The following is a 44,189-nucleotide window of genomic DNA, read 5'->3' on the forward strand; positions in this document are numbered from 1 at the left end:
GTGACCTTTATAGGGGGATAATAAAATGAAAAATCTTGTTATCAAGAATATTAAATTGGAAGACAAACCTAAAATAGATAGTTTAATTCAGGTGCTAAATGCTAGAGAGCAACTAGAATATTCACTTACCGATGAGTGGTTTCAGCATGTATTAAAAACCATGGGAGAGGGAATATTTGGGGCCTATTATGATTCTAGGTTAATTGGGATGGCCACCTGCATTCAAAATCCTGAAGATTTTCAAAGTGCCACTGTCAACGTTGTGGTAAATCCCGATTTTAGAAACATGAGAGTTGGCACACAGTTATATAATGAAGTTAAGAGATATATAGATAACAAGGGGATTATTAATCTACAAGCCTCTGTTAAGGAGCGCATCAATGGAGCTTATGTTTTTGCTAAGGGCAGAGGGTTTAAGTCAGTTTTATATTCTTGGCAGCTAGAATTTAACCTGGATAAATTTGATTTTACAAAATCAGATGAGGGACGCAATTATATTGTGAGGAAGGCAGATGCTAGTGACGGGTTAGTATATGCTCAATTGATTAAAGAGGGATTTGGTGAGGAAATAAGCAGCAAAGCTTTATCTTCTATATTAGATGACCCTTCAATTTTCGTATACGTTTTAGAGGTGGAGTCAAAGCCCCAGGGTGTGGCTGCTGTGCAAATTCGCTCCAATGCTAAAACGGGATATATTTTCGATGTAGCAATAACTAGCCAGCAACGAGGGCAAGGACTAGGGAGCCTGTTAATAAAGTGCTGTCTTGGGGAAATTAAAAGTGTAGGAGTGGGTAAAGCTATGCTCCAAGTTGCTGGCAAAAACGAAAGTGCTCTCAAATTATATAGTCGTTTGGGCTTTAAGCAAGTAGATAAGGATATTATTATGAGTGCTCAGTTTCAAATTCCTGACTTAACTCTAAGCGATCTCTAGGGGGACTTTTGCGTTTTGTATTGGGACTATTTGATTTTTTCTTGCGCTTTTTAGGGGTAAATTCCTGTTGGTCTTTAAACTTGTGAAAACGTGTAAATGCAGTTTGTACTCGCTCGATTCTCATAAAAAGACCACCTCCTCTTACTTGTATTATCGGTAGATATGGAAAAAAGTTTAATAAAAGGACATTGTGTCTATGTGGAGAAATATATTCCTAAGGGAGTGATAATATGCTTTACAATAACTATGGGAAGACAGGAAAGAAAGTATCAGCAGTGGGATTTGGCGGAATGAGGTTTGACTTAGATAAGAGTATTGATGAAAATGCTGAACTATTGAGGTATGCCAACAGCAAGGGAATAAACTACTTTGACACTGCTCCTAATTATTGTGACGATAAAAGTGAAGAGATATTTGGCAAAGCCTTTAAAAATATGCCTGGACAGTTTTATGTTTCTACTAAAAGTATGCCAACCAAGGTAGATACAGCTCAAAAAGCTAGAGAGGCTGTGGAAAAATCAATAGAGCGTTTGGGTGTAGATAAGATTAACTTTTATCATGTATGGTGCTTAAGGGAGATGGATCATTACTATCAGGCCATGAGACCTGGGGGACAATATGAGGGCCTGCTAAGGTGCAAAGAAGAGGGGTTGATTGACCATATAGTCTTCTCTTCCCATCAGCCGGGCAAGGAAATCAAACAGATCGTAGATGAAGGCAAGATGGAAGGTGTATTGCTTGGGGTAAATATTTTAAATTTCCCTTACAGGTGGGATGGAGTTGTCAGTGCTCAGGAAAAGGGGTTAGGAGTGGTGGCAATGAATCCTTTAGGCGGAGGAGTTATACCAGCTAATGAAGAGAAACTCTCCTTTTTGGCTTCAGAAGGAGAGACGCCCACAGAAGCAGCACTGAGATTTGTGATTGCATCGCCTCAGATTACTGTGGCACTTAATGGGTTCAGCACTAAAGAGCAAATTGATACTGCCTGTAAGATTGCAGACCGAGCAGAACCGTTTACGGAGGAACAATTAGAGAATATAAAAAGCCATCTGGGCTCCAATATGAATGCGGCCTGTACAGGCTGTGGCTACTGTTGGGACTGTCCCCAGGAAATTCCTGTGCCAGCCTACATGTTATTCTATAATGAAAAACAGATGTTTAATTCCTCGGAAGAAGATATGGTTAAGAGGGTTGATGTTCAGCACAAGTGGGGTATGTTAGTGGGGAGAAAAGCTAGTAGCCATGAATGTATTAAATGCGGTAAGTGTGAAGAAGCCTGCACTCAACGGCTTTCTATCACTGAACGATTAAATGAAGTAGCTGCTTGGGAGAAGGCAGTTAGAGAAAAATCGGAGTAGTTTAAATGAATACTAACGATAGACTCAGAAGCACCGCAACTCTAATGTTAGCGGTGCTCTATTTAGTAAGTGTATTATTCCAAGCTTCTTGGTTGGAGCCAGTAATAAGCATTTTGTTAGTGGCAGTGTTATTTAGCAGTTTAGTTGCAGTAAAAGGTACGGCTAGAGTTATTGGCTTTGGGCTATTTATGACAGGTGGGCTTATATTTTTTATCTATAGGGCTGATTGGAGTCTGCTGTTCCAGGGCTTGGAGAGAAATCTATATTTAGTGACTATGTTTATTATGGTTCCGCTGCTGAGTATCCCCATTCGTCGAGGTGGTTACCTGGAAAGTTTGAAGGGTTTTTTTGGGATCTATGTTAAAAGAGACTTTCAATTTTACTTATTTGTTAAAGCAATTACCTTTTTTATTTCTGTGTTGATTAATGTGGGTTCAGTGCCATTGATGTATCAAATAAGTGCTGCCAGCGAAAAAAGCAGGAAAAAAAGATTATTAGCAGCAGCACTTATTAGAGGCTTTACAGCATCTATCTTATGGGCGCCTAGTTATGCAGCGGTAGCATTAATTATTGACCTAACCGGGGGAAGTTGGATTCAGGTTTTCCCATACGGATTTGGCTTTGGATTGATGGCTATATTAGTGGGAACTGCAATCCAATACTATCAAGAATTGAAAGATAAAGACGAGAAAATTGCAGGAAATCAACAGCCTAATGAAGTATATGCTATTAAGTGGAAGAAGCTATTAGAGTTGATCGGGTTTAGTTGCATGATGATTATTTTAGTAGTAATTATAAGTCACTTTACATATCTGTCCACTGTGACCGCGGTAGCTACAGTTTCTCTAATTTATCCAATTTTTTGGTTAGGCCTTATAGGAAGGGCGAGGACTTTTTTTTCTGAGGTAAAGGAGAGCTATTATAATCAAAGTCTACCAAAACTAAAAAATGAAGTGGTGCTCTTTATGGGAGCAGGTTTCTTTGCCACTGCAGTAGATTCATCAAATTTTGGAGATGTGGCTGTGCAGGTCATATACAATTTAGCTGGGGATAGTCAGTTGTTGCTTTCAACAGGTATATGCATGAGTATAATTCTCCTTTCAGCAGTTGGAGTACATCCAATTATTAGCGTTACCTTAGTGGGTAGTATTTTAGAACCATCTACATATGGGGTAAGTGAAACATTTCTGGGAGTGTTACTTCTTTCAGGATGGTCACTGGGGATAGCAGTGTCTCCTTCCTCCGCTACTGTGATTACTGCATCATCCTTGGTAGGATCCACAGTTTTAAGGTCATGTAAATGGAATGTTTTTTATACGTTTGTCATGTTTGGGTTATTTATGTTAGCTTTAAACGGCTTACATTTAATAGGCTTAATATAGCATAGATACTATAGGGGGGGAGCTCGATGGAGAACTATAAAAAAGCTATTATTGGGGTTATATTGACATTTGCACTTATGTGGATAAGCATTATACAAGTAGACGCCAGTGATAATAGGCGTACTTTAAATGCAATTGTGGGGAATGTTAAGGTGTTTTTTCAAGGAAGCGAAATTTCTAAAAATCTTGATCCTTTCATAGTGGATGGAACTACTTATGTCCCCTTAAGGCAAATAGCAGAAGCTATGGGAAACAGTGTCTTTTGGGATGAAACTAACAACCAGGTGGTGATTAGCCCCAGTTTAGGTAGTGGTTCTCTAAATACATGGCAAAAAGACATGCGAATTCAAGAGTTAGAAAGGCAGGTTCGCTTATTAGAAGAAGAGTTATATATGAGAACTGGAACTCCGTTTACAGAGGACTGGTATAATCGTGGATGGTATTATGACGACTGGAATTACTATGACAATTACAGATGGTATGATTCAATAGCGCGGTTGGAAGATGACTTGAAACGACGATATGGTGAATATAGAGATGTGGAATTAGATATTTACTTGTATGGCGATTCTCGAGATATAGAAGTAATAGTTGAGGTGGATTTTCGCTACTTTAGAAATGAGTGGAATAGTCTGACTACAAGGCAGAGAGACAGATTGTTGCAGGATATTTGTGATGAGATTAGAGATGAGTATCCTAGTGCTAGGATTAAGGGGAAGGTTGAAGAAATAGAAAGAGATAGGGAACTGCTTTCTTTTGATACCACATCTAGGGGTACTGTCAGGGTGAATACTGTTAGTAGTATCGACCTAAGGGATTTAGAGAGAGAATTGGATGATAATTACTATGATTATTTTAGCAACATGGATTTATATATTTACCTAAAAGGCGATAGGGATGAGGTAGAATTCTATGTAGAGTTGGATTATGATGAGTATAGAAGAGACTGGGATCGATTGACTGATTCTCGCATAAGAACATTTATGGCAAACATATATGACGATATTGAAGCTGAGTTTAGGCGGGCTGAAATATCAGGGTATGTAATAGATATGTACGATGGAGAAGATTTAGCAAGGTATTCTAGGAATTCGCGAGGGAACACAGTTTTTAGAAGGTATTAAAGGAAGGTGAAACAACAGGTGCAGGTGAACAGCGGTCTTATTCAGTTGAAGCTAGATAGAGCAGAAGGGATAAGAGGACTGAATTTGCGGCAGGGGCAGGTGCTATTGGCCCGAGTATCTCAGCTGCTTGACGGGGAGCACGCGCGGATTAGCATGGGGGGAAGACAGCTAGTAGCTAAAACAGAAGTACGGCTCCATGAGAATACTACAATAAAGCTTCAAGTGGAAGGTATGGAAAGGGATCGCTTGATACTGCGCTTAGTATCCGATAGACCTCAAATCATGCTTACAGAAAAGCCAGAGCGCTTATTTTCTGGCACACCCTTGCGAGAGGGACAGGTTGTCAATGCCAGTGTTGTTGAGCGCCAAGGTGACGGCCAGGTAAAACTTCAGGTGGGAAACCAGACATTGCAAGCTAGGGCTAACGTAAATTTAGCCCATAACCAAAGTTTACGAATGGAAGTGGCCAATCTGGGTCCCAATAAAGTGTTATTAAATCTGGTGGATAATGCATCAAATAATACATCTAGTGTCCAACAGGTAGCCCAACACTTAGAGGCATTGGGTATAAGAGATAATGGTGTTTTAAAAGAAAAATTATTGAGTAGGGTGTCAGCAATTGAGGGTACTAGGGTAGGCAGTGAAGCTACAGTGAGAGCTATTTTACAAGAAGTGGCTCCAAGGCTAGCTGCCAGTGATGGAGCGGTGAGGAGTATGGAAAGCTTTGTACAGCACCGAGACCAGATGCCAAATCTGTTGGGTCAATTGCTAGCCGGTCTGGAAAAGGGTGGTAGAGGAAGTGCTACTAGAGATGATATAGCCAGAATTTTGACAAGCTACACTATAACCTCTAATGACTCAGCAGCTATCAGGGATCAAATGCAGCAGGCTTTTCGCTTCATGTACCTGACTCCAGAGCAGATAGCTCAGCAGCAGCTGAAACTTGAGCAAAGTAATATATCTTCCTTAGCTTTAGCTCTAAGTATAATAAAAGCCAAATCTAGCTATAAGAGCTTGGGGGAGCCCCAGATGCAACAATTAGGTTCAGCATTGACTGGGGCACAGCTTTTGAGCAGCGAAACCATGGGCAGTGCTGCCCAGTTTTTTCTGCCATTTTTATTGGAAAATGACACCCAGGTATTAGTGGGATTTAAGCGACGAAAGCGGGAGGACGGGGAGCAGGCCAACAATGTGACAGTAAAAGTGGATTCCCAAGTAATAGGTGGGGTGGACTTTAAATTAAACCTATTGGATAATCAGTTGCGGACGGACATAATTGTGGAGCGCAAAGATACTAAGAAGCTGATCGAGGACAATGTACAGGTCTTAGCTAATAGAATGGAAAAGGTAGGACTACATCTTGTCATCGCCAGTATTGAAGTGGCTTCAGAAAAGAGAGTACTTGATGAAAAGAGAGTAAGAGACAATAAATCTGTGCGGATTAATATTTTAGTTTAGTCATTTCGCTTTGTGCCCTTATAGGTAAAAGACTTTTTAATCATTTTATAGAAAGTGCCCTTGTCAATGCCAATTTCATTGCCGCAAGGGCATTTTATTTTATCCTCACTTTGCAAAACCTTGGTGAATTCTTTCTTGATTCGAGCTTTATGACAGCGAAGAACTTCGCCGGGGCCAATCTTATCGTATCTCCACAACTTATTTTTACAGCCTGAGCAGCGTATAATTAGCACTTTTTTTACCTCCTCTCAAATAACCATTTCTCCACCTATTTCTAATATACCTTCTATTCCTAACAGGAATAACATTTTACAAATGTATAACTATTGATTACTTGTCCTTGCAATGCAAGTGTGTCTATAATTGAGGTAGAAATGCAATATAGTAGTGGTCTTAGGCTAACAAATGGGGGATTGAAATTGTATACAGTAGGGATAGATGTGGGTTCAGTTTCAACAAAAGGAGTTATTTTTGACGGAAGTAATTGGAAATGGGTTGTTAAGCCTACGGGGTGGTCTCCAAAAGAAGTAGGAGCACAAGTGTTAGATGAGTTGTGCCAGTTAAAGGGAGTAATGCCAGATCAGCTTAATAAAATTGTAGGAACTGGATATGGCAGAATCCATATGCCTTTTTCAGACAAAACAGTAAGTGAGATTGCCTGTCATAGCAAGGGAGCCAATTATCTGTTTCCCAAGGCTACAGGTGTGATTGATGTGGGTGGACAGGACAGTAAGGCCATGTATTTAGATCAAGAGGGAAGAGTTGAAGACTTTGTCTTAAATGATAAATGTGCTGCTGGGACTGGTCGTTTTTTGCAGGTAACACTTCAGGCATTAGGGGTGGACATAAGCGAAGTTGACAGCTTTGCCCAGGGTGCAAGGCCCTTGGAAATTGGTAGCATGTGTGCAGTTTTTGCTGAAACAGAAGTATTAAACCTGATGGTTCAAGGCAATGACAAGCCTGAGATAGTTGCAGGGATTTTAAAGTCTATTGCCAAGAAGATTGTCTCTATGGCAGGAAGAGTGAATTTAAGTGGGCAAGTTGTCTTTACAGGAGGACTTGCTAAGAGTCAGGTGTTGAGAGATATGCTGCAAGAGCTTTCAGGCTGGGAGATAGTTGCAGTTGATAATCCCCAAGTCACAGGAGCACTTGGAGCCGCAGTAATAGCAAATGAAATGGAGGGAAAATAAATGGAGTTTAAGGCGATGGAGTATTTTGATAGTTTAATACCCAAGAGTGGAGCAATGCTTAAGGAGGAGAAGGAAAGGGGGAGGAACGTAGTAGGCTACTACTGTGTTTTTTCACCCATAGAGCTGATTGAAGCAGCAGGAGCAATTCCTGTGGGACTATGTGCTACTAAACAGGAGCCGATAATGGAAGCGGAAAAGGTACTACCTAGAAACCTCTGTCCTCTGATTAAATCAAGCTATGGCTTTGCTGTTAGTGGGAAATGTCCTTTCTTCAATCTTTCAGATTTTGTAATGGCTGAAACTACCTGTGATGGTAAGAAAAAGATGTACGAATTGATGCAACGGGATAAGCCGATGATTGTGCTAGACATTCCCAATACTACAAACCTAGAGTGGCGAAAAGAGCATTGGTTGCGTGAAGTTATGCGGACCAAAGCATACATAGAGGAGCGTATAGGTACTGAAATTACTTCTGAAAAGCTTTCTGAAGTTATAGCCATGTACAACAGAGAGAGAAAGCTATTAATGGAATTGGTTTCTTTAAATAAGAATAATCCTGCGCCTTTGCCGGCTACAGATTTACTTAAGGTATTGTGGGGAAGAAACTTCCAAGTAGACCGAGAGGGATTTGAAGCTAATGTCAAAGAGTTAATCCAAGAGGTAAAGGCAGCATTAGATAAAGGGACAATAGATAAGCCTAAAGGACCTAGAATCTTAGTTACTGGTTCACCTACAGGTATTGGCCAGGAAAAGGTAATGGATATCCTAGAGGAAGCAGGAGCTCAGATTGTATTGCAGGAATCGTGCTCAGGGATTAAGGGCTACATTGACTTAGTGGATGAGACAATAGATCCCTTTGAGGCAGTTGCTCAAAAGTATATGGACATACCTTGTTCTTGTAGTTCGCCAAATGATAGAAGATTTGAGATAACAGGTCGCTTGGTAGATGAATACCAGGTTGATGGAGTGGTGGATATTACTTTGCAGGCATGTCACACATATAATATAGAGTCCTATTCACTAAAAGAGTACCTAAAAGAACATCACAAAACTCCGTTGTTACAGGTTGAAACAGACTATAGTGAATCCGATGTGCAACAGATTAAGTTAAGAGTAGACGCGTTTTTAGAGTTATTATAAAAAAATGAGGTTGTGGCGTCAAAATGCCGCAACCTCATTTTAGTTTACAACCGCAGTAGGGACAAAAAGAATAATCTGTACCCTTGTCCAATTTTTCTGTGCACTGAGGGCAAGAGTTGGTAGCAGTGGTGGTCTTACTAAATAATATTCGCTGTAGCTTTTGAGGGTTTGTAGGAGTAGTAAAAGTTCCCGTTACAACATTATTAAAGGAGTTGTCTAGTTTAATTTCACTACATGAACAGATAAAACAGGTTAGTTCAGGAGCTCGCTCCTTTAACTGCGTTAATAGTTTGTCTCCTGTTATTTCACTCATATTATAGTTAGCAATAGCGATATTAGGAGAAAATGAGTGAAGCTGATCAATTGCTTGATACTCATCTGTTGCCACCACATTACATCCCAATTGTAACAGTATGTCCTTTAGTACCATTCTCTCGAACTTTGAGTCGTTGACTAGGAGCACCTTGGTAGCCAAATTCTTCGCATCCTTTCGAATTATACGTAGAAAAGCTTTCTTCTATTGGCTTATATTATAACATCTCTAACTCGAATTTGCCATTTATACTGCAAAAAAATCAACTAGTAGAAGAAGTTTGAGATAGTCCCAATAGGGCCTGTGATGCAATTTCACCTATAGTGTGTTCTTTGAGGTTTCCATCTTGAAAAAGATATATAACCTCACTGCGGTTTTGTAATTTAACTAGCTCAGATAATGCATCTTGGCACTTAGTTTTTCCAAAAGCCCAGGCTGCATATCCTGCCAAGTCTGGGTCTGATGATTCTAGGAAGGGTAATAGATCCTGGTAGAATGGTGCAACTTGAGCTGGGGCTACAGTTCCAACTTGACCAACACCCCAAAGCACTCCCCGATGACAAATTGGGTTCTCTAGTCCGTTTGTGATGAATAGAGGTGTGTAGTCGCTAAAGGTATCGGGCATTTCTGAAATTATGCTTGCCATTGCCTCAGGCGAGCTCCAGGGGACATTTCCTCCCTCTTCATTCATTGCCCACCAAAATCTGCCCAATAAATTTTTGTAGGGTGCTATTCTTGAAGGTGCCAGGTGTCTAGTCAAGACTCCTAAGGTTTCAATGGCATACCAGCGCATAGGACTGTCTAAAGGGTGGAAAAGTTGCATTTGCACATACTTGAGAGTTTGACTATGATTTTCTGTTGCTAACTCGACTATTCTTTCATAATCCTGCTTAGCAATCAAGTTTTTAATTAAATCTTTCTTTCTCATAATGAAAACCTCCTTATAAAGTGGGTTGCAAAGGGAAAGAGCTGATAACCCGTTGGTTTTCTTCTAGACTGGGGCGCCAGAGCTCAATTTTAACTAAGTTACCGGAAATTTTTCGGTTTGTGAGTGAAAGCCGGGAACAAATATTTTGAAACTCCCTTTGGGTGATATGTGTTTTGGCAAAAAGTTGACTGATTAAAGTGATATGAAAAATCCATTCTTTTATTGGTGAAGGTTCTAAAACATTAATCTCAGTTAAATTGCCGATTAAATTCTTCTGGAGCTTTGACAAAGCTTGATTTTCTTTTAATTTAAGCACTAAGCTGTTGTGTTGAGCAAAAAAACACTGATAGTCTTCAGCGGTCACTCTAATAGGATCATGAGCATCTAAAGTAGTCTCAATTATATTATTTATGTAAGGGATTCGCTCTTTAGCAACTGGACGAATAGTACATATAGTAATGTGAAGTGGAGGGGGGGTGCCAGTGTATAGGTTGTAGCTAGTAGCAAGCACCTGCTGTAGCCGCTGTGCTTCTATCAAGAGGTCTCCGCCTGGAATTGCAACAAGATACCAAAGTGTATTCCAACTTGGTTTCTGAATCGTTTCCATGAGCATTCCTCCAAATTTCAATAATAGTATTAGTAATTACTTTTACTTTACATTTCTTTTGTTGATATTGCAATAGTTCAAAGAAATTAATTTTTTTGCAAAAAGCCTAAAGTTTTTTTTTTATATTCCGATACATAAATTAGATAGTTATTGCCAGAAAGGAGATGAAGTTGTGAAGATTGATGCATCTGTTAACAATCTCCCGGAATCTAATAATCAGTCATTCAACCAGATAAAGGAGATAAATAAGCAACCTGAGATTAAAAACCATGAAGAACAATTAAACTTAAAAGATAAAAACGGAGAAAAAAGAGAGGTTACTATTGAAGACCTAGAGGAAATGGTAAAAGCATCCAATGAATTAATGGATGCCATTGACCGTGGACTTAAATTCTCTGTACATGAAGGAACTAATCGGACTTTAGTTCAGGTTATAGATAGAAATACAGACGACGTAATTAAAGAGATTCCGCCAGAAAAGATGTTGGATTTAGTTGCGAGAATCTGGGAAGTAGTGGGGATATTTGTTGATGAGAAAGTGTAGGAAGGTGGGAAGCTAATGAGAATATCAGGCATGGCTTCGGGTATGGATATAGATCAATTGGTCAAGGACCTGATGAAGGCAGAACGACAGCCTTTAGAAAGACTAGAACAACAGAAAACGTGGACCCAATGGCAGCAGGAGGAGTACAGAAATGTAAATACCAAGCTGTTAAATCTGAGAAACTCCACAATGAACCTGCGCATGAGCTCTACATTTATGGGCAGACAGGCTACGTCATCAAATGAAAATATCTTTACAGCCAGGGCTACAGGAAGCGCTCAGGCCGGGTCGTATAATATAGAAGTTGAACAAATGGCTACGTCGGCAAGTGCAGTGACTGGAGAAGACATCAATGTAGCAGAAGCATTTGGAGATTTTGTAAATAAGGAAATAAGAGTTAGCAATGGCGATAAATCAGAAGTAATAACTGCGGAGAGCTTTGAAGATTTTGCAAAAAAAATACGCCAAAGCGATTTGGGAATAAATGTTTTCCATGATGAAAATGGCGGAGCTGTTTTTACTACCGAAGCAACAGGGAAAAATGCTGAAATTAAATTTGAAGTAATGGAAAGAAATGATGATGATGAATTAGTAGTTGCTGATGGAGCAACAAATAAATTTTTTCAGGATCTCTTTGGAGCTGAAACAGAGTTTAAAGGTACTAACGCTAAAGTAAAAGTAAACGGCCTTGAAATAGAACGAGAATCTAACACCTTTCAGGTAGACGGTACTGAAATCACTCTTAACAGTGCTCAAAAAGGTCAAACAGTTCGCTTGACAGTGGAGCACAATGTGGACCAAGCGGTAGAAAATATCAAGAACTTTGTGGAGGAATACAATAAGGTAGTTGCAGACTTGAACGAGCGTTTGAATGAGCCCAGGCATAGGGACTTTCACCCACTTAGTGATGACCAACGCCGAGCAATGTCGGAAAGTGAAGTTGAGATGTGGGAGGAAAAGGCCAAAAGCGGAATGCTTCGGGGAAGTAGAACTCTACAAAGCGTATTGACTAATATGCGGATGACTATGACATCTCCTATTCTTGAAAGAGATGAGGCTAATCCTGATAAGTTGCGCACGCTCAGTCAAATTGGAATTGAAACAGGTAGTTATCATGAAAGGGGTATTCTTCACTTAGATGAAGACAAGTTAAGGGAAAAGTTGCTTGAGGATCCCGAGGGGGTAGCTGCTTTATTCAATACCGCAGAAGAAGGGATAGGTCATACTATGCGAGATGACATTAATGCGGGGATAGAAACTCTTACTGATCGAGCAGGGAGAGAAACAAACCTTTACGATCAGAGTACCTTGAGCAATGAGATTAGACGTTTTGAAGATCGAATGGAGCAAATGGAGAATCGACTTCAGATGGTAGAATCACGCTACTGGAGTCAGTTTACTGCCATGGAAAAGGCATTAATGCAGATGAACTCCCAGTCAGACTGGCTTTATCAACAGACTATGGCGATGATGGGATAAAAAATATAATTTAATTTTACAAAGGGGGAAGTGTTTGTGTCAGTTAATAATCCCTACCAGCAATATCAACAAAGCTCAGTTAATACAGCTACACCAGGGGAGTTGACCCTGATGCTGTATAATGGAGCGCTGAAATTCCTAAAGCAAGCAAAAATTGCTGTAGAGAACAAGCAAATAGGAGAAGCTAACGAAAAAATCATTAGAGTACAGGATATCATTGCGGAATTAATGGGTAGTTTAAACATGGAAATCGAAATCTCCAAGAACATGTATGCGCTTTATGATTTTATGAACAACAGACTAATCGATGCCAATATAAATAAAGATGTTAAGGCATTGGAAGAAGTTGAGGGTCTTTTAGTTGAAATGAGAGACACGTGGAAAGAAGTAATCAAGCTAAATAAGAAGGGTATGAAGACTGCAGAGTAATCTGCAGCTTTTCTTTTAAACCATATATAGGATTTTATACCCAGATAAATGTCTAGACTATTAGTTGTAGATAAGATAAAGTTATTGATATACATATCAAAGGTGGGAGGAACCAAGATGCAGATAATAACATCTCACTTAAACCTGGATTTTGATGGACTGGCCTCTATGGTAGCTGCAGGCAAGTTATATCCCAAAGCCAAGCTGGTATTGCCAGACAAGCTCAGTCCTTCTGTAAAGGAATTTCTAGCCTTGTACAGAGATTCTATTAGCCTGTATACGTCGGGGCAGATAGATTGGAGCGTAGTAAACAAGGCAATTTTAGTGGATACAGCAAACTTAGAACGGATTGGAACCATAAAAAAACATATTCAAGATGCTGAGCTAATTGTTTACGATCACCATCACCCTTCGGAAAATACAGTAGCAGTTGATAAGGGAAGAGTCGAGCCACTGGGAGCTACAGTAACTATTTTGACAGAAGAAATTGTAGAGAGAGGGATTAATATTTCCTCCTTTGAAGCTACAATAATGGCTTTAGGACTGTATACTGACACGGGATCTCTTTCCTATATTAATACTACGCCCAGGGACTTGAGGGCAGGTTCTTATTTATTAGAATGGGGTGCAAATTTAGCGGTTGTGGCAAAATTCTCTGAGAGGTCTCTTATAGGAGAGCAGCAAGAGCTCTTTAGTAATCTAGTTCAGAATAGCAGAGAAATTAGCTTTAAGGGTATCGATATTGCTATTACCACTCATCAGCAGGAACATTATCAGGGCGGTTTAGCTGTAATCGCCCGCAAAATTATGGAAGTAACTGCTGTAGATGGACTATTTTTAGTGGTGAGAATGGGCAACAAAACCTGGATTGTGGGTAGATCAGACGTAGAGCAGCTGGACGTAACTAAGGTTATGTCTGTCTTTGGTGGTGGGGGACACCCCAAAGCTGCATCGGCAACTGTGAAAGAAGGAAAAGTAGAGAGTTTGGCGGAACAAGTGGAAAAGCTTTTGGATGTGGCAATAACACCGGTGGCTACAGTGGTAGATATCATGAGCAGTCCGGTTAAAACTGTTGCCCCCGATACGAAGATAGAAGACGTGGCCAAAATTCTGTTGCGATATGGACATACAGGTCTGCCAGTAGTGGAAGGTGAGGATATTGTAGGAATAATATCTAGAAGAGATGTGGATAAAGCTAGTCACCACGGTTTAAGTCATGCGCCAGTAAAGGGCTTTATGAGTAAAGAAGTTAGAACAATTGGGCCTAGGGCCACAATTGAAGAAGTTCAGAACATGATGATTGAGTATAATGTGGGTAGATTACCTGTATGCCAAACTGGAAAGTTAGTGGGTATCATTTCTCGCAGTGATGTTCTCAGCTACATTCACGGAGAGAATGTTAAAGGTGCCCCCTCTAGTGCTCTTTTGACTGCACCCATAGAAGAGAACGTACACAAGATGCTAGAAGAAAATATACCTTCTGAAATTTATCACATCCTCCAAGCCATGGGCAGGGAAGCGGACCAATGGGGAGAGTCTATCTACTTAGTGGGTGGAATTGTACGGGATTTGATTTTAGGTTGCGCTAATGAGGACGTAGATGTGGTGGTTGAAGGAGATGGCATAAGATTTGCAAACCGCATGGCTGAAAAGATGGGTGGTAGAGTGGCCAGTCATGAAAAGTTTGGTACTGCTACTTGGAAGACAATGAGTGGCCAGAGGATAGATATTTCTACTGCCAGAAGAGAATTTTACGACTATCCTGCTGCCTTACCTCAGGTTGAGCGATGCAACTTAAAAGAAGATTTGTATCGCAGGGACTTTACCATAAACGCCATGGCAATTCAGCTTAATACACACAATCAAGGGCGTTTGATAGACCACTTTCACGGGTGTCTAGACTTGCGCATGGGTAAGGTGCGGGTTTTATATAATCTGAGCTTTGTTGAGGACCCCACTAGGATTTTGCGAGCTGTTCGCTTTGAACACAGATATGGATTTCGTATGGACCTTCGCACTTTAGAATTAGCTTTGGATGCAGTAGATTTGATTTCATCTGTATCTCATGTGAGAATTGGTTCAGAGCTTAAGGTGGTATTAAATCAGGAAAAACCTTTAGAAGCAATTAGAAGACTTGAAGAACTGGGTATTTGGAACTACTTGATAGGTGAAGGCTTTTACAACCAGCAAGCTATTAAGAGAATTAAAATCCTGGAAAATATTTTAAAGGATATAGAGGGCTTGAAAAACGTAGGTACTAATAAGTGGATTTGTTATCTAGCCGTTATTTTTTACCCTCATCCTCAATGGATAGAAAAGCTGAAGAACTATGTTCTGAGTAAAACAGATAGTATGATAGTTCAAAACATGGAAAAAATACAAGTAAAATGGAATAACATCAATGATTGCGGAGTTGATTGGCTTGAAGAAATGCATACTAATTTAAGAGAGTTTTGCCCAATGTCTATTGCTGTATTAAGTGCAAATAGTGATAACATAGATAGTGAAAGAGTATTGTATTATCTCAAGCGGCGTGAATACTTTAAAATGCCTATTAGTGGCAGTGACTTAATGGAAATGGGTTTAGAGCCAGGGCCCTTGTATTCACAAATTATGAAGAACATAGAAGGGGCTTTGTTGCGAGGAGAAGTAAATGATAAAGAGACAGCCATAGCGTGGATTAAGGAGAGGTATTCATAGAAGAAGACCAGTAGCTTTCGCTACTGGTCTTCTTTAGTGGTTTAGATATTGCTTTTTTCTACTGAATTAAATTCTTCTATTACCTCTGGCTTAGGTTCTTTGCCATTTAAGCTTACTAGATAAATAGCAATGGCAGATAGAATAAAGCCGGGGACAATTTCGTATAGTTCAAAAATTCCTGCAGGGCCTCCACTTAGGTTATGCCATATAATTACTGTAAGCCCACCTACTACAATACCTGCTAGAGCACCCATCTTAGTCATTCTACTCCAATACAATGAAAGGAGAATTGTAGGTCCAAAGGCTGCTCCAAAGCCTGCCCAAGCATAGGACACTAGATCCAAGACTGAGTTTTCATCTGGATTCAATGCCAGGGTGAAAGCAATAATTGAAACCCCGATAACGGCTAAGCGGCTAATCCAAATCAGTTCTTTATCTCCTGCATCTGGCTTTAGCAATCCTTTATATAGATCTTCTGTTAGTGCAGAAGCACTTACTAATAGTTGAGAGTCAGCTGTACTCATAATAGCTGACAAGATTGCTGCCAGCAAGAAACCAGCAACAAGGGATGGGAATACCTGATGTGCCATTACCATAAAAACAGTTTCTGTGGCTGGCCCTTCTAAGGGTTCAGCTAGATAAAGTCTTCCCACTAATCCCACTAGTACTGCTGCAGATAGGGATAATGTTACCCAAACCATTGCTATAATCCGCGCCTTCTTAACCTGACTACTAGAACTGATGGCCATAAAACGTACTAATATATGAGGTTGTCCAAAGTAACCCAAGCCCCATGCTAATAAGGATATAATAGCTATAGCAGTTATAGGTGAGCCGTCAATGGCAGTAAAGGGGTTCATCAGCTCTGGGTTTATGGCATTGGCTTGACTGACAGTTGAATTCCAACCACCTAACAGCTGAATTCCCACAAGGGGTACTATTATAATTGCAAAAAGCATCATAGTTCCCTGGATAAAGTCAGTCCACGAGACTGCTAAAAAACCACCTAGGAAGGTATAACTGACAACAAACAGTGCGCCTAAGGTTAGTGCAGTTAAATAGGGTACTCCAAAGACAGTTTCAAACAGTTTACCCCCTGCCACAAAACCTGAAGCAGTGTAAATAACAAAAAATATGAGAATAAAAATTGCTGATACTACGCGTAACACCTTAGATTTGTCTCTAAAGCGATTTTCGAAGTAATCGGAAATAGTGAGGGAGTTACCAGCTATTTCAGTGTACTTGCGCAGTCTGACCGCTACGAACTTCCAGTTTAAATAAGTACCCATAGCAAGTCCTACGGCAATCCAGCCAGCTTCAATTCCTGATACATAAGCTGCGCCTGGAAGTCCAAGTAATAGCCAACCACTCATGTCCGAAGCTTGTGCACTAAGGGAAGCTACCCAACTATTGAGTTTCCTGTCGCCCAAGATGTAGTCAGACATTTTATTAGTCTTAGTATAAAAGATTAGTCCTACGGATAGTACAAATGCTAAGTACAATACAAATGCTAAAACCAGATAAAAATCAATTGAAATCATGTTGCTCCTCCTCTAAATTTTCTATTTTTCCATTATACCATAATGATACAAATGGAAAAGACTGAATTTTCAGCAGGATTTTAATGCTCAGAAGAAGAATTTCTTAAAGATCTGAAGACTGGAGGTTGATTGATGTGAGGAGTATAAGGAAATGGCCATTAACAGGGCTGTGTGTAGTAGTTATTTCTTTAGCCTTAGTATTAACTGGATGTGGACAAACTCAGAATAATGAGGCGCAAGAAAAAGATGAAGAAACTATGCGGATTGTCTCAGTGGTTCCCAGTGTAACAGAAATACTATTTGACTTAGGATTAGAAGACCAAATCGTGGGCGTAACCACAAACTGTGATTACCCTGAAGCAGCGGCTGATTATGAAAAGGTAGGAGATTGGAATATAAATGTTGAGAAGTTGGTATCCTTAGAGCCCGATTTAGTAATAGGTATGGAATCCACCAATGGAATGCTATTAAATGAACTCTCTCAGTTTGGAATTGAAACCTTAGCTTTTGAAGCGCAGAGCTTTGATGAAATCTATGAGGCTTTTATGCTTATTGGGCAAGCTACAAATTCTGAAAAAAGAGCTCAAGAGCTGGTTAATGAGATGCAGGAGCGAGTTGATTCAGTAGTTGACGTTGTTTCTGCTATACCTGCTGAGGACAGGGTAACAGTATTTATGGAAGTGGGCTGGGAGCCCTTGTATACAGTTGGTAAAACATCACTACAACATGAGATTATAGAGCTGGCCGGTGGAGTAAATATAATTGAGGTCGAGAAATCTTGGGTTCAGTATAACCAGGAACAATTAATTGAAGATAATCCTCAGGTTATAATTTTAGGAACTCACCCCCATTATTCCGCTGAGGATGTTAAAGCTCGTATAGGATGGCAAGAGCTCTTAGCGGTCAAAGAGGACAGAATTATAGATGATATAGACACTAATACCTTGGTCAGACCTACATATAGGGCGGTTTTAGGCCTAGAAGCAGTAGCTGAGGAGTTGTATCCAGAACTGTTTTAACCATAATTATAGGGGTGGAGAGCGGGATGCCTATTTATTGGAAGCAAAAGTTGATGCTGGGGCTACTGATTTTAGTACCGGCTTTCTTTATAACAGCTATAATATGTGTAACCATGGGAAGTGCTCAATTACATTACCTATTAGTATTGCGGATGTTAATTTATAAACTGCCAGTAGTAGGTGAAATGTTGATTGTCCCCGATTGGACATCTACTGCAGAGATGATTGTTTATAATCTAAGGGTCCCGAGAATAATGCTTGGGGGAGTTGTAGGTGCATCTCTTGCAGTGGCAGGAGCATCTTTTCAAGGTCTGTTAAAAAATCCTCTGGCAGACCCTTACATCCTAGGGATTTCGTCGGGAGCAGCAGTAGGTGCTGTAATGGCATTTGTAATTGGAGCTAAAACAGTTGGTTTAGTGCCACTATTGGCTTTTATCGGTGCAATGGCTGCCATCAGTGCAGTTTACCAGTTGGCTAAAATTGGGGGGAGGGTGGCAGTTGAGACACTGATCTTAGCAGGGGTAGTAGTGGGATCTTTTTTGACAGCGATTCTCTCCTTTCTACTAACAAGATCATATAGCAATCTGGAGCAAGTGGTGTTTTGGCTTATGGGAAGCCTATCCTTGAGGAGCTGGGACTATTTGATTTATACCATCCCCACGGTGTTTATAGGCATGATTGCCTTGTGGCTATTGTCCCGAGAGCTTAACGCCATGGCTCTGGGAGAGGAAACTGCTCACCACTTAGGTGTGGCAGTAGAGAAGGCTAAGATACTGATACTTTTCTTGGCCACTTTGGTTACAGCCCTTGCGGTTTCCATGGCTGGTACAATTGGTTTTGTGGGGCTAGTTATTCCCCATATTGTCAGAATGATTTGGGGACCTGATCATCGAGTATTGATTCCCATAGCAGCTATGACTGGGGCAATCTTCTTAGTATGGGCAGATACAATAGCTCGTACAGTAATAGCACCTTCAGAACTGCCAGTAGGTGTGATTACCGCGTTAATAGGAGCGCCTTTTTTTGGATATCTTTTGCGTACTAGAAAAAAGAGCATGTCAGTATAGGTGGTGGCAATAGATGACTATAGGAATAAGGATTAAAGATGTTCACTTTAGTTATAGCACCGATCCGGTTTTGCATGAACTGACCTTAGATATAGAGCCAGGTGAAGTTGTAGGAATAATCGGTCCCAATGGCTCGGGAAAATCTACCTTAATTAAGGCAATCTCTGCAGCACTTCAACCTCAACTGGGAAAGATCTACTTTGGTGAACAAGAGCTTTTTAAGCTCAAGGCAAAAGAATTGGCAAAAAGTTTGGCTGTTGTCCCCCAGGATACTATAATAAACTTTAACTTTTCTGTATGGGAAGTAGTTCTGATGGGGCGGATGCCTCATCAGGGGCGCTTTGCCAGCGAGACAAAAGAAGATCTAAATGTAGCGAAACAAGCAATGGAGTTAACTAATACCTGGCATTTAAGGGATAAAAGTGTGGCTGCTCTCAGTGGGGGGGAGCGGCAACGGGTAGTTTTAGCCCGCGCTTTAGCCCAGGAGCCTCAGGTGATGCTGCTTGACGAGCCGATTGCCAATTTGGATTTAAACCATCAAATTGAAGCACTTTCCTTGATTAAAGAGTTAAACAAAAACACGGGTTTGACTTCTGTAATAGTGTTGCACGACTTAAATTTAGCTGCTCGATTCTGTCAAAAGCTGATTTTGTTAAATAAAGGTAAAGTGTATGCAGCTGGCAAGCCAAGTGAAGTAATAACTAGAGAGAATATTAAAGCTGTTTACGGTAGTGTACCTCTAATAACTTCTCATCCCTTGACTGGAGTGCCTCAAATTAGCATTTTAGAAAATGCTCCCTTTGCCAATGACTTTAGTTCAGCAGGAACTGGAAGTAAGGTTCATTTAGTTTGCGGTGGGGGTATTGGAAGCTCGGTTATGAAAGAGCTGGTGCAAAGAGGCTATCATGTCACTGTAGGAGTTATAAACATAGAGGATACAGATTGGTATACTGCCAAATCCCTGGAGCTTGAAATAGCAGAGGAAGCACCTTTTTCCCCTATATCTGAGAGTGCCTTTAGTAAAAACAAACAATTAGTCAGTGACGCAAATTACGTTATTCTCTTACCTATTCCATTTGGAACCGGAAACAAATTGAACCTTGAAGTACTTAAGTACAGTACAGAATTAGGGATACCCACCTATGGAGTTGATTTCCAGAATATTAAATATAGAGACTTTACCCAGGGGAAAGCTACATCGCTGGCGGATAAGCTTTCGGGAGCTGTTGTAGAACTAAAGAACTTAGAAGATTTTTGGAGGTAAAAAAGACCAAGAGCTAAATAATAATAATATAGTTAGAATGACCCCTGAAGCATAATTTCAGGGGTTTTATATAGCTGGTAGAGGAGTTGAAATGCTTTGGAGATAGAATGGGGAGTAGATAAAAATGCTCTGTGGATTAAAAGCAAGAACCCCTTAAGGGCTATTAGCTCAGGAGTATTAGGACAAGGACTTCTAAAAGTGACGGGTATAATCAATAAACAGGTTCATAAGGATTATAGTTCAAATGAGCCGGTGAAGGACTTAAGGCAGGCGTGTGTTGAGCTGAATTTAGATCCTGAGAACAGCTGTGGTCTTCTCACTGCTGTAAAGATGAAGGATGTGGTCTGGGCTCAAGAAAACAGAAAGGAATTTTGGGTTAAAGTGTTTGCTACTGCAGGAGTGACAAATGCAGCTGAGGCGGGGAAAAGAAACTTTTATGAAGAAAAGCCAGGTACTATCAATATTATAGTGCTGACAAACGCTAGCCTGAGTGATGGAGCTTTGGTTAATTCAGTTATAACAATGACTGAAGCAAAAACCCTGGTACTACTAGAACTGGGAGTTAAAGATGTGGAAACAGGAAACCCCGCTAGTGGAACTACCAGTGATGCAATAGTTATAGCTACTACAGGTACAGGCCCGAGAGTGGATTTTGCCGGTACAGCAACAGAGTTTGGACAAGTAGCAGCATCTCTTGTAAAATATTGTATTCATAACAGCTTAAAAAGAGGTGGAGTATGAGATGGAGTTAATAGCCACAATAGTAAGCTTTGCAATAGTTTTAACTATAGCTAATAGAAAGAAAAATTTGGGTTTAGCACTGATGTTAGGGGCTTTAGCCATGACAGTACTCAGTGGCTGGGGTCCCATGGAAATATGGGGATTACTATGGATGTCACTTTCTGACCCAATGACCCTTAGGTTAACAGCAATTATTGTCTTAATAAGCGTCTTTGGCCGGACCATGAAAGATATGGGTCATCTAGAGGATATGGTTACGGCTATGACAAAATTGGTTAGGGATACTCGCTGGAGCTTAATGCTGATACCAAGCTTAATGGGATTGCTGCCAGTTCCCGGAGGTGCTGCCTTATCAGCACCTTTGATTGATAAAGTTGGGGATAAAGCAAGTTTGGGAAACAATGATAAAGCAGCTTTGAACCTGTTTTTTAGACATATCTGGTATTTGGTATTCCCTTTATATCCAAGCTTAATCTTGGCGGAGAGCATTTCGGGGATATCGGTGTGGGATTTCATAATCATACAGACTCCAGCTATTTTGATTGGAGTGGTGGTAGCCTGGTGGGTATTTTTCCCCAAGGGTGATAGAGAAAAATATATCACTGTGGAAAAAGAAGACCCTACAGCTGTCAGGGAATTGGGGATGAGTATTTTACCTCTAGGTGTGGTTTTAATTATGGCACTACCTCTAGGTATTAGTTTTGTGGTAGCATTGATAGTGGGAATTACACTAACATTAATAACAGATAGGCGAAATCAAGTATCTGGTGTTATGGAAAAAATCAAGAAATCTGTCTTACCGGGTGTAAACTTGAAACTAGCTTTTGCCATTGTAGCAATTATGGTGTTTCAACATACGGTGCGGGAAGTGGGTGCTGTGACAGTTTTAGCCCAGATGATGACAGATTTAGGAATGCCCTTATTCCCTTTAGTGTTAGCAATTTCCTTTATAACAGGTTTTTCTACTGGATCTAACATTGCAGCGGTAGGGGCAACTTTTGCGGTGTTCATGCCCATGTTATCAGAGCAAGTGATGTTACCCTATCTATCCCTAATATATGTAATTAGTTTAGTAGGGTACATGGTATCGCCGTTACACTTGTGTCTGGTTGTTACTAATGATTACTTTGAATCAGAACCAAAAGAATTATTAAAGAGGACAAGAATTCCAATTGTGGCATTGGTATTGTGGTCAATTATGTTTATCTGGGTTTATATCAATGTAATTTAAATATGAATAAACACATGAATAAATGTATAAGGGGTGAATATTGTGAGTGAAAACAATAGATTTAAGATGGTTCAGGTCATAAGTAAAGGTTACAGGGACTTAATTCCCGGATACACAGAAATGAAGAAGCTAACCCAGGTACAGCTAGAAATCTGTAAGCAAGAAAGTCTTCAAGACAATGATATTGAAAAACTTACCGCATTATTGGAAAAGCGACAAAAATTAATAGAAGCTATAGAAGAAAAAAACAAGGCATTAAATAATGTTAAGGGAAAGTTAGCCAAGGAGCTTGGGATAACGGAGGTAAACTTAACTAACTTGAAGCAGGTTATGCCTATAGGTGAACTAGGAGAGTTTAGTGAAGCCATAGCAAAATTAGGCCCTCTGTTAGCGGAAATTAATGAAATGGATAAGTTGAACCAACAATTAATGAGTGAAAAAATGGGTAAAATAAAAGGGGAATTGCAAAACATTCAAAATGGAAAAAGAGCTTACAAGGGTTATCAGCAAAACCCTTATAAAAAGCAGCCTGTGGCAAGGTTTATTGATAAGAAAAAATAAACAAGACCCATTCATACTATGTGTATAATAATACTTAGGAAAAAGGTACTAAGTGTTTGTAGATATTAATTCAGGTCTCAAAAGTTATATAAAATACAATCCACAATAAAAAGGCTATAAAATAGGTTATCAACAGAGTTATCCACATTATCCACAGGCTACATGTCCACAAGTGGGGAAAAACCACTGATTTTCCTTGAACAAGCCTAAAAATTTTGTCAATAAGCTTTTAGAAATAAGGAGTAAGTTGGAGAAAAAGAGAGAATTTAAGTTATATAAAAGCCAAAACTGTGAAAAGCTTGCCCTAACCATGTTGCATACTTATTCGTTTACATGTATAATTATAAACAAGATTAAGAAACCAATATTGCTTTGGGAAAGTATTGATTTAATATACGGTTTCTTGTATACTTATTAAAGTTAAATGTAAAATTACATGGTGGAGGGGAAGCAAATGAAAAAAGTAAAAGTTGTATTGGCCATTTCATTAATAGCTATTCTGATGATGACGGCAGTGGGATGTGGTTCAAGTGATGAAGTGGAAGTTAGAAGATATGAGACTGCACCAGTGGCGTTAACGGAACTGGTTAGCGGGGGAGTAGATGCGGTAGTAGCAGATTCACCAGTAATCTTAGAGTATATTGCTAATAACCCAGATACAAACATCAAAGCAGTTTCAGATGATGACTTTGACAGTGAGTTTTTCGGTATTGCTATGAGACAAGACGATTCAGAAATACATCAACTAGTTAACGAAGGGCTTGCAATAATAAAAGAAAACGGCATGTACGATGCTATTCACAATAAGTATTTTGGTGATGGTAAGGAAGTTGATATTCCAGAGAGTGATAATGAGCTTGGTATGACATTTAAAGCTGCAATGGATGCTGCTTATGCACCATTTGAGTATGTAAATGAAGATACTGGAAAAATAGAAGGTTTTGACCCAGATATAATAAAGGCAATTGCAGCAGAAATGGGATTTGAAGTAGTTCTTGTAAACACTGCTTGGGACGGAATTATCCCTTCATTAACAGGTGGTACAGTGGATATTGTAATTTCAGCTATGACCATTACTGAAGAGAGAAAGCAAGCAGTGACCTTTTCAGACCCGTACTTTGAGTCAACTCAGTATATTGCTGTGCCTGAAGACTCAGAAATCAACAGCCTAGAAGGTTTGAGAGGCAAAGTGGTTGGGGTTCAGAACGGAACTACAGGAGACCTGGCAGTTAGCAATTATTTTGGATTAAGGTAACATAGAAAAATGGAAAATATAAATGCGCGATACCTCGAGTGTTGCGCATTTATTCTGCATTAGAAGGGTGGCAAAAAAACAATGTTTGCAGATTTTCGTTGGGATTTAATAGTAGATTGGATGCCCTTTTTGCTAACAGGGGTCCAAATGACGATCCTATTGACAACAATTGCAGTAGGTGCAGGAACAATCATCGGGTTAGTTATAAGCTTGATGAGAATATCTAATTTCAAATTAGCTAATTGGATTGGAAAAGCTTATGTGGACTTTTTGCGGGGAACGCCATTATTAGTACAAATATTTATTGTACACTTTGCTGGCCCTGAAATTGTTAGTGGAATTATTGGTGATCAAATAAGGTGGAATGCATTTTATTCTGGAGTTGTAGCTCTTAGCTTAAATAGCGGTGCATATATAGCTGAGATTTTTCGCGGAGGAATTCAATCAATTGAGCGCGGACAAATGGAAGCAGCCCGTTCCTTAGGGATGACTTACCCTCAGGCAATGCGTTATGTAGTGCTTCCCCAAGCTTTTAAGCGTAGTATACCTCCTCTTGGGAATGAGTATATAGCCATGTTGAAGGATTCTTCTCTAGTGGCAGTTATTGCTGTACAAGACTTAATGATGGCAGGAAGGGTTATGGCAGGTAGAACTTATCGACCTGTTGAAACCTATTTTGCCATTGCCTTTATGTATTTAATCATGACAATGACTATAGCACAATTGGTGGCGTATTTAGAGAGGAGGTACGGAAAAAGTGATAAAGGTTAATAACCTCTATAAAAACTTCGGCAAGTTAGAAGTACTAAAGGACGTATCCACTACCATTAAAGAAAAGGAAGTAGTTGTGGTTATAGGACCCAGTGGATCTGGGAAGAGTACCTTTTTGCGCTGTATTAATATGTTAGAAGAGGCAACAGCGGGCGAAATTATAATCGATGGCTCCAATATAATGGACAAGAAGACAAACATTAATAAAATTAGAGAAGATGTGGGGATGGTATTTCAACGATTTAACCTGTTTCCCCATATGACTGCTCTAGAAAATATAACACTATCTCCTCGAAAGGTAAAAGGATTATCTCAAGAAGAAGCTGAGAAAAAAGCCCGAGAGCTACTTAAGAAGGTGGGAGTAAGCGAGAAAGCGGATGTATATCCTGATAAGCTGTCAGGAGGGCAACAGCAGCGGGTGGCTATTGCCAGAGCACTGGCTATGGAGCCTAAGATAATGCTATTTGATGAACCTACATCTGCTCTAGATCCGGAAATGGTGGGAGAAGTGTTAGCAGTAATGAAGGATTTAGCTAAAGAGGGTATGACTATGGTGGTTGTGACTCATGAGATGGGCTTTGCTCGGGAAGTTGGAGATAGGGTTTTGTTTATGGATGATGGTCGAATCGTTGAGGAAAAGGCACCAAAAGATATTTTTGAAAACCCAGAAAACCCTAGAACACAAGCATTCCTCTCAAAGATATTGTAATATGGACAATCTTGACAGTTCCAAATTCTTATGATAAAATTTTTATACGCGGTATAATCCGCGATTACTTATTTTTTTTTTTTAGGAGGAATGTAAGAGATGCAAGGAAAAGTAAAATGGTTTAATCAAGAAAAAGGTTTTGGATTCATTGAGAGAGAAGACGGAGACGACGTATTTGTACACTTTTCAGCTATTCAAGAGGAAGGCTTCAAGACTCTAGCAGAGGGTCAAGACGTTGAGTTTGAAATTGTTGAAGGTGCAAGAGGACCACAAGCAGCTAATGTTGTTAAACTATAGATTATAAAACCACAGGGTTTTTATAGAATTAGCATTAGCAAAGGCACCTCTCCGGTTAGTCGGGGAGGTGCTTTTTTGCACCCTAGGAAAGTATATTTAGCTTTTCTCTGTTAAATAAAAACAAAAAATAAAAAATATGCAGGATTTTTCACAATCCTTAGGGAATAATATAACTACAGAGGAAATACTTCTCTGTAGATTCGTACAAAGGGAGCTGATGCTAAATGAACATTATTATCAGAGGGAAAAACATTGAACTTACACCAGCTATTAAGGACCATGTGGAGAAACGCATTGGCAAGCTCGATAAGTACTTTGAAAATGTAAGTGAAGCACAGGTAACATTGTCTGTGGAAAAGGATCGACATCGAGTAGAAGTAACTATTCCTCTAGAGGGTATTATTCTCAGAGGTGAGGAAGAAACAGCAGATATGTACGCCTCTGTAGATATGGTAGTAGATAAACTGGAAAAGCAAATTAGTAAGCATAAGACAAAACTTGCCAAAAAAATTAAGCAAAAGTCCCTTCTAGATTTAGTACCTAACGGAAACGGTGAGATTGAAAAAGTAGTGGAGGCAGATGAGCCCAGTGTGGTACGGACAAAGAAGTTTGCCATTAAGCCAATGCCAGTTGAAGAGGCTATACTGCAAATGAACATGCTTGGACACAACTTTTTCGTATTCTCTAATGCAGAAACAGGTCAAGCAAATGTATTGTACATCAGAAAAGATGGCAACTACGGATTAATAGAACCAGAATAAAGTAAGAGAGCTATAGCAAAATGCTATAGCTCTTTTGAGTTGCAAGTTGAAAGTGCTAGTGATAGAATAAAAAAAGGCAAAAATCAGGGAAAGGGGCTTAAGTAATGCTTAAGTTTTTGCAGAAATTATTTGATAACAACGAAAAAGAAATTAAAAAACTTCAAAAGACTGTGGATATCATAAATAGCATGGAACCAGACATGGAAAGGTTATCTGACCAAGAATTACAGGGAAAAACTGACGAGTTTAAACAGCGGATCGCAAATGGAGAGACCACAGATCAGATTTTGCCTGAGGCCTTTGCGGTAGTTCGAGAGGCTTCTCGGCGGGTACTGCAGATGCGTCATTTTGATGTGCAGTTAATAGGTGGTATGGTATTACACCAGGGGCGCATTGCTGAGATGAAGACTGGTGAGGGAAAGACATTAAGTGCTACGCTACCAGTGTATTTAAATGCACTCACAGGTAAAGGTGTCCATGTAATTACAGTAAACGACTATCTAGCTAGTCGGGACAGCCAGTGGATGGGGCAACTGTATAATTTTCTTGGATTATCAGTAGGACTAATTGTTCACGGTATTACTCCAGAAGAACGCCGTGAGGCTTACCAAAGTGATATAACTTATGGAACTAATAATGAATTTGGTTTTGATTACTTGCGGGATAACATGGCTTTAGACGCCAAATATTTGACTCAAAGACCACTTAACTTTGCCATAGTGGATGAGGTAGACAGCATTCTAATCGATGAAGCGAGAACGCCACTGATAATTTCAGGTCAAGCAGATAAGCCCACTGAGATGTACTATCGAGTGGCAAAGATTATCCCTAGGCTCAAGGCTGAGGAAGATTACACTGTAGATGAGAAGGCCAATGTAGTTACACTTACTGAAGAAGGTGTAGGTAGAGTGGAAAACATGCTTGGCTTAGAGAACCTATATGATGATAGCAATATGGAAGTGAGTCACCATGTAAACCAGGGGCTAAGAGCCCATGTATTGATGAAAAAAGATAAGGATTACGTCATAAAGGACGGAGAAATTGTAATTGTAGATGAGTTTACTGGTAGACTTATGGTGGGAAGGCGTTTTAGCGAGGGACTACATCAAGCCATTGAAGCAAAAGAGGGAGTTAAGATAGAAAAAGAATCCCAGACACTAGCTACAATTACTTTCCAAAACTACTTCCGCATGTACGAAAAACTTGCTGGAATGACAGGTACTGCTAAGACTGAGGAAGAGGAGTTCATGAAGATTTACGGCTTAGACGTGGTAATTATACCTACAAATAAGCCTATGGTTAGACAGGACTTTTCGGATGTAGTATACAGAACAGAAAAGGGCAAATATGATGCTATAATAGAGGAAATTGTTGAGTATCATCAGCAAGGCAGGCCAGTACTTGTGGGTACAATTAGCATTGACAAGTCAGAGTTTATTAGTAGCATGTTAAAGAAACGAGGCATTAAACACCAGGTTCTAAACGCAAAGTATCACGAACAAGAGGCAGAGATTATTGCTGATGCTGGCCAGCGAGGAGCGGTAACTATTGCTACAAACATGGCTGGTCGAGGGACGGATATAGTTTTAGGTGAGGGAGTAAAGGACTTAGGTGGATTGCACATTATAGGTACCGAACGCCATGATAGTAGGCGAATAGACAATCAGCTACGAGGTCGAGCTGGACGTCAAGGAGATCCAGGTTCATCTAGATTCTACGTATCTCTAGATGATGATTTGATGAGGCTTTTTGGATCTGAAAATATAGCAGGTGTTATGGATAAAATAGGAATGGACGACGAAACCCCCATAGACCATCCCCTCATTTCTAAATCGATAGAATCGGCCCAGAAGAAAGTAGAGGCTCGAAACTTTGAAATTAGAAAGCATGTACTGCAATTTGACGATGTAATCAACCAACAACGGGAAATCATCTACAAGCAGCGGTCGGAAGTGCTAAGGGGCGAGGATATTAAAGAGCAAATCGAAGAAATGGTCAAGGATGTGGTTCTGGCAACTGTGGATAGATTTGCTGGGGAAGAGCAATATCCTGAGGATTGGGATTTGCAAAATTTACTGGATTATATAGAAAAATTATTTTTACCAGACCACGACCTAAAGCCAGAGGACTTTTACGAGAAGGATAGGACTGAAGTGGAAAACTTCCTAATTGATTTAGCTCTTAAAGCCTATCAGGACAGAGAAGAAGAAATTGGAGCTGAAACTCTGCGCAAGTTAGAAAGGTTAATCACCCTAAAGGTAGTTGATGCCAAGTGGATGGACCACATTGATGCCATGGACCAATTGCGTCAGGGGATTGGCTTAAGAGCTTATGGGCAACGAAATCCACTTATTGAATACAAAAATGAAGCCTTTGGTATGTTTAATGAGATGGTGGCTGATATTAAAGAGGAAGTTGTGCGCTATGCTTATCGAGCCAGGGTTGTAGAGCAAACTCAAGAAAAGCCACGTATTACAAGTGAGAATAGATACGATGAAGGACAAAAAAAGGCAAAAGAACCGATAAAGGCTGAGAAGCAAGCGGGAAGAAACGACCCATGTCCTTGTAATAGTGGTCAAAAGTATAAAAAATGCTGTGGGAGGAAATAGAATGATTTCGGATTTTACCAGGGAAAAAGAAGATCTAAAAAAAAGACTAAGTGAAATGAGGGCGTCTCTTTGACTTGGGTAATAAACAAGTTGAGATAGATAAACTGGAAGAGCAAATGAATAAGCCTGACTTTTGGGACAATAGGGAGCAGGCCCAGAGTATAGTGCAACAGGTTAATAGATTAAAAGAAGTAGTTGGAGACTATAAAGACTTAGAAACCAAGTTGCAGGATTTAGAAGAGTGGTTGGAACTAGCTGCAGAAGCTGAGGAAGACAAAAGTCTCTTGGCAGAGGCAGAGGACTCTTTAAAAGAACTTAGGGAAGGTGCGGGGGCCATGGAACTTGAGATTATGCTCAGTGGCCCTCACGATGGAAATAATGCCATCTTCACCCTACATCCTGGAGCGGGAGGAACAGAATCTCAAGACTGGGCAGAGATGTTGCTAAGGATGTATACCCGTTGGTGTGAAAAAAAGGGATATCAAGTTGACATTTTGGATATGTTGCCTGGTGATGATGCAGGTATCAAGAGCGTAACGTTATTAGTTAAAGGAAAAAATGCCTATGGGTATTTAAAAGCGGAGCGGGGTGTTCACCGCTTAGTTCGAATATCGCCCTTTGACTCTTCTGGTAGGAGGCATACTTCTTTTGCTTCAGTAGATGTGGTTCCTGAGGTGGAGGAAACTGAAGATGTGGAAATTGATTCATCTGAGCTGAAAATAGATACTTATAGAGCTGGCGGTGCAGGAGGACAACATGTGAACAAAACAGATTCCGCAGTTCGTATAACCCACCTTCCTACTGGAATAGTGGTACAGTGTCAAAACGAGCGCTCCCAGATGAATAATCGAAATGTAGCAATGAAGATATTAAAGGCCAGACTTTATGAAAAGAAGCTAAGGGAACAGGAAGCAGAGTTGGAAGCTCTGCGAGGAGAGCAACAGGAAATAGCATGGGGAAGCCAAATTAGATCCTATGTGTTTCATCCTTATAGTATGGTGAAGGACCATCGCACTAATGTGGAAGATGGTAATGTTGAAGGAGTTATGAATGGTCAGATTGACAAATTTATAGGGGCCTACTTACAAAAGACGACTAGTGTATAGTCGTCTTTTGTTATACCATAGGAAAGTTCTACTTTTCATCGGCATAAGTGTGTGCAAAGAAAGCTTGCTTTTTTCGACAAATTTCACGAAAACATAGGAGGATTTTTAAAACTTTTCCCGAAAGTTAACAAATTGACTGCTAAAATATAGTATGCTGAGGCAAAATAAAGTAGGTGCTGATAAAGGCAGGTGAATTAGATTGAAATTAAGAACAGCAGGAGAATATATAGGTTTAACCTTAGGATGTGCAGTTACTGCCTTAGCTCTAGTATTATTTCTTATCCCAAATAAAATTGCTGCAGGTGGTGTTAGCGGTTTTGCTACTGTGATTTTTTATGTAGCTAATATTCCTGTGGGGCTTACTATGTTAGCAGTAAATATACCATTGTTTATAATGGGATTTCGGCGGATGGGGATGAGCTTTGGTATTAAAGGAATATATGGAGCAGTAGCCTTATCATTTGCCGTTGATTTTTTTAATCCAAGACTAGAACCGATTACAACAGACCCCTTACTGGCAAGTCTCTATGGTGGGATTTTAGTGGGGGTTGGACTAGGCATAGTTCATCGTTCTAGAGCTACTACAGGTGGGACTGATTTGGCTGCTCAACTTATGAGCCGCAGCTTCAAGATAAGCATAGGTCAGAGCTTACTGATTATAGATTTTTTAGTTATTGCTTTTGCTGGGATTGTTTTTAACATTGAGCTTGCTCTTTATGCCTTGTTATCTCTATTTGCTACATCAAAAATGATTGACTTGATTCAGGAGGGTGTAGGCTATGTGAAGGCTGCTTACATAATTTCCAATAAAACTGATGAAATAGCTAAAGCAATAGTTGAAGAGTTAGACCGAGGTGGAACCGTCCTCAAGGGAGAGGGTATTTATACTGGAGAAGAACGCAATATGCTCATGTCAGTAGTCAGCAGAACAGAGTTATCCCAATTAAAGGAATTAGTGCATCAGATAGACCCTCACGCATTTGTTGTTGTTGGGAATGTGCATGAAGCTCTAGGTGAAGGTTTTAAGAAAATAGACGGACATAATTAACAAATTAGGAGGTAATCTTTAAATGAATAACTTAGTTGAAAAAGCTAAAGAAATTAGGAGAGACATAGTCAATATGATTACAGAAGCGGGATCTGGTCACCCAGGTGGCTCGCTATCCGCAGTAGAAATATTGACGTACTTGTACTTTAAAGAAATGAACGTAGACCCCAAGAACCCAAAAGATGAGAACAGGGATATATTTATCTTGTCTAAAGGGCACGCAGCACCAGTACTTTATGCAACGCTAGCTGCCAAGGGATACTTCCCCAAGGATGAATTGGGCAAATTGAGAAAATTGGGGAGCATGCTACAGGGGCATCCAGATATGGAAAGAGTACCTGGAGTAGAAATGTCCACAGGCTCACTGGGACAGGGACTTTCAGTAGCCAACGGCATAGCTATGGCAAATAAGCTAGATGGTAAAGAAAATAGAGTTTACGTACTGCTCGGTGATGGAGAGGTTCAAGAGGGACAAATTTGGGAAGCTAGCATGGCTAGTGCCCATTACAAGCTGGATAATTTAGTGGCATTTTTAGACTATAATGGGCTTCAAATTGATGGACCTGTAGATCAGGTAATGGCATCGGACCCACTAGCGGATAAGTGGCGTGCCTTTAACTGGAATGTAATTGAAATTGACGGTCATGACTATGAACAAATTGAGAATGCCATCAATGAAGCAAAAAAGGTAAAGGGAAAACCCACTATGGTTATAGCTAAGACTATCAAAGGTAAAGGAGTTTCCTTTATGGAAAATCAAGTAGGATGGCATGGGGTAGCATTAAAACCCGATGAACTAGAACGAGCGCTAGAGGACTTAGCATAAGAAAAACATGAGGAGGTGAATACCCGGTGAATTAACCGGGTTAAGATATGAGTACAAAAGTAGCTACCAGACAAGCTTATGGAGAGACACTAGTAGAACTGGGTGCAGAAAATGAAAATATAGTGGTTTTAGATGCAGACTTATCACAGTCTACAAAAACTGTGATGTTTGCTAAGAGGTATCCAGAACGTTTTTTTGATATGGGCATCGCGGAACAGAACATGATGGCTACTGCTGCTGGCTTTGCTGTAGCAGGTAAGATACCATTTGCCAGTACATTTGCCATGTTTGCCACAGGGAGAGCATTCGAGCAGGTTAGAAACTCTATTGCTTACTCTAAGGTAAACGTAAAAATTGCAGCAACTCACTCAGGAATTACAGTGGGCGAAGATGGAGGATCACACCAGACTGTTGAGGATATAGCTATAATGAGAGCTATCCCTAATATGAGCGTCTGGGTCCCAGCAGATGCCCCTCAAACTGCAGCCATGATTAGGGCAGCAGTAGAATATGATGGACCAGTCTATATTAGGCTAGGTCGATCTGGAGTACCTGCAGTAAATAGTCAAGATTATAAGTTCAACTGGGACAAAATTGACGTACTACAAGAGGGGGCGGATGTAACTATTTTTGCTACAGGCATAATGGTTGCCATGGCCCTAGAGGCAGCTGAAACTCTTAAGGCAGAGGGAATTGCAGCTAACGTAGTAAACGTACACACTGTAAAGCCTTTGGATAGACAAGGTATTATAGAGCAAGTTAAGAAAACCGGTGCTGCGGTTACGGCAGAGGAGCACAATATACTTGGCGGAATGGGTAGTGCTGTGAGCGAAGTTGTAACAGAAGAGTGTCCAGTACCTGTGATTAAGGTGGGCATTAAAGATACTTTTGGAGAGTCGGGCAAGCCGGCTGAACTCCTAGAAAAATACGAGTTAACTCCTGCAGCAATTGTGAAAGCAGTAAAAAAAGCAATTGACTTAAAATAATTACCAGTTTTTTTCAAAACAAACTAAAAGGAAAACAATCTTTTATGTCGAAACAACTCTTTATATGGGTTGTTTCTTCTTTTTTTGCGTCAAAAAGTCATACATAATTGAAACACAATGAGGAGTGACTTAATTTTGATACAGCTTTTTAATGTTACTAAGGTATACAGTAATGGGGTGAAGGCTCTTAACGATGTGAGCCTCACTATTAATAAAGGTGACTTTGTCTTTATAGTTGGACCTAGTGGTGCTGGCAAGTCAACATTTATGAAACTTCTTTATCGAGAGGAAAAGCCTGACAGAGGTCAGATTTTAATAAAAGGGAAAAGCATAGTTAGAATGAAAGACAAGGAGGTTCCTTTACTACGGCGAAGCATTGGGGTTATTTTTCAGGATTTCAAATTATTATCCGATAGAACCGTTTATGAAAATGTGGCCTTTGCCATGGAAGTGGTGGAATCCTCTAAAGAAGAAGTGGAAAGACGAGTTCCTAAAGTATTAGAAACCGTAGGCCTAAAGGGTAAGGAGTATCGCTATCCAGGTCAACTCTCTGGTGGAGAACAGCAGCGTGTTGCTGTGGCCAGAGCTATTGTTAATAATCCGGATCTATTAATAGCAGATGAGCCCACAGGGAATCTCGATCCAGACAACTCTTGGGAGATCATGGATTTACTCGTGAAAGTCAACAAACGTGGCACTACTGTAGTGATGGCAACTCATGCCAAGGAAATAGTAGACATGATGAAAAAGCGAGTTATCGCCATAGAGAAAGGCAAGGTAGTTCGGGATCAAGAGCGGGGGAGGTATGGTTATGAAAACTAGAACCTTCTCTGGTTTGTTAATTCAAGGTTTTAAGTCTTTGTGGCGAAATGGATGGATGAGTTTAGCATCTATAGGCACCGTTACAATTACTTTATTTTTATTTGGCATGTTTTTTTTACTTATATTAAATACTAATTACATTGCGGATACAGTTGAGTCTGATGTAGAGATAGCTGCTTTTCTAGACATGGAGTTAGATCAGGAACAAGTTGAAGTAATAGGGCAACGACTAGAAAATATTAATGGCGTTGAAAGTGTATTGTTAGTAACAAAGGAAGAGGCTTTAGAAGATTTACAACAGCAGTTTGGACGGGATCATGATTTAGTAGGAGCTTTAGACGGAAAAAATCCCCTTCCCGATTATTATAGGATTAAAACGGAAGAGCCTCATCAAGTGGCTTTGATCGCAACTGCAGTAGAGCGAATGGTTGAAGTTGATGAAGTGAGATATGGGCAAGAAGTAGTGGATCAACTGTTTAGTGTTACAAAATGGGTGAGAATTGTGGGAGCAATAATTATGGGATTATTGTCTTTGGCTGCAGTTTTCTTAATAGCCACGACAATTAGATTGACAGTGTTTGCTCGTAGACAAGAAATTGGAATTATGAAGCTGGTAGGGGCAACTAACTGGTATATTCGGTGGCCTTTTATCCTGGAGGGAACTTTCTTAGGACTGTTAGGTTCTGTATTGGCAATATCAGTATTGAGCGCGGCTTACTTTGGGTTAATCGGTCAGTTGCAAACGGCAATGCCTTTTATACCCTTTATTGGAGATAGTGATAATCTGATTATGTTGTTTGTTGGTATGCTTGTGGCAGGCATGGTTTTAGGTGCGATTGGAAGCTTAGTGTCTTTGCGTAAATTCTTAAAGGTATAACAATAAAATAATAGTGTGAGAGGTGAAAATGTTGAAGGTTATCAAAAGGTTTCGCTGGATAATTGCATTTTTTGTTGGAGTTGCAGTAATAGCTACAGTATTACTACCTGTTTCCGCTAATGAACTTGAGAGATTACAAAGGGAACAGCGACAGCTACAGCAGGATATTGACAGACAACAGCAGGAGTTAACTCAAAACAGGCAACAGCAACAACGAACTGCCAATGATATCTACAGATTAGAACAAGAAATAGAGAAGACTAGACAAGAAATAGCTAGTTTAGCGGGAGAGCTAGAGGAGACAGAAGCTAAAGTAGAACTAACCCAGTTGGAACTTGAAGAAGCTGAACTGCGCTTAGATGAGAGAACTGATGCGTTAAGTGCTAGGGTCAAAGAGATTTTTATCAACGGTCAAGTGAATTATTTAGAAATACTGTTGCAATCCAGTAATATTAACGACTTCTTAACTAGGTTTGCTTTGTTAGAGCGATTGATGGAGCAGGACATGGCATTAATGGAGGAAATAGAAGCAGAGCGGCAATTGATTGCTGCTAAAAAGCTGGAGCTAGAAGAGCAACATGCCAGAATTGCAAAAATTAAGCTAGAAACTGAGAAAAAAGAACAGCAAATGGTCGCTCAGAACAGGGAAAGACAAAACTGGCTTGCTTCCCTTAAGACAAACGCAGCTACTATGGAGGAAGCCTTGGATGACTTGGAGAGGACATCTAAGCAGGTAGAGAGTACTATTAGGCAACTGCAATTGTCTAGTAGAGGGGATGGAATTACGGGAATTGCCAACTGGCCTACACCTGGATATACTAGAGTTACTTCTGACTACGGTCCAAGAATACACCCCATAACCGGAACCAGGAGAACGCACACTGGTATTGACATTGGAGCGCCTACAGGTGTAAATATAGTGGCAGTAGACTACGGAACTGTGATCTATAGTGATTGGTTAGGTGGGTATGGTAAGACTATAATGATTGATCATGGGAATAATATCTCTAGCTTATATGCTCACCAGTCTAGTTTGCTAGTGAGAGTAGGAGATACAGTGGACCGAGGTCAAGTTATTGGAAAAGTGGGGAGTACAGGGCAGAGTACGGGGCCTCATTTACACTTTGAAATTAGGAGAAATGGAGTTCATACCAATCCTTGGCCATACTTGCGTTAGAATACATAGAGATAATTATACAAGCTGTGACTTCACCGGTCACAGCTTGATTTTTATACCGATGGAAAATATAAGATTGTGTTATGATTGGTACAAAAAATTGTAAACTGGCTTAGATTGTAGTAGTATATATATATGATGCTTCATATATATACCACATAAAATTTATTACAGCTGGTAGGTGAAAAATTTGAACGATAATGGAAGAGCATTAAAGGGTTTTATAGCAGGAATAATAGCAACCATGTTGTTGTTATTTGTGGTGACTGGCTACTTCTTGTTTAGTGTTAATGAACACATGGGAAGAGCTGTCAGAGTTATCTCTATATTAAAATCAGAATCCCTGGAAGGAGTCACCTCTGAACAGATGTTTGAAGGGGCGATTAAGGGAATAGTGGGATCTCTAGAAGACCCCTACTCAGTGTATATGGATCCTCGGGAATATGAACAACTGGAGACCAACATGGGCGGTAGCTACGGCGGTGTAGGTATCTGGGTAGGTATGCAAGAGGGAAATAGATTGACTGTAATCTCTCCAATTAAGGGTTCGCCAGCTTATGAAAAAGGGTTAGAACCTGGAGATGTAATTGTGAGGATTGGGGACCTGGATACTTCAAGCATGGATATGGACACAGCTGTGGAGCATATGAAGGGTGAGCCTGGAACTGAAGTAGTTTTGGGGATACAGCGGTCTGAGCAGAGAGAGTTATTAGAAGTAGCTATAACAAGAGAAATTATTAATATACCCTCTGTAGAAGCGGAAATTATGGAGGATCACCCTAATATAGCATATATAGATATGATAATGTTTAGTCATACTACGGCAGGGGACTTGGCTGGCCTTCTAGCAGAACTAGAGCAAACAGGTTATGAGGGAATAGTTTTAGATTTGCGAGACAATCCTGGTGGAAGTCTAGAAGCAGCTATTGAAGTATCAGACTTTTTTGTTCCTGAAGGTCCTATTGTCCACATAGTGAGTAGTAGGGAAAATGTACAAATTGATGCAACAGGCAGTAGAATTGACAAACCACTAGTAGTATTAGTCAATGGAGGAAGTGCTAGTGCATCAGAAATTGTAGCAGGGGCTATTAGGGATTCTGGTGCAGGAACAGTAGTTGGAACAAAAACTTTTGGTAAAGGTTTGATTCAAACAGTATATGAGTTAGATGGTGGAACAGCAGTTAAGCTGACAACGGCCAAATATCTAACTCCGGACAAACACGATATAGATAAAAAGGGAATTGAACCTCAGCATAAAGTAGAAGCTGACCCGGAAGCAGGTAAGGATGTGCAATTAGAAAAAGCCATAGAGATTTTGAATGAAAAAATTAAATAGAGAAAGGTAGGCATTCACTTGACACTGGATACCGTTGTGCAGCTGGCCAATTTAATAATGTTAAATTTTGTGACTATTATATTTTCGCCCTTTTTTTGGCTGATTGCCTTTGTTGTGTATATGCAGTATAAACGGATTAACAGCCAGAAAGAGAACATGTTTGGCATAAAAGGCGATAAGGCTTGGCCTCATGTGATGGTGGCTACAGTCCATGGTATTATTGGGGGCTTGATAGGTAGCTTTATTATAGTAGCTTTAGGGATATCTCTATCAGGCATTGGGATCCAGTATATTTGGATGCTGGCTATAGCCTTAATGCTTATAAGTCCGCGTTTTTTGTGCTTTGCCTATGCTGGTGGGATTATTTCTTTAAGCTACTTACTTTTTGGGTGGCCGCAAGTGGAGATTCCTCAGCTCATTGGTTTAGTTGCAACATTGCATATGGTTGAAAGTGTCTTAATAGCAGTAAGTGGACATCTGGGTGCTCAACCCATATACACAAAGTTAGATGACGACAGGATAGTGGGAGGGTTCACCTTACAAAAATTTTGGCCAATACCTTTAGTTGCACTCTTTATTATGACTGCACCGAATATAACTGAGACAGCCAATGGCATTGCTATGCCCGACTGGTGGCCTTTAATAAAGTCAACTGCTATTGATAATGTGGATAATTTTACCTATGCAATGTTTCCAGTAGTTGCAGCACTAGGATATGGGGACTTAGCGCTTACGTCGAGCCCCAAGGAAAAGAGTAAAAAGTCAGCTATATATCTGGGAATCTATAGCTTAATTTTGTTAGGGTTGGCCATACTAGCTTCCTACTACCCTATGCTAGCAGTTGTTGCGGCTCTCTTTAGTCCTTTGGGTCATGAACTAGTCATTAAGTTTGGTCGCGATGTAGAGTTTAAAGGAGAACCAAAGTACGTGATGCCTAAACAAGGAGTAATGGTATTAGAAAAGGCGTACGATTCTCCGGCAGATCGGGCTGGATTGAAGACAGGAGATACTATTCTCGCGGTTAATGGATTTCCGGTAAATCAAAAAGCAGAACTAAGTGAAGTATTATACTGGGGTGGTACTGCTTTGGAGATAGAATACATTGAAAATGTTACAGGTACATTTAAAAGAGAGTTAGTTAGAAAAAAATACCGTGAAGACTTAGGTGTAATCTTAGTGCCAGAAGAGAATGAGATATATTATGCGGAATTAAGCAATAAGGGATTGCTACGGCACTGGTGGGATAATGTAAGGAAAAAAGATTAATGTGATAATGGATAAAAAAGCAATCTGACCGTATATATTAACGGCAGATTGCTTTTTAGATTAAACATAACCTTTACTTAACCAATCCGTTAGCAATTGTACTGATAACAGACATCACAATTGTACCTAGTATAGCTGGCACAAAGCCTGATACTTCAAATCCTACAACAGCAGAGCCAACCATATATAGCATGGTAGCGTTAATTACAAAGGTAAATAACCCTAACGTCAAAATAGTAATGGGCAATGTGAGTAGAAAAACAAGTGGCCTTATCAAGGCATTAACTATTCCCAGAACTAGCACAGCTATTAAGGCAGATCCAAAGCCTGCTACAGTTATTCCTTCGATAATATATGCTGTTAAAATCAGCGAAAGTGCATTAATTCCCCATCTAATAAGTAATCCAGTCATTGCTACAACACCTCCAGTATTTCTTAAGTTATATATTATATACAGAGCGGGTGTTTTCCTGCAGAAAAAAATGGCCCGCAACATTTATGCGGGTCATTTTTATTAAGGGAGAAGCTTTTAATTTCCGTCAATTCTTTCATTAAGATCCCAAATTGGATCTGCCTCTGGTAGTAGGGGCAAGTATTGGAACCATTTATGAGATTCTAAATGCTCTTTACTTTGCTGTAGCTTGCGGCTGTGTTCCATGATAGGGGGAACAATTTCTTTAATATCCCCTTCTAAATCAGGAGCAATAGCATAATTAGTTGCTTTTTTAGCAAGATCTACTGCTTTTTGACTAAATTGCTGGGACTTAGCTAATGTATCTAATGCTTTTTGCGGGTTGTGGAAGCCTACACTGTTTTCCGCAGATACATAATCCCAGAACCATTGTCCCTTGCGAGTCAGTTCCCGGGCCTCTTCCATCAGTTCGTCATAGTTAGCTCGCTTTTCGCCTTCGAATTCGGAAGCTAACCTTATTGCTTCATGTGCCTTCACAGATATTTCTTGAGCAATAAGTAGCTGTTCCCATGTTTTTTCCTGAGTATAAACTACTCGATCTTTTAAATACTGAGCGTCTTTGTCTGCGTGACAAGTGCGACATGATTGCTCAATTGTCTTCAGTGGTGATGTCCACTGATGAGAAGAAATTTTCTTCTTTCCGTCTACTCTGATATAGGGCATATGACAGTCTGCGCAAGATACGCCTGCGGCACCATGAGGACCGTCAATCCAAGTTTCGAATTCAGGGTGTTGCACTTTTAGCATTGGAGTGTCCGATACTGGATGAACCCAGTCGGCAAATGCGCCTTCAAAGCCTTTTTCCTCTGAGCCTTCGCTCTTGTATTTATACATGTCTTCTGGGCCGAAGCCTTCATCCCATGGGAATGTTACTTTTGCTGCTACTCCTACATCTCCTGACTGGAAGTAATACTCTACATGGCATTGGGCACAAACATAGGAACGCATTTCATTTTTAGAAGCTTCTCTCCAGTCAATATCCAGTCGTTGCAAGGCTTCATCTAAAGGCTCGCTAGTAATTACTAGTTCCATTGTTTCTGCATCATGACAAAGATTACAGCCGATGGCGTGATCCTCTATGTCATGTAGTTCTCTGAAATCATTAAATTCTTGTGACCAAAATTCATCCCCGTAGTCCTCCAAAAGTCCTGGAACTTTATTGGATTTACAGTTGTAACATGATGAGGGAAGACCTGCGCTTTCACTGTAATTATCGATGCGGTCGATATGAAATATATCTTCTAGTGCGTAAGTGTGTCCCCGGGCACGCTTGTACTCGTAGCTAAAGGGATAACCTAACCATAGGTTTTTCAAGTAGGGTTGTGCATACTTATAGCCCTGGGGTAGTGGATTTATTCCGTCATGCTTGTCGTGAGGGACAGAGCCACCATATTCGGTCATCTGGGTGTCATCATTGTTGTTTAAATAACTTGCGTAGTGGAGGGGAAAAACCTTGCCAAATTCAGAATTTCGGACTTCATCTGCATCTAAGCCTGTATCGTAAACAGGTGTTGAAGTATCAGGAGTAGTCCCACACCCAACAAAAACAAAAGCCATTAACACAGAAATAATAGCTACTGAGAAAAACAATTTTAACTTATTCACCGGCTACCTTCCTTTCTCCAATCGGATTTTTATTAAAGTGGGGAACATGTCTGTGACAGTCTACGCAGTAATCTTTGGAGTCCATAGCCACATTTTTGTTTGTCATTTCATGACAATTGAGGCAATTATCATTTACAATATCCCGAGTCTCATTTGTAGCGTGAATTACATCAGGTACATTTCCTGTAGTGTTTTTATAAATGTCCTTTGCACCAGCTTTTGCTTTGAAGGCCATCTTAGGTATGGTGTCATGTGGTGCATGACAGTCATTACAAGAAATGCTAGCATGCACAGATTGTTCATAAGTTCGGACGGCTTCATTCATTACGTGACAGCTTCCGCAAAATGCAGCTTCATCTGTGGCTTTCATGGCAAATCCTGTCCCCACATACAGAACTATCAGAGCTGCTAAAGCTACCGTTGCCAGAAACCACTTGTTGGCGCTTTTAAGTTGTTGTTTTAGTTTCTCCACTAACTTCACTCCTTTCACATGCCCGTATTAACCTATATGGTAATTTTAACAATAAATACTTACACAGATATTACTTAAATATTAATAGAATATTACAATTTGAATCAAGCTGAGGAAAATGTGAAAAGTTTGTGTTCTAAATATTTATATTGAAATAATGAATTTGGTCTGATATATTAATATGTGAAAATAAATTTTAATGGGGGCTATACTATGTCCGAAAATAAAGGTAAGCTAGAAACTGATGCGACAGAGGAGAAGAAGGAGCAAGAAGAGCCTGATATATTTGAAGGAATAGACGCAAAAAGACTTTTTAGAATGTGGCTTAGAGGAGCGATTTTTCTAGCGATAGTTTGTTTTATTATTCTTTATTTTGATCTTGTACCTCCATTGATAGATTAAAGTGACACGAAAAAATAAGAGCATTCTCTCGATAATTTGAGGGAGTGTTCTTTTTATTATCCCTCAGTATGCTATATGAATTAAGTTATTTAGATAAATTAAAACAAAAGGGAATATTTTGGTAAAATATATTGACATTCGGATACCACAATACTAAAATGTGGTTAACACTAACTAAGGGGGTATAAATTATGAGTATGTTTTGTTTTCAATGTCAAGAAACTGCTAAAGGCACAGGCTGTACTGTTAAAGGGGTATGTGGTAAGCCAGATGACGTAGCTCGACTGCAGGACCTTTTGGTTTATGTGACAAAGGGAATTTCCCTATACTCTGTTAAGGCTAAAGAAAATGGGATTATTGATGCAAAAGCAAATGAATTTATTACTGAAAGTCTTTTTGTCACCATTACTAACGTTAATTTTGATCGAGCTAGCATATTATCCCAAATTAAAGTGGGCTTAGAGCTTAGAGATCAGTTGAAGCAGAAACTTCAAGATGAAAGTATAAGTGTGGCAGACATTAGGCATGATGCGGCTCTGTGGCAAGGAGAGACAGAGTCAGAGCTAGAAGAAAAAGCAGCTCAAGTGGGTATTCTTGTCACTGAAAATGAAGACGTACGATCACTTAGGGAAATGCTTACATACGGAATTAAGGGTGTTGCTGCTTACGCAAAACATGCCTATGTGCTAGGATACAGAGATGAAGAGGTTTTTGAATTTATGCAAAAGGGACTAGCAGCCACTTTAGACGATTCTCTTTCAGGAGATGAACTGACAGGATTAGTATTAGAGTGCGGTGAAATAGCTGTCAAAACTATGGCCTTGCTAGATAAAGCAAATACAACTACCTATGGTACGCCTGAAATTACTAAGGTAAACATAGGCGTAGGTCAAAGACCAGGAATTCTGATAAGTGGTCACGACTTAAAGGATATGGAGCAATTATTAGAGCAAACCAAGGATACAGGTGTAGACGTATATACACACAGTGAAATGTTACCTGCGCACTATTATCCAGCCTTTAAAAAGTATGAGCACTTTGTGGGTAACTACGGGAACGCTTGGTGGAAGCAAAACGAAGAATTTGCTAAGTTCAACGGGCCTATTCTTATGACTACAAATTGTATTATCCCTGTGAAGGAAAGCTATAAAGACAGAATTTATACCACTAGTGTTGTAAAATACCCAGGTGTTAAGCATATTGATGCAGGCTCAGATGGGAAGAAGGACTTCAGTGAAATTATAGCACAGGCAAAACAGTGCGATGCACCTGAAGAATTAGAAACTGGAGAGATTGTAGGAGGGTTTGCTCACAGTACGGTTCTAAGCGTAGCAGATAAGGTGATTGAGGCTGTGAAGTCTGGGGCTATTAAGAAGTTTGTAGTTATGGCAGGCTGTGATGGACGCATGAAGAGCCGTCAGTACTATACTGATTTTGCACAGGAATTGCCTGAGGATACAGTGATTTTGACAGCGGGATGTGCTAAGTACCGCTACAATAAGCTGGACTTAGGTGATATTGGTGGAATCCCTAGAGTGTTAGATGCGGGGCAATGTAATGACTCCTATTCCCTAGCTGTTATTGCTCTTAAGCTAAAAGAGGCTTTTGAGTTAGAGGATGTTAATGAATTACCAATCTCTTATAACATTGCCTGGTATGAACAAAAGGCAGTTGCAGTGCTTTTGGCTCTTCTATCTTTAGGTGTTAAAAATATTCACTTGGGACCAACACTTCCAGGATTCCTTTCACCTAATGTGGCTAAAGTATTAGTAGATAAATTTAATATATCTGGGATTAGCAATGTAGAAGAAGATGTGGTAAAATTAACTCGGTAATTTAAACTTTAGCTAATTCAGGAGATGGTTGTGATGGCAGGGGTCGTAAAGATTTCAGAGATGGTGAGCATAGCATTACACAGTATGGTATTCATAGCTGCAAAGGGAGAAGCTGAAAGGATCAATGCCAGGACTATTGCTGAGGCTACAGGTGCTTCGGAAGCACATTTATCTAAAACCTTACAGCGTTTAGTGAAAGCGGGATTGGTTCGCTCAGTTCGAGGCCCCAAAGGGGGATTTGTCCTTGCAAAAGCGGCTAAAGATATTTCCTTACTAGATGTATATGAGGCAATCGAAGGCCCCCTTGTAGATGATGACTGTCCCCATTTAAAGGAATGCGCTTTTAAGACATGCATCTTAGAGAATATGAACAAAAGAATGAATAGAGAGTTTAGTGAATTCTTAAATCAAAAAAAGTTAGATGATTTTAAGGGTTATTTAACAAAATAACTCTCTATCGAGTAGGAGGTAGATAATTATTTTATCTACCGTCCTCTCACACCACCAAGCATACCGTTCGGTACTTGGCGGTTCATTAAGTTAATTGCAT

General features: G+C 40.0%; 44 protein-coding genes. 35 read left to right on the top strand and 9 right to left on the bottom strand.

All coding sequences use genetic code 11. The features are described from left to right. Positions 1-25: 25 nt before the first annotated feature. Positions 26-931 (top strand): GNAT family N-acetyltransferase, encoded by a 906-nt coding sequence (locus GGQ84_RS03750; protein WP_429159332.1) that lies wholly within the window; start codon positions 26-28, stop codon positions 929-931. Here the strand turns inward: GGQ84_RS03750 and GGQ84_RS03755 are convergent. Continuing rightward, positions 882-1,055, bottom strand: a complete 174-nt coding sequence (locus GGQ84_RS03755; RefSeq protein WP_429159335.1) for a hypothetical protein — start codon at positions 1,053-1,055, stop codon at positions 882-884. The two genes, GGQ84_RS03750 and GGQ84_RS03755, sit on opposite strands and share 50 nt — an antisense overlap. A 106-nt stretch (positions 1,056-1,161) precedes the next feature. On the opposite strand from GGQ84_RS03755, the gene GGQ84_RS03760 reads away from it, so the two are divergent. Genes GGQ84_RS03760 through fliK form a run of 4 tightly spaced genes read left to right on the top strand, consistent with a single transcriptional unit; the run spans position 1,162 to position 6,253 of the window. Then, positions 1,162-2,289 carry an aldo/keto reductase gene (locus tag GGQ84_RS03760; protein WP_429159338.1) on the top strand — a complete coding sequence of 376 codons (1,128 nt, stop codon included), beginning with the start codon at positions 1,162-1,164 and terminating at the stop codon, positions 2,287-2,289. A gap of 5 nt (positions 2,290-2,294) precedes the next feature. Then, the gene (locus tag GGQ84_RS03765) at positions 2,295-3,671 is read left to right on the top strand and encodes a C4-dicarboxylate ABC transporter (protein ID WP_429159340.1); all 1,377 of its coding nucleotides are present in this window, start codon (positions 2,295-2,297) and stop codon (positions 3,669-3,671) included. 26 nt (positions 3,672-3,697) lie between these two features. After that, the gene (locus tag GGQ84_RS03770; protein ID WP_429159342.1) at positions 3,698-4,795 is read left to right on the top strand and encodes a copper amine oxidase N-terminal domain-containing protein; all 1,098 of its coding nucleotides are present in this window, start codon (positions 3,698-3,700) and stop codon (positions 4,793-4,795) included. An 18-nt stretch (positions 4,796-4,813) separates the two neighbouring features. Further along, positions 4,814-6,253, top strand: coding sequence for a flagellar hook-length control protein FliK (gene fliK / locus GGQ84_RS03775; protein WP_429159345.1), 1,440 nt, complete (start codon positions 4,814-4,816; stop codon positions 6,251-6,253). Here the strand turns inward: fliK and GGQ84_RS03780 are convergent. Continuing rightward, the gene (locus GGQ84_RS03780; protein WP_429159348.1) at positions 6,250-6,486 is read right to left on the bottom strand and encodes a hypothetical protein; all 237 of its coding nucleotides are present in this window, start codon (positions 6,484-6,486) and stop codon (positions 6,250-6,252) included. The genes fliK and GGQ84_RS03780 overlap by 4 nt on opposite strands. Positions 6,487-6,672: 186 nt before the next feature. Between GGQ84_RS03780 and GGQ84_RS03785 the strand changes: the two genes are divergently transcribed. Continuing rightward, entirely contained in the window at positions 6,673-7,443 is a 771-nt protein-coding gene (locus tag GGQ84_RS03785) for an acyl-CoA dehydratase activase (protein WP_429159351.1), read from the top strand. Next, the gene (locus GGQ84_RS03790; protein WP_429159354.1) at positions 7,444-8,583 is read left to right on the top strand and encodes a double-cubane-cluster-containing anaerobic reductase; all 1,140 of its coding nucleotides are present in this window, start codon (positions 7,444-7,446) and stop codon (positions 8,581-8,583) included. It begins immediately after the preceding gene. A gap of 34 nt (positions 8,584-8,617) precedes the next feature. Here the strand turns inward: GGQ84_RS03790 and GGQ84_RS03795 are convergent, their stop codons facing one another. The 3 genes from GGQ84_RS03795 to GGQ84_RS03805 all read right to left on the bottom strand — a co-directional run bounded on the left by GGQ84_RS03795 (position 8,618) and on the right by GGQ84_RS03805 (position 10,431). After that, on the bottom strand, positions 8,618-9,058 hold the full coding sequence (locus GGQ84_RS03795; protein WP_429159356.1) for a response regulator transcription factor: 441 nt from the start codon (positions 9,056-9,058) through the stop codon (positions 8,618-8,620). Positions 9,059-9,158: 100 nt separating this feature from the next. Continuing rightward, entirely contained in the window at positions 9,159-9,824 is a 666-nt protein-coding gene (locus GGQ84_RS03800; protein WP_429159359.1) for a DVU0298 family protein, read from the bottom strand. 13 nt (positions 9,825-9,837) lie between these two features. Further along, complete coding sequence (locus tag GGQ84_RS03805) at positions 9,838-10,431, bottom strand: 2'-5' RNA ligase family protein (protein WP_429159362.1); 594 nt, start codon at positions 10,429-10,431, stop codon at positions 9,838-9,840. A gap of 172 nt (positions 10,432-10,603) precedes the next feature. Between GGQ84_RS03805 and GGQ84_RS03810 the strand changes: the two genes are divergently transcribed. The 4 genes from GGQ84_RS03810 to GGQ84_RS03825 all read left to right on the top strand — a co-directional run bounded on the left by GGQ84_RS03810 (position 10,604) and on the right by GGQ84_RS03825 (position 15,583). Then, positions 10,604-10,975 (top strand): flagellar protein FlaG, encoded by a 372-nt coding sequence (locus tag GGQ84_RS03810; protein ID WP_429159365.1) that lies wholly within the window; start codon positions 10,604-10,606, stop codon positions 10,973-10,975. Between the two features lie 15 nt (positions 10,976-10,990). Then, positions 10,991-12,454 carry a flagellar filament capping protein FliD gene (fliD, locus tag GGQ84_RS03815; RefSeq protein ID WP_429159368.1) on the top strand — a complete coding sequence of 488 codons (1,464 nt, stop codon included), beginning with the start codon at positions 10,991-10,993 and terminating at the stop codon, positions 12,452-12,454. A gap of 36 nt (positions 12,455-12,490) precedes the next feature. Next, a complete protein-coding gene (gene fliS / locus GGQ84_RS03820) occupies positions 12,491-12,883 on the top strand; it encodes a flagellar export chaperone FliS (RefSeq protein ID WP_429159371.1) in 393 nt (130 codons plus the stop codon). A 117-nt stretch (positions 12,884-13,000) separates the two neighbouring features. Beyond that, positions 13,001-15,583: a CBS domain-containing protein gene (locus tag GGQ84_RS03825; RefSeq protein WP_429159374.1), complete on the top strand. Its 2,583-nt coding sequence runs from the start codon at positions 13,001-13,003 to the stop codon at positions 15,581-15,583. A 41-nt stretch (positions 15,584-15,624) separates the two neighbouring features. Here GGQ84_RS03825 and putP read toward each other — a convergent pair whose 3' ends face one another. Next, entirely contained in the window at positions 15,625-17,124 is a 1,500-nt protein-coding gene (gene putP, locus GGQ84_RS03830; protein ID WP_429159377.1) for a sodium/proline symporter PutP, read from the bottom strand. A 134-nt stretch (positions 17,125-17,258) separates the two neighbouring features. Here putP and GGQ84_RS03835 point away from each other — a divergent pair, with 134 nt between their 5' ends. From GGQ84_RS03835 to GGQ84_RS03935, 21 genes are all read left to right on the top strand, one after another. Next, a complete protein-coding gene (locus tag GGQ84_RS03835) occupies positions 17,259-18,143 on the top strand; it encodes an ABC transporter substrate-binding protein (RefSeq protein WP_429159380.1) in 885 nt (294 codons plus the stop codon). A 26-nt stretch (positions 18,144-18,169) separates the two neighbouring features. Then, positions 18,170-19,210, top strand: coding sequence for a FecCD family ABC transporter permease (locus GGQ84_RS03840; RefSeq protein ID WP_429159382.1), 1,041 nt, complete (start codon positions 18,170-18,172; stop codon positions 19,208-19,210). Between the two features lie 13 nt (positions 19,211-19,223). Further along, positions 19,224-20,474: a heme ABC transporter ATP-binding protein gene (locus tag GGQ84_RS03845; protein ID WP_429159385.1), complete on the top strand. Its 1,251-nt coding sequence runs from the start codon at positions 19,224-19,226 to the stop codon at positions 20,472-20,474. A gap of 96 nt (positions 20,475-20,570) precedes the next feature. After that, positions 20,571-21,215 (top strand): adenosylcobinamide amidohydrolase, encoded by a 645-nt coding sequence (locus GGQ84_RS03850; protein WP_429159387.1) that lies wholly within the window; start codon positions 20,571-20,573, stop codon positions 21,213-21,215. Position 21,216: 1 nt separating this feature from the next. After that, positions 21,217-22,446, top strand: a complete 1,230-nt coding sequence (locus GGQ84_RS03855) for a DUF401 family protein (RefSeq protein ID WP_429159390.1) — start codon at positions 21,217-21,219, stop codon at positions 22,444-22,446. Positions 22,447-22,488: 42 nt separating this feature from the next. Further along, positions 22,489-23,007 (top strand): flagellar export chaperone FlgN, encoded by a 519-nt coding sequence (gene flgN, locus GGQ84_RS03860; protein WP_429159392.1) that lies wholly within the window; start codon positions 22,489-22,491, stop codon positions 23,005-23,007. Between the two features lie 454 nt (positions 23,008-23,461). Then, entirely contained in the window at positions 23,462-24,262 is an 801-nt protein-coding gene (locus tag GGQ84_RS03865; protein ID WP_429159394.1) for a transporter substrate-binding domain-containing protein, read from the top strand. A gap of 81 nt (positions 24,263-24,343) precedes the next feature. Then, positions 24,344-25,033, top strand: coding sequence for an amino acid ABC transporter permease (locus GGQ84_RS03870; RefSeq protein ID WP_429159397.1), 690 nt, complete (start codon positions 24,344-24,346; stop codon positions 25,031-25,033). Next, positions 25,020-25,742: an amino acid ABC transporter ATP-binding protein gene (locus tag GGQ84_RS03875; RefSeq protein WP_429159400.1), complete on the top strand. Its 723-nt coding sequence runs from the start codon at positions 25,020-25,022 to the stop codon at positions 25,740-25,742. Before GGQ84_RS03870 ends, GGQ84_RS03875 begins: the two co-directional genes overlap by 14 nt. Before the next feature lie 99 nt (positions 25,743-25,841). Next, positions 25,842-26,039, top strand: coding sequence for a cold shock domain-containing protein (locus GGQ84_RS03880; RefSeq protein ID WP_429159403.1), 198 nt, complete (start codon positions 25,842-25,844; stop codon positions 26,037-26,039). A gap of 224 nt (positions 26,040-26,263) precedes the next feature. Then, positions 26,264-26,800 (top strand): ribosome hibernation-promoting factor, HPF/YfiA family, encoded by a 537-nt coding sequence (hpf, locus tag GGQ84_RS03885; RefSeq protein ID WP_429159406.1) that lies wholly within the window; start codon positions 26,264-26,266, stop codon positions 26,798-26,800. A 104-nt stretch (positions 26,801-26,904) separates the two neighbouring features. Beyond that, positions 26,905-29,409, top strand: a complete 2,505-nt coding sequence (gene secA, locus GGQ84_RS03890; RefSeq protein WP_429159409.1) for a preprotein translocase subunit SecA — start codon at positions 26,905-26,907, stop codon at positions 29,407-29,409. Position 29,410: 1 nt separating this feature from the next. Continuing rightward, a protein-coding gene (gene prfB / locus GGQ84_RS03895; RefSeq protein ID WP_429159411.1) for a peptide chain release factor 2 occupies positions 29,411-30,515 on the top strand; the annotation gives its coding sequence in 2 pieces (ribosomal slippage) (positions 29,411-29,479 and positions 29,481-30,515; 1,104 coding nt in all). A gap of 199 nt (positions 30,516-30,714) precedes the next feature. Further along, entirely contained in the window at positions 30,715-31,563 is an 849-nt protein-coding gene (locus tag GGQ84_RS03900; protein ID WP_429159413.1) for a YitT family protein, read from the top strand. 22 nt (positions 31,564-31,585) lie between these two features. Beyond that, positions 31,586-32,389, top strand: coding sequence for a transketolase (locus GGQ84_RS03905; protein WP_429159416.1), 804 nt, complete (start codon positions 31,586-31,588; stop codon positions 32,387-32,389). Positions 32,390-32,436: 47 nt separating this feature from the next. Next, complete coding sequence (locus GGQ84_RS03910) at positions 32,437-33,375, top strand: transketolase family protein (protein ID WP_429159418.1); 939 nt, start codon at positions 32,437-32,439, stop codon at positions 33,373-33,375. Between the two features lie 135 nt (positions 33,376-33,510). Then, on the top strand, positions 33,511-34,197 hold the full coding sequence (ftsE, locus tag GGQ84_RS03915; protein ID WP_429159421.1) for a cell division ATP-binding protein FtsE: 687 nt from the start codon (positions 33,511-33,513) through the stop codon (positions 34,195-34,197). Continuing rightward, entirely contained in the window at positions 34,187-35,074 is an 888-nt protein-coding gene (gene ftsX, locus GGQ84_RS03920; RefSeq protein WP_429159424.1) for a permease-like cell division protein FtsX, read from the top strand. The genes ftsE and ftsX overlap by 11 nt, the downstream gene beginning before the upstream one ends. A 28-nt stretch (positions 35,075-35,102) precedes the next feature. Next, positions 35,103-36,251 (top strand): murein hydrolase activator EnvC family protein, encoded by a 1,149-nt coding sequence (locus tag GGQ84_RS03925; RefSeq protein WP_429159427.1) that lies wholly within the window; start codon positions 35,103-35,105, stop codon positions 36,249-36,251. Between the two features lie 190 nt (positions 36,252-36,441). Then, complete coding sequence (locus GGQ84_RS03930) at positions 36,442-37,587, top strand: S41 family peptidase (protein WP_429159429.1); 1,146 nt, start codon at positions 36,442-36,444, stop codon at positions 37,585-37,587. A gap of 18 nt (positions 37,588-37,605) precedes the next feature. Then, positions 37,606-38,853, top strand: coding sequence for a PDZ domain-containing protein (locus GGQ84_RS03935; RefSeq protein WP_429159432.1), 1,248 nt, complete (start codon positions 37,606-37,608; stop codon positions 38,851-38,853). Positions 38,854-38,926: 73 nt separating this feature from the next. Here GGQ84_RS03935 and GGQ84_RS03940 read toward each other — a convergent pair whose 3' ends face one another. The 3 genes from GGQ84_RS03940 to GGQ84_RS03950 all read right to left on the bottom strand — a co-directional run bounded on the left by GGQ84_RS03940 (position 38,927) and on the right by GGQ84_RS03950 (position 41,402). Further along, positions 38,927-39,265: a phage holin family protein gene (locus tag GGQ84_RS03940; protein ID WP_429159435.1), complete on the bottom strand. Its 339-nt coding sequence runs from the start codon at positions 39,263-39,265 to the stop codon at positions 38,927-38,929. 117 nt (positions 39,266-39,382) lie between these two features. Beyond that, positions 39,383-40,882, bottom strand: a complete 1,500-nt coding sequence (locus GGQ84_RS03945) for an ammonia-forming cytochrome c nitrite reductase subunit c552 (RefSeq protein ID WP_429159464.1) — start codon at positions 40,880-40,882, stop codon at positions 39,383-39,385. A 40-nt stretch (positions 40,883-40,922) separates the two neighbouring features. After that, entirely contained in the window at positions 40,923-41,402 is a 480-nt protein-coding gene (locus tag GGQ84_RS03950) for a cytochrome c3 family protein (RefSeq protein ID WP_429159438.1), read from the bottom strand. Positions 41,403-41,615: 213 nt separating this feature from the next. Between GGQ84_RS03950 and GGQ84_RS03955 the strand changes: the two genes are divergently transcribed. From GGQ84_RS03955 to GGQ84_RS03965, 3 genes are all read left to right on the top strand, one after another. After that, the gene (locus GGQ84_RS03955; protein ID WP_429159441.1) at positions 41,616-41,804 is read left to right on the top strand and encodes a hypothetical protein; all 189 of its coding nucleotides are present in this window, start codon (positions 41,616-41,618) and stop codon (positions 41,802-41,804) included. Positions 41,805-41,995: 191 nt separating this feature from the next. Next, positions 41,996-43,639: a hydroxylamine reductase gene (hcp, locus tag GGQ84_RS03960; protein WP_429159444.1), complete on the top strand. Its 1,644-nt coding sequence runs from the start codon at positions 41,996-41,998 to the stop codon at positions 43,637-43,639. Between the two features lie 33 nt (positions 43,640-43,672). Further along, entirely contained in the window at positions 43,673-44,089 is a 417-nt protein-coding gene (locus tag GGQ84_RS03965) for an RrF2 family transcriptional regulator (RefSeq protein ID WP_429159447.1), read from the top strand. The last annotated feature ends 100 nt before the right edge of the window (positions 44,090-44,189 follow it).

It is taken from the genome of Desulfitispora alkaliphila, from assembly GCF_050433185.1.
GTDB lineage: Bacteria > Bacillota > Desulfitisporia > Desulfitisporales > Desulfitisporaceae > Desulfitispora > Desulfitispora alkaliphila.

Excerpts from the sequence above, each read along its gene's own strand:
- GGQ84_RS03925 (WP_429159427.1), top strand. The coding sequence starts at position 35,103 with ATGTTGAAGGTTATCAAAAGGTTTCGCTGGATAATTGCATTTTTTGTT.
- GGQ84_RS03940 (WP_429159435.1), bottom strand. The coding sequence starts at position 39,265 with ATGACTGGATTACTTATTAGATGGGGAATTAATGCACTTTCGCTGATT.
- GGQ84_RS03870 (WP_429159397.1), top strand. The coding sequence starts at position 24,344 with ATGTTTGCAGATTTTCGTTGGGATTTAATAGTAGATTGGATGCCCTTT.
- GGQ84_RS03945 (WP_429159464.1), bottom strand. The coding sequence starts at position 40,882 with ATGGCTTTTGTTTTTGTTGGGTGTGGGACTACTCCTGATACTTCAACA.
- GGQ84_RS03765 (WP_429159340.1), top strand. The coding sequence starts at position 2,295 with ATGAATACTAACGATAGACTCAGAAGCACCGCAACTCTAATGTTAGCG.
- GGQ84_RS03910 (WP_429159418.1), top strand. The coding sequence starts at position 32,437 with ATGAGTACAAAAGTAGCTACCAGACAAGCTTATGGAGAGACACTAGTA.
- GGQ84_RS03790 (WP_429159354.1), top strand. The coding sequence starts at position 7,444 with ATGGAGTTTAAGGCGATGGAGTATTTTGATAGTTTAATACCCAAGAGT.
- GGQ84_RS03865 (WP_429159394.1), top strand. The coding sequence starts at position 23,462 with ATGAAAAAAGTAAAAGTTGTATTGGCCATTTCATTAATAGCTATTCTG.
- GGQ84_RS03905 (WP_429159416.1), top strand. The coding sequence starts at position 31,586 with ATGAATAACTTAGTTGAAAAAGCTAAAGAAATTAGGAGAGACATAGTC.
- GGQ84_RS03880 (WP_429159403.1), top strand. The coding sequence starts at position 25,842 with ATGCAAGGAAAAGTAAAATGGTTTAATCAAGAAAAAGGTTTTGGATTC.
- GGQ84_RS03770 (WP_429159342.1), top strand. The coding sequence starts at position 3,698 with ATGGAGAACTATAAAAAAGCTATTATTGGGGTTATATTGACATTTGCA.
- GGQ84_RS03755 (WP_429159335.1), bottom strand. The coding sequence starts at position 1,055 with ATGAGAATCGAGCGAGTACAAACTGCATTTACACGTTTTCACAAGTTT.
- GGQ84_RS03845 (WP_429159385.1), top strand. The coding sequence starts at position 19,224 with ATGACTATAGGAATAAGGATTAAAGATGTTCACTTTAGTTATAGCACC.
- hpf (WP_429159406.1), top strand. The coding sequence starts at position 26,264 with ATGAACATTATTATCAGAGGGAAAAACATTGAACTTACACCAGCTATT.
- GGQ84_RS03965 (WP_429159447.1), top strand. The coding sequence starts at position 43,673 with ATGGCAGGGGTCGTAAAGATTTCAGAGATGGTGAGCATAGCATTACAC.
- GGQ84_RS03855 (WP_429159390.1), top strand. The coding sequence starts at position 21,217 with ATGGAGTTAATAGCCACAATAGTAAGCTTTGCAATAGTTTTAACTATA.
- hcp (WP_429159444.1), top strand. The coding sequence starts at position 41,996 with ATGAGTATGTTTTGTTTTCAATGTCAAGAAACTGCTAAAGGCACAGGC.
- GGQ84_RS03840 (WP_429159382.1), top strand. The coding sequence starts at position 18,170 with ATGCCTATTTATTGGAAGCAAAAGTTGATGCTGGGGCTACTGATTTTA.
- GGQ84_RS03800 (WP_429159359.1), bottom strand. The coding sequence starts at position 9,824 with ATGAGAAAGAAAGATTTAATTAAAAACTTGATTGCTAAGCAGGATTAT.
- GGQ84_RS03760 (WP_429159338.1), top strand. The coding sequence starts at position 1,162 with ATGCTTTACAATAACTATGGGAAGACAGGAAAGAAAGTATCAGCAGTG.
- GGQ84_RS03805 (WP_429159362.1), bottom strand. The coding sequence starts at position 10,431 with ATGGAAACGATTCAGAAACCAAGTTGGAATACACTTTGGTATCTTGTT.
- secA (WP_429159409.1), top strand. The coding sequence starts at position 26,905 with ATGCTTAAGTTTTTGCAGAAATTATTTGATAACAACGAAAAAGAAATT.
- GGQ84_RS03825 (WP_429159374.1), top strand. The coding sequence starts at position 13,001 with ATGCAGATAATAACATCTCACTTAAACCTGGATTTTGATGGACTGGCC.
- putP (WP_429159377.1), bottom strand. The coding sequence starts at position 17,124 with ATGATTTCAATTGATTTTTATCTGGTTTTAGCATTTGTATTGTACTTA.
- GGQ84_RS03955 (WP_429159441.1), top strand. The coding sequence starts at position 41,616 with ATGTCCGAAAATAAAGGTAAGCTAGAAACTGATGCGACAGAGGAGAAG.
- fliD (WP_429159368.1), top strand. The coding sequence starts at position 10,991 with ATGAGAATATCAGGCATGGCTTCGGGTATGGATATAGATCAATTGGTC.
- ftsX (WP_429159424.1), top strand. The coding sequence starts at position 34,187 with ATGAAAACTAGAACCTTCTCTGGTTTGTTAATTCAAGGTTTTAAGTCT.
- GGQ84_RS03750 (WP_429159332.1), top strand. The coding sequence starts at position 26 with ATGAAAAATCTTGTTATCAAGAATATTAAATTGGAAGACAAACCTAAA.